Source organism: Capnocytophaga sp. CM59 (genome assembly GCF_000293175.1).
Taxonomy (GTDB): Bacteria; Bacteroidota; Bacteroidia; order Flavobacteriales; family Flavobacteriaceae; genus Capnocytophaga; species Capnocytophaga granulosa.
Map to the genome: position 1 here is coordinate 1 of NZ_ALNN01000003.1, position 56,337 is coordinate 56,337.

Sequence of the window (56,337 nt, forward strand, 5' to 3'; positions counted from 1 at the left end):
CTCACGACTTCGATAACCCCAAGGAAATAATTGATTTCCTATTTAATTCTTCAAGAGGTTATTATATAGAAGATCCTGATGGATACTCTAATATAAGAGCAGATAAGAGTACTTCTTCTAAAATTTTAAGTAGAATAAAATCAGGCGAAAAAATAGATGTATTAGATGATACAAGCAATTGGTATCTGATAAAAACTAAAGAAGGATTAAAAGGATATGTACACAAAAGTAGAATAAAAATCAAATAACTTATCCTAATTTTAAAATATTCAGATGGTAAAAATTTATTATTTTATTTCAGCGTGTTTATTGTTGTTTTCTTGTAACAATAACAACACCCAAGTGTCATCTTTCGATGATAGTACAGCTACTATTTCCTCTATCAAAAGAGATACCATAGTAGAAAAAGATACAATTGCACCAATTCAAGTGCCTAAAGAAGAAACTGATGAAGCTACAAAAATGATTTTGGAATTTTATGATAAGTACATCAGGCAGCAAGATAAAGAGTTTTGTGAAGAAGAATTAAGGAAAATAGAAAGGGAGTTTCTATCAAATAAATTGATAAAAAAAATAAAACTTACTACTGAATATAGAGATATGGATCCTATTGTAAATGCCCAAGATATTTACATAGAATGGTTAGACTCTATTAAGGTAAAGAAGATAAATTCAAAAAGATATAATGTGTATCTTTTTAACTTTTATGATAACAGATATGATAGCATACAATTAAAAGTAGCTAAAAAGAAAGACAGGTACATCATTGATGATATTATTTTTTAAAATATTCAGATGGTAAAGATTTATTATTTTATTTCAGCGTGTTTATTGTTGTTTTCTTGCAACAATAGCAACACCCAAGTGTCATCTTTCGATGATAGTACAGCTACTATTTCCTCTATCAAAAGAGATACAATAGTAAATAAGGATACAATTGCACCAATTCAAGTGCCTAAAGAAGAAACTGATGAAGCTACAAAAATGATTTTAGAATTTTATGATAAGTACATCAGACAGCAAGATAAAATGCCTTGTGGGGAGTTTTGCGAAGAAGAATTAAGGGAAATAGAAAGGGAGTTTCTATCAAGTAAATTAATACGGAAAGTAAATTCAGATGAATTAAGTTCAGATCCTATTGTAAAAGCCCAAGATACCAACCTAAAATGGTTAGACTCTCTTAAAGTAAAGAAGATAAATTCAAAAAGATATAATGTTTATATTTTTGATTTCTTTTTAAATAGATATGATAGCGTACAATTAAAAGTAGCTAAGAAGAAGGACAGATACATCATTGATGATATTATATTTTAAAATATTCAGATGGTAAAGATTTATTATTTTATTTCAGCGTGTTTATTGTTGTTTTCTTGTAACAATAATAATAATAAAGAGGGCAATGTCAATGATACAATAAATGACACAATAGTAGAGAGACTAAATAATCCTCTTATAGGTAAAAAATTCTATTATTTATATAAAGATGAGGGAGAACTCTTTCTTGCTGTACACCCTTATCTTGAAGGAGATGATGATATGCCTACAATTGTATTTACAGACGATATGCTTATAGATAATTGGAATACAATGGAAGGTAATAGATGGATCATAGAGAAAATAGAAGAAAAAGATACTCTGCTAACTTATTTTGTAAAGATAGAAGATGGGGAGGATTCTATCCATTCTCTATGTTTGAGTTATAATGCTAAAAAAGGATTAATGTATAATATAAAAAAAGACACAACTTTTATATTAATAGATTCATTGTATATTAACAAAATAAAGAAAATTGAAACAAAAATAGAATCTTCAGATGATTAATGAGATATGTAAAATCAAATAAAGAAAAATTTATCCACTTTAAAATCAAATCAAATGAACAATCTACTCACCCCATAATCCTGTGAATTGGATAGATGGAATGAAGCTAAGCAGCAGCCATAAATTTATCATTAATCATTTGTCATTTGTTATTAATATTCGTACATTTGCCCTTTCAATCCCAATGAAATGACCATTACCAGCCTCAATCAGTTAGACCTAAGCCGCGGAGGGTACACCTATGCCGACTATCTGTTATGGCAGTTGAAGGAACGGGTGGAGCTACTGCGTGGGCGTATCTTTAAGATGAGCCCTGCCCCCACTATTATTCACCAAAGAATCTCTATGAGGCTCTCAGGAGAGTTCTATAATTTCTTCAAAGGGAAGCCTTGCGAGGTTTTCACCGCTCCCTTTGATGTTGTCCTTCCTAGCGCTGATGGGAAGGAAGATAATGTGGTACAGCCCGACCTATGTGTGGTGTGCGACCCTGAGAAATTGGCCGATGGCAAGCGCTGCTTAGGAGCGCCTGACTTGGTGATTGAGATTCTTTCCAAAGGTAATTCCCAACGCGATTTAGACGACAAGTTTCACCTATACGAACAAGCGGGGGTAAGTGAATACTGGATCGTACGTCCTACAGATAACGAAGTGAATATCTTTGTCTTAGACCAAGGCCGTTACCGAGGCCTTGCGCCTGTGGTGGAAGGGAAAGAAATCACCTCGGTAAAGTTTCCTACTTTGAGCATACATACAAATGATATTTTTGATTAATTATGAGTTTTCCTACTGACCTTGCCATAGCGCAACAAGCTCACATGCTACCTATTAGAGAGATAGCCAAAAAATTAGATATCCCAGAAGATGATATAGACCCTTATGGGAAGTACAAGGCCAAGTTGCCTTTGTCCCTGATAGATCCTAAGAAGATTGCCCAGCACAAGCTCATCTTGGTTACTGCCATTACCCCTACTCCAGCAGGGGAAGGTAAGACTACTGTGAGCATTGGTCTTACTGAGGGGCTGAACAAGATAGGTAAAAAGGCCATTGCTGTGCTTCGCGAGCCGTCCTTAGGCCCTGTCTTCGGCATCAAAGGAGGGGCAGCAGGTGGAGGCTACTCCCAAGTGGTGCCCATGGAGGACATCAACCTGCACTTCACTGGTGACTTTGCCGCTATTGAGCGCGCCAACAACCTCTTAGCAGCTGTAATAGACAACAATATACAAAGCAAAACCCACTCCATAGGTATAGACCCTCGCACAGTGGTATGGAAGCGTGTGATGGATATGAACGACCGCGCCCTACGCCATATCATAGTAGGCTTGGGTGGTGCTACCCATGGTATTCCCCGCGAAGATGGGTTCAATATCACTCCTGCTTCGGAGATTATGGCGATCCTCTGTCTGGCGGAGAATTTTTCTGACCTTAAGCGCCGTATTGGCAATATCTATATAGGGAAGAAGTATGACGGGACCCCCGTTTTTGCACGCGACCTGAAGGCTGTAGGGGCAATGGCACTACTGCTGAAAGAGGCTATCAAGCCCAACCTTGTACAAACCCTTGAGAATAACCCTGCTATCCTTCACGGAGGGCCTTTTGCAAGTATCGCCCAAGGTACCAATACCGTATTGGCGACCAAGATGGGACTTTCCTTAGGCGAATATGTAGTTACCGAAGCGGGCTTTGGAGCAGACCTAGGGGCAGAGAAGTTCCTTAATATCAAGTGTGTATCGGCTGGACTTGCTCCTGATGCTGTAGTGGTAGTGGCTACTGTACGTGCCCTACGTCACCACGGCGGTGCTACCAAAGAGGAGTACAACACCCCTTCCTTAGAACGGGTGAAGAAAGGTATCGCCAACTTAGAAAAACACATAGAAAACGTACAATGTTTCGGACTGAAACCTGTGGTGGCTATCAACCACTTTCCTCATGACAGCCAGGAGGAGATTGCCTATATCCAAGCCTTCTGCAAGGAACGAGGCGTGGAGGCGATTGTTAGCCGTGGCTTTAGCGAAGGTGGCGCAGGTACCCAAGAGCTTGCCCGTGCCGTAGTAGCCATAGCCGAAAGCGGAGAAAGCCACTTTACCCCCTTATATGACCATGCTGCTTCAGTAGAGGAGAAAATAAAAACCGTAGCTACCCGTATCTATGGAGCTCGTGGGGTGAATTATAGTACTAAGGCGCTTAGCCAACTCAAGCAAATCAGCAAATTAGGCTTTGACAAGCTCCCTATCTGTATGGTTAAGACCCCTAAGTCGCTCAGTGATGACGAGAAGAAATTGGCTCGCCCAACCGATTTTGAAGTAACCGTACGCGAATTTGAGTTTGCCTCAGGGGCTGGCTTTATCATTCCTATCTTAGGCGATACGGTGCGTATGCCAGGTTTGCCAAGTGTGCCTGCCGCCGAAGGTATGGATATAGATGATGATGGCGTGATTACAGGACTTAGTTAAGTGAAAAGTAAAAAGTGAAAAGTAAAAAGTGAAGAGTGAAAAAGTGAAGAGTGAAAAGTTACTCTTCACTTTTCACTTTTAGTTTTTCACTTATCTTATCAACTATATCTCGGGTAGCGTGGGGACGGGCGAGCTTTCGGAAGTTTTCGGAAAGTTCTTTTCGTTTGTTCTCATCAGAGAGGAGGGCGGTGAAAAGAGGGGGAAAATGAGTGGTGATGTCTGTTTCCTTAAGTAAGAGCGCTGCATTTTGGTTGGCTATGGCTTGGGCATTTTTCGTTTGATGGTCTTCGGCGACGTTGGGGGAGGGGACGAAGATCACAGGCTTGCCTACGACGGCCAGTTCGCTGACGGAGCTAGCACCTGCACGGGAGATAATCACATCGGCGATGGAAAAGGCAGCTTTCATGTCCTCCACAAAGGGGAGGATACGCACCCTATCGCTCTCCAAGTGCTTGTACTCAGGGAAGTAGTAAGCACCACACTGCCAGAGGACTTGTACCTTCTTCTCCTGGAAGAGCGGTAAGTGCTCCTTGACTAGTTCGTTAATCTTTCTTGCCCCTAAACTGCCTCCGATGACAAGCAAGGTAAAGGATTGAGGGTCAAGAGAAAAGAGCTTATAAGCCTCAGGGGCTTTGTGGGTTATTTTCATTAAGTCCTCACGGATAGGATTGCCGGTGAGAAAGAGAGGGGTAGAAGGGAAATAACGTTCCATATGGTCATAAGCCACGAAGATACCTTTGGCGCCTTTGGCTACCCACTTGTTAGTTACCCCAGCATAGGAGTTTTGTTCCTGAATAAAATAAGGAATCCCCAATAGCTGTGCGGCCTTCAGGGTAGGGGCGGAGGCATAGCCTCCGGTGCCGATGACCACATCGGGCTGGAAGCGCTTGATGAGCTTATAGGCCTTATAGAGGCTATAGATGACCCTAAAGGGAAAGGCAAGGGTGGAGAGGCTGAGCTTGCGCTGGAGTCCGCGAATGGGGAGTCCTACTATAGGGTAGCCCGCCTTGGGGACACGCTGCATTTCCATTTTGCCCTCGGCACCTACAAAGAGAAACTCAGCAGAGGGGAATCGCTTTTTGATCTCACCTGCAATAGCCAAGGCAGGGAAGATGTGGCCACCTGTGCCACCACCAGAGAGGAGAATACGCATAATTAATGACTAATGACTAGTGACTAATAAATAAAAAACTACTTTTTCAAAGGAGAGAAAAAGTAGTTTTGAAAAAATTTTTAATAGTGGTGCCTCCAGGAATCGAACCAGGGACACAAGGATTTTCAGTCCTTTGCTCTACCAACTGAGCTAAGGCACCATTGGTTGTTTAATTCGGGTGCAAAGGTACAACTTTTTTTCTAATCTGCAAGGGATTGAGAGAAATTTTCGAAAAAAAATTTTCTTTTGTTTTTATGTTATTGTTTTTCAATAAATTAAAACTGAAAAATTTTTACTAAACAAAATTTTAACGGGGGGATTTTATTTTTTTCTTGTTTAAGAGCTAAAAAAGTTAGATATTTGCAAGCTGTAACAGTAATGAACATATGAGGTTACCTATAGTCTTAGCTTTGTTTTTAGTCACTTTTGCTTATGGTCAGAAGGGGACTAATTCGCCATTTTCCTATTATGGATTGGGAGAGAAGCGTTTTGAAGGGAATACGGAGAATGCCCTTATGGGCGGGGTGAATGCCTATGTGGATTCTACACGGGTGGATGTGCGTAATCCTGCCTCATTGGCCAAGCTCACCCGTACGACCTTTTCTCTGGCCACTTCCTATGATATAAGGAAAATGCAGACCCCAGCGAGCAGCTATCAGGAGCGTACTTTTTTGTTGGATTACTTGAACCTCTCTTTTCCTATATATAAAAACTTAGGGGTATCGGTAGGGTTACGCCCTTATACTTCGGTAGGTTATAGGCTGATGAGCCATGAGAGCATCAGTGGTAGGGAACAATATTACTCCTACGAAGGGAGTGGCGGGGTGAATCAGGCCTATTTGGCCGCAGGCTATGAGGTTTTGAAAGGCCTTAGAATAGGTGTTTCAGGCGGTTTTAATTTTGGGAAAACCCAGTGGCAAAACCTCTATAGTTCGCCTTCGTTCTTATACATCTCCAGAGAAGATAGTGAGTCTCTTTACCGTGGCGGTAGCTATGCCTTAGGGGTACAATATGAGCGGGAATTGACCAAAGACTTATCGCTGAGTGTGGGGCTGAGCTATATACCAGAGGCACGCTTGCGTTCGACTAATAACTTGACACTCTATTCGCTCAGGCCTGCTAGTGGCAATTTCCTAGTTAAGGACAGTCGCAATATCACAGATCCAAATCTGGTAAAGACCAACCTTACGCTTCCCTCCTCTTTGGACTTTTCGGCTGGGGTGGGAGATCAAGAGCGCTGGTTTGCAGGAGCGAGCTTTGGCTATTCCAATATGAGTGCGTTCTCTAACCCATTTGTAACCTCTTCTTTTGTGGGGTATGAGAATGCGTACCGCTTTTCAGTAGGAGGATTTTATTTGCCACATAATACAGTTTACACAAAATACTGGAAACGAGTTACTTACAGAGCAGGATTGTATTATGAGCATACAGGAATTATTGTAAAAGAGAAGCCTATCAACGATTTTGGCATAACTTTTGGAGTAAGCCTACCAGTGCAAGGGCTCTCTAATGCAACTATTGGAGCAGCTTGGGGTAAGAGAGGAGATGGCAGCGTGCTGAAGGAGAATTATTTGACGCTGAAAGTGGCCTTGACACTCAATGATAAATGGTTCCAAAGGACGAAATACCATTAAGAAGTGAAGAGTGAAAAGTGAAGAGTGAAAAACGGACGCCTTAACACCTAATACCTAAATAAGAAATTAACCCTTAGAATAAAAAAATGAAAAAGAAATTCCTATTTTCAGTACTTTTTGTAGCGGGTACTTTGGGTACTTTTGCGCAAAAAGAAGAGTGCCAGCTGAAGGCCTCTGTATACGTAGAAGCAGCAAAGCTTAAGAACTATAATGATGCCTATGAGCCATGGAAGTATGTGTATGATCATTGTCCAGAACTCTATCAGTCTACTTTCCAATATGGAGAACGTATTCTCAGAGATAAGATTGCTAAAGGAACAGACAAACAGAAGTATATAAAGGATTTACAGGAGCTTTATGACAAGTATTTCCAGTATTTCCCACAGAAATTCTCACAGGCGGATAAGAATATGCGCCAAGCATTCCTTATGGTAGAACAAAATATAGGTACTAAGGAACAACTTTTTGCACTTTTGGATGATACCTATAAGCTCAATAAAGATGCGTTCAACGATGATACCCTTATCTATCAGTATTTTGCCTCAGCCTTGGATCTTTACAAGGGAGGGAAGAAGCAAGTACAAGAGGTGTTTGATATCTATGACAATGTATCGGAAATCATAGAGAATGAGAATGACAAACTTTCAGTACGTATCAATGAGCTATTGCCTAAGGAAGAGGCTAATACCCTCGATGATAAGGAAAAGGCACAACTACAGGTGGCACGTACTCGTGTGGGCAATCTAAAGAATATCACCGAGAGTGTGGATGCAGCTTTGGGGCAATTGGCAGATTGTGCGAACCTTATTCCGCTTTATCAAAAGACCTATGAGGCGAACAAGGACAATGCCGAATGGCTTCGCAGGGCAGCTGCTAAGATGTCCGATAAGGATTGTACCTCTGACCCACTTTTTGCCAAGCTCGTAGAACGTCTTTACCAGCTATCACCTTCGGCTTCTTCCGCTCTGTACTTAGGAATCATGAAAGAGAAGCAAAAGAATACCACAGAGGCGGTGAAATACTTTAACCAAGCGGTAGATTTGGAGAAAGACAACCTAAAGAAATCTATGTATTTGGTAAAAATAGCCAGCAAATACTCAGGTAGTACAGCGGTAAGTTATGCTCAAAAGGCGCTTTCATACAATCCATCCAATACGACAGCTTACCAGATCATGGCACAGGCCTATGCTGGAGCTGCTAATGAGTGCGGTTCGACCTCCTTTGAGAAGCGCGCTGTATATTGGCTTGCTGCCGCCACTGCCAGAAAAGGCGGTTTGGACAAGTTGGCCGCACGCTATGAGGCACTTGCACCTTCTAGGGCAGATATATTTAACTCAGGATTGGCAGGAAAGACCATTACCTTCAAGTGCTGGGTAGGCCAATCGGTTAAGGTACCCCAATTGTAATGATAAGAACTTGTATAAAAAGATTGTTATTGGTTAGAAACATTGTAGGGCTTTTTGTCCTTACAATGTTTTTCTCGTGTGATGATGAGCCGAAGAAAAACCACTTGCAACAAGATAAGATTCCCAATGGGGAGACGTATAATTTCCGCTTGTTGTACACAGATTCTGCAAAGGTCAAGACGATCCTGGAGAGTAGCCTGAACAAGGATTTTTCCAATCAGCGTTTTCCCTATACGGAGTTTCCCGAAGGAATGGTACTGAGGTTGTATGACGACATGGGGCATGAGAATATCATTCGCTCTAAGTATGCGATCTATTACTTGCCAACCCAGATGGTAGAGCTACGCGATAGTGTGTCACTTTCCACTTATGAGGGTAAGCAGCTCAAGACCTCACAGCTATTCTGGCAGGCCTCCACTGATTGGGTCTTTACCGAACGTCCATTTGAGTTTGTGGATTCACTGCAAGGAACTATCACCAAGGGCATCGGTATGGATTTTGATAAGCAATTTACACACCTAAAAGCCCATAAAATCACGGGGATTATACCCATAAGAGAATAGTGACTAATGACCAATGACTAGTGACCAATGACTAGTGACTAATGACTAATGTCTGTTACCTAAACCCTAATAAAAAATGTTGACATCACTGATATTCATAACCGTACTATTGTTGCTCTCTGCGTTTTTCTCAGGGATGGAGATTGCGTATGTCTCCTCGAACAAGGTGCAATTGGAAATAGAGAAGAAGGAAGGTGGGGTGATTGGCAATATATTGGGGAAACTCACTCGTAAGCCATCCAAGTTTATCGCCACTATGCTGGTGGGTAACAATATCACCTTGGTGATCTATGGGATAGAGATGGGGAAATTGGTTGTGGCGCAGTTGCCTCCTTATTTCCATAATGTATTGTGGCAGACGATTATCTCAACCTTGGTGATTGTCATCACAGGGGAGTTTCTGCCCAAGGTGTTTTTTCAGATCTATTCCAATACACTCCTTAGAGCGCTTAGTCCTATTACCTATGTATTCTATTTGATCTTTTCACCTGTCTCAACTTTTGTTATTTGGCTGTCGGACAATATTCTACACGTATTCTTCAATACCCAAGGCGATGTGACTAGATTGACTTTCTCCAAGGAAGAGTTGGAGAGCTATATCTCCGAGCAGATAGAGAACATGCCCGAAGACAAGGAGATGGACAGTGAGGTACAGATCTTCCAGAATGCCTTAGGCTTCTCGCAGGTAAAAGCGCGGGAGATTATGCGACCCCGAACAGAGATAGTGGCGATCAATATAGATGAGTCAGTGGAGGCACTACGAGATCTTTTTGTTAGTTCCAACTACTCAAAAGTGCTTGTCTATCAGGAAAATATAGACGAGATCATAGGCTATGTACATGCCTTTGACCTCTTCAAGAGTCCAAAGACCATACGAGAGTTTCTCCGACCTATCACCTTTGTGCCAGAGACCATTTACATCTCCAAACTCTTGGATACGCTCACCAAGAAGCACCAGAGTATGGCCATTGTCTTTGACGAATATGGGGGTACTTCGGGACTTATCACCTTGGAAGACATCGTAGAGGAGCTTTTTGGAGAGATAGAAGACGAGCATGACCAGAATTTCAAGAAGGAATTGCAGATTTCAGACAAAGAATATGTCTTTTCCGCACGCTTGGAGGTGGATTATATCAATGAAAAATATAGGCTCTCACTTCCAGAGAGTGAAAACTATGAGACCTTAGGGGGACTAGTGGTGGCCATCCATGAGGCTATTCCTTGTAAGTACGAAGAGGTCAGCATAGAGAATTATCGTTTCTTGGTGGAGGAAGTGGCGGATAATAAAGTGATTACGGTGAGAATCTTTGTGAATGACAAATGACGAGTGACTAATTATAAGTAGTTGATAATCATTTTGTTGTGTAGATGTGGATAAATAAGAAGTATAAAATTTTTAAAATTGGTAAAAAAGTTGTAATTTCGCACCCCAAAATAGTGAAAAGTGACTAGTGAAAGGAGAATACTTGCCACTAATCACTAACTACTAAAAACTAAAAACTATAAAATGGCTGTTTTAGAAAAAATCAGAAAAAGAACAGTGTTCCTAATCCTTGTGATCGGATTAGCGCTTTTTGCCTTTGTTATCTCAGGCATATTTAGTCGTAACACTACCCCAAGTCAGTTGGTCATTGGGAGTGTAAATGGTGATGATATCTCCTATGTGGATTTCTCTACCCAGGTGGAAAATACTATGCGCAATATGGGCGGTAGTATAGGCCAAGGATATATCGTGAATGCCTTGTGGCAACAAGCGGTACAGAGCCGTATCATAGACCAACAGTTTGAGAAACTGGGCATTAGTGTAGGGAAAGACCAAATTGTGAGTATGATAGCCAGAATACCTGACTATGGACAAAACCCTCAGTTTCAGGATGATAAAGGGAACTTCTCTGAGGCTAAGTTTGCCCAATTCATCTCCGAGCTTAAGACCATGAATCCTACTGTGTACAAGCAATGGCAACAGGAAGAAAAATCTTATATAGACAACGCTAAGCGTGAGGTGTATTTAGGTCTTATCCGCGCAGGCTTAGGCGTTACCTTCAAGGACGGAGAAAGAGAATACCACAAGCAGTCCGACCAAGTAAATATAAAATATGTTACGGTACCTTATAGCTCTATTTCTGATAGCCTTGTAAAGGTATCAGATAGTGAGATAGAGGACTATATCAAGAGCCATAAAAAGCAATTTGAGCAAAAACAAATGCGAAACCTACAGTTTGTTTTAGCTTCCAATGTAGCTTCTCAGGCAGATATTCAAGCCATAGAGACATCTCTTAAAGCCCTTAATGAGCCTAAGGTAGTGTATAATGCCACTACCCAGTCCAATGATACCCTTCCAGGTTTTGCTGCTTTGCCAAAGAGTGAAGTGCCTGATTTTGTAAATGAAAACTCTGATGTGCCTTTTGATAGTCTCTATGTAAATCGCGACAGACTTCCAGCGGAATATGCCGATGCACTTTACAACCTACAAGTAGGGGAGCTCTATGGACCTTATAAGGACGGAGAGGCTTACAAATACAGCCGTATGCTCTCCAAGAAACCTAATGCAGAGGTGAGAGCCAGCCATATCCTTATAGCTTACAAAGGTTCTGTATCAGATAATACAGTTACTCGCAGCAAGGAAGAAGCTAAAGCAAAAGCAGAAGAAATCTTAGCTCAAGTGAAAGCAGGTAGTGATTTTGCCGCTTTGGCACAGGCTAATTCCGATGATAAGTCTAATGCGCCTAATGGAGGTGATTTGAACTTCTTTACCCCAGGGACTATGGTACCAGCCTTCAATGACTATGTGTTTAAGGCTAAAGTAGGGGATGTAGGTCTTGTGGAAACGAACTTTGGTTTCCATGTTGTAAAGGTTACTGACCAGAAAGAAGGGGTACAGTTGGCCACTATTGTACGCAATATAGAACCTTCAGCGGCTACCAACAATGAAGTATATACTAAGATTACAGCCTTCAACGAAGCGGTGCTAAAGAATCCTAAGGATTTTGCTGCTATTGCTGCTAAGGAAGGTTATAGCGTATTGCCAGCCAATAACTTAGAAGTACTTGCGGAGGATATCCCAGGCTTGGGTAACAATCGCCCAATAGTAAAATGGGCTTTTGAAGATGATACTAAAGTAGGTGATGTACGTCGTTTTGACCTAAAAGACGGCTATGTAGTAGTGCAACTCACCAAGAAAATAGACGAAGGTCTAGCCAAGGCAGCCGATGTGAGAGCCATTGTAGAACCTATCCTTATCAAAGAGAAGAAAGTAAAACAAATCTCTGAGAAGATGAAAGGCTCTTCGCTTGAACAAATCGCTCAGGCGACAGGCCAGCCTAACAATATACAAGTAGGTGAAGGGCTTATGCAGAGCAACCCTAACCTCTCAGGACAAGGCAGTGAGCCCAATGTAGTGGGTGTAGCCTTTGTCTTGCCAGAGAATAAACTGAGCAAACCTATAGCAGGAAACAATGGCGTATATGTGATAGAGGTAACTCAAAAGACCATCGCTCCAGCTATCAACAGCTATTCTGCTTATGCCAATAGCCTACGCGCACAGAAGCTGAACCGAGCTTCTCAGGATCTTTTCTCAGCCTTAGAAAGTACTGCTAAGATCAAAGACTATAGAGCGAAGTTTTATTAGTCAGTTGTCAGAAGTCAGAGGGCAGTTGTCAGTAGACAGAAGACAGTGGTCAAACAAATAATTATTACCTTTGCAAAAATATTTGAATTATGAGTACCATGGTATTACAAGAACCAAGAGTTCTAACAGATATTGAAGGGAATACATTTAGGTTAATTCCTGAAGAGGAATACAATTATATGATAGATATAGTTGAACTTTATGAAGAGGATGACCTTACAGAGGAAGATTTGAGAAGGATAGCTATTTCAAAAGAGCAAGCTAAGATGGGTATGACTTCTAAAAGTGAAGATGTATTTAAAAGAATACGAGAAAAACTAGCAGAAAAGTGGAAATAATTTGGACTACTGAAGCTGAAGAAAGTTTGACAGAAATTGCCATGTATTGGGCTGAGAAAAATGGTTCTTCTTCCTATTCTGAGAAAATAATTTCTGAAGTTGAGAAATTATTGAAAGATATATCAAGCAATCCTTTTTATATAGGGAGATATATTCAGAAATTAGATTTGTATACAAGGTCTATTTTAAAAGGGAAGTTCATTATCTATTTCTCGAAAAGTGATAATGACACAATAGAAATTCATTATTTTAGGAGTTCAAAACAGCGACCCATTGAGGAGATACTCTCATAAATAACAAAGATACGATCCGAAAAGGGTCGTATCTTTTTTTATAGTTGGGAGGTTCAAGTTTCGATACTCTGTAATGTATCGATATACACCAGCGGATAAGGGTGTCTTATGCCCGCGTGTCATGGTTGACTGACTACACCCTACTGACGATTCCCCTTGGATGTCTGTTAATAAAAAAGTGGGAGAAAGTGGGAGAAAGTGGGAAAAAGTTTGTATCTTTGGCCCGAATAATCAAAGGTGATGATACATTCTTCTGTAACATACGAATGCAAGGCGGACTCCAAGGGGCGAATTACAGTTCCTTCGGGGCTTAAAGTCGTGCTGGACAAAGAGTTACAGAACGGTTTTGTACTCAAGCCTTCGGTCTTCAACCGCTGTATAGAGCTCTATCCGCAGGGGGAATGGCAGGAGATTATGGAGAAAATGCGTGCGAAATTGAACCTTTTTTCCAAGCAACATTTGGACTATTTGCGAAAATTTACCGCAGGGGTTAAGGAAGTGGAGGTAGATGCGGCAGCACGATTTCTTATTCCAAAGTCCTTGGTGGAGTATGCCCAGATAGACAAGGAAGTGGTGCTGGTGCCCCTGATCAATTTTATAGAGATATGGGATAGAGAACTCTTTGAAGCACAGAATAATAGCATAGATGAAGAAGCCTTTATGCAGCTAACCGAAAAAATAATGGGCAATGATGGAGTATAGTTATCATGTACCCGTCTTGCTCAAGGAGAGTTTGGAAGGGTTGGCAATAAACCCCTCCGGGACGTATGTGGATACGACCTTCGGAGGGGGGGGGCACTCGCGGGCGATATTGGCAGCACTAGGCAGTCGAGGCCGTTTGTTGGCTTTTGACCAAGACCCTCAGGCGCAACAGAACGCCATAGATGATGAGCGGTTTACCCTTATCCCACAGAATTTCAGGCATATAAAACGCTTCTTGCGTTTCTATGGGGTAAAGCAAGTAGATGGTGTCTTGGCCGATTTTGGGGTATCCTCCTACCAGTTTGACACTGCCGAGCGTGGGTTCTCCACTCGGCTTGAGGGCGCTTTGGATATGAGAATGAACCCAGAGGCACCGCTTTCGGCCTATGAGGTAGTGAATACCTATGAAGAAGAAGCCCTTAGTACACTTTTTTTTCGTTATGGAGAACTTTCCCAAAGCCGACAGATAGCCCGCACCATCGTGCAACAGCGCAGCACAAAGCCTATAGCCACTACGGGGGAGCTTAAGCAAGTGGTACAGCGCTTTTTGCCTAAAGGCAAGGAAAATAAGGTCTTAGCCCAACTCTACCAAGCTATACGCATAGAAGTCAATGGTGAGCTGGTCGCACTGGAGGAACTGCTTTTGCAATTGCCAGAGATAGTAAGGCCAGGGGGGCGTATTGCCCTGATTAGCTATCATTCGCTTGAGGATAGGTTGGTAAAGCGTTTTATACGAGATGGGCAGTTTTCAGGGGAGCCACAGAAGGATTTCTATGGGAACCTGCTGACCCCTTTTCAGAAAGTAGGCAAGGCCATCGTGGCAACCCAAGAGGAGATAGCTCAGAATAACAGGGCGCGTAGTGCAGTACTGAGAGTAGCAGAGCGGAGGAGTGAGAGTGAAGAGTGAAAAATGAAAAGTGAAAAGTGAACAAATAGTGTGTCATGAAGAGATTAAAGGAGAGATTTGTAAAAGTATTCAAAGCGGAGTTTCTCGTAGGGAAGGATTCGCTGAGGAATTGGATAACGATACTGTTGGTGCTATTGTTAGGAATCATCATGATCTACAGTGGACACTTGATAGACCAAAAGATATACACTATAGCGAAATTGGAAACAGAGGTGAAGGAGTTACGCAGCGAGTTTGTAGATGTGCGTTCGCGCTTGCAACAGGTCAAACTAGAGTCCTCCATCCTAGGGGGACTGAAGGATACAGGCCTGAAGCAATCACCCACCCCGCCTAACAAAATAAAGGTAATAGTCAAAGATGAGTAAAGAAATGCCCAAAGATAGAATTGTCAACCTACGCACCATACTGGTGGCGATAGGTTTGTTTGTCTTTGCCTTAGCGATTTCTTACAAACTTATCAATCTGTATTTCAATGGGGAGAAGTACCAGGAGCTGATTGAACAGAATACGATTAAGGAGTTTGTGATTGAGCCTAATCGAGGAAACTTGTATTCCGATGATGGGAGTCTTTTGGCCACCTCAATCACACGTTATGATATACACTTTGATACACAGACCCCATCACAGAAGAACTTTAATGCAAATCTGCCTGCCTTGTGTGATTCATTGAGTAAGTTCTTTGGTCGTCCGGCGGCTCACTATAAAGAAGCACTAACCAATGCCCGCAAGCGTAAGAACAAATACTTTTTGATAGCTAAGGGAATAGGGTATGATGAATGTGCGCGTATTCGCAAGTTTCCTCTTTTTTCCCTAGGATCCTACAAAGGAGGTATCGTAGTGGAAGGCAAGAGTTCTAGAGAATACCCACTAGGAGCCATAGCACATCGTATTGTAGGGTATGAGCGTACCGATGGGCAAGGAAATGTGTTCAAAGTAGGGTTGGAAGGAGCCTTTAGCAAATACCTCTCAGGAGTGGAAGGACGACATCTTAAGCAAAAGATAGCCCAGGGACAATGGAAACCTATAGAAGATAGCAATGAGATAGACCCTAAGGATGGCTATGATGTAGTCTCCACCATTAATATCAATATACAAGATATAGCCCACCATGCACTACTCAAGCAGTTAGAGACCTATCAGGCTGACCATGGTTGTGCGGTGGTCATGGAGGTAGCTACAGGTGAGATAAAGGCCATTTCCAACCTTGGACGTACCAAAGACGGTACCTATGCAGAGCGGTTTAACTATGCCTTGGGAGAGACCTATGAGCCGGGGTCGGTATTTAAGACCGTATCGCTGGTGGTAGCACTAGAAGAGGCTAAGGTAGACACTACCTATATGGTAGATACCAAAAAAGGGATGATATCCTTCTATGGGCGACAGGTCTGGGATTCCAACCATAAGGGTTATGGGAAAATCAGCCTATCAAAGGCGATGCAAGTCTCATCTAATACGGGCATAGTACAAGCGATACACGATCTTTTTGGGAAGAATCCCAAGAAATTTGTAGATAAAATCAACAAGATGCACCTGAACCGCAAGTTGGGTATGGCTATTTCGGGAGAAGGAGAGCCTTTTGTACCCCAGCCTAACCAACGCGGATGGAGTGGGATAGCTCTTGAGTGGATGGCCTTTGGTTATGGCTTGGAGATGACCCCTTTGCAGGTATTGACCTTTTACAACGCCATAGCTAATAATGGAGTGATGCTCAAGCCTCGTATGATACGAGAGGTGAAGCAGTGGAACAAGTCCATACAGAAATTTGACCTTGAGATACTCAATAGTACTGTATGTTCCCAAGAGACCGCCACTAAGGTAAAAAAGGTGTTGGAGAATACGGTAAAATATGGGACAGGGAAAAGCCTCTATTCGCCCCATTTCTCTATGGCAGGGAAGACAGGTACTGCCCAAAAAGATTATAAGGATAAGTCTAAGCTGGGGTATATCTCCTCCTTTGCAGGCTTTTTTCCAGCAGATAACCCTAAGTACTCTTGTATAGTGGTAATACACAACCCTGATAAGAAGATAGGGTACTATGGAGCCGATGTGTCAGGGCCTGTATTTAAGAGTATAGCTCAGAAGATCTATACCAACTCTCTGCTAATAGACACAATAGAAGATATAGAGGCCTCAACAGCAGAGGTAAATAAAGACTATGGACGATATGATGAGATTATGAACAAATACAAAACCATCGTACCCAATGTAATAGGTATGGATGCTATGGATGCTATTGCTATTATGGAAAATTTAGGACTTACGGTGAAAGTAACCGGTAGTGCAGCCAAAGTATCAGCACAATCCATAGCAGGTGGTGAGTATATAGGAGGTAGAAAGACTATAAAATTGGATTTTAATTAGACCATGAAACTAAAAGAGCTATTAAAAGGCGTAAAAACGATACAGACCATAGGAGATGAGCAGGTAGAAGTTGCACATATCACTCAGGACTCACGAAAAATTATTGAAAATACGCTATTTTTTGCTGTAAAAGGAGCAAAAATAGATGGACATTCTTTTATAGAACAAGTAATAAGAGAAAAAGCGAGCGTTATTGTTTGTGAAAAGCTTCCTGAAACTTGTCCTGAGGGGGTAACCTTTGTGCAAGTAGCCGATACTACTATAGCCATGGGGCAGATAGCAGCCAATTACTATGGACGACCTTCGCAGAAGCTCCGATTGGTAGGTGTTACAGGTACCAATGGAAAGACAACGATAGCAACCCTTCTGTATCAGCTCTTTGCAAATTTGGGTTATAAGGTAGGGCTTGTCTCAACCATAGCCAATTATATTAACGGGCAGCGTATAGAAACACAAAATACTACCCCCGATGTGCTTACCCTTAACGAGTTGATCCAGCGAATGGTAATGGAGGGGGTAACTCACTGCTTTATGGAAGTGAGTTCGCATGGAGTGGCCATGCATAGGATAGAAGGGCTGCACTTTGCAGGAGGAATCTTTACCAACCTTACCCAAGACCATTTGGATTTTCATAAGACACTGGCCGACTATCGCGATACCAAGAAAAAGTTCTTTGACAGCTTAAGCAAAACCTCTTTTGCACTGACCAATATAGACGACAAAAACGGCAGCTATATGTTGCAGAACACCTCGGCACGTACCTATAGCTATTCGCTAAAGACAATGGCTGATTTCAGGGCTACTGTTCTTGAGAATACTTTCTCTGGTATGCTGCTGCGTATCAGTGACAAAGAAGTATGGGTATCACTCATAGGTAGGTTCAATGCGTATAACCTCTTGGCTATCTATGCCACAGCGATATGCTTGGGTGAGGATTCCGATAGGGTACTACTTGCCCTAAGCAAGCTCACAGCTGTAGCGGGGCGGTTCCAGTACTTTGTAGCGCCTGACAAGCGTACCCTTATCGTGGATTATGCCCACACCCCCGATGCTTTGGAAAATGTATTGGAAACGATTCGCAGTATCAAGCAGGGGAACCAACAGCTCATTACCGTTGTAGGCTGTGGAGGTAACCGAGACAAGGGCAAGCGCCCTATAATGGCACATATAGCCACTATGCTGAGCGACAAGGTAGTGCTGACCTCCGACAACCCTCGTGATGAAGACCCCGAAGCAATCCTCCGAGATATGGAAGCGGGGATCAAGGCCGCTAACCAAAGCAAGTATATGACCGTTACCGACCGCCGACAAGCCATCAGGGTAGCGTGCCACTTAGCCAAAGCAGGCGATATTATTCTTTTGGCAGGCAAAGGCCATGAAACCTATCAGGAAGTAAAGGGAGTGAAGAGCCATTTCGATGACCTAGAAGAGATGATTAATGCCATTAATGATTAATGATCAAAGCCAGCAATGATTAATGATTTAAGTTTCCGTCTGCTGGCGCGAGCTTGCAGCTCGTGCCTATAATTAGGAGAGCTTTTAGCTCTTACCATTAGTTAGGATAATTGGAAAGCAACAGAAAAACTACAATGAGTAGAAAATATAAATTTTATACTGAACGAGGGGCTTATTTTATTAGCTTTTCAGTTATAAATTGGATAGATGTTTTTACTAGAGAGTTATATCTTAATGAAATAATAAGTTCTTTAGATTATTGTAGGAAGAATAAAGAGATGGAAATATATGGCTATTGTATAATGCCTAGTCATATTCATTTGATTTTTAGAGCAAAGAATAATAATCCGTCAGATATTATTCGTGATTTTAAGACTTTTACCTCTAAGAAAATAGTGAGATTAATAGAGGAAAACCCTCAAGAGAGTAGGAAAGAATGGTTGTTGTGGATGTTTAGAAGGGCAGCTGCAAAAAGGTCAAATGTAAAAGATTATCAATTTTGGCAACAAGATAATCATCCTATAGAAATATGGTCTTTGTCAGTATTTGAGGAGAAACTAAACTATATACATCAAAATCCTGTAAAAAGTGGTTTTGTAGAAAATGCATGGGAATGGAAATATAGTAGTGCTAAGAACTATTGTGATGATATGAGTGCTGTTTTAGAAATAGATATAAATTAATGAGAGCTACAAGCTCTACAGATATTAGGCACGAGCTGCAAGCTCGCGCCAGCGAAAGGAGCTACAAGCTCTACAGATATTAGGCACGAGCTACAAGCTCGCGCCAGCGAAAGGAGCTACAAGCTCTACTGATAATAGGTACGAGCTACAAGCTCTCGCCAGCGAAATGAAAAAATCATTAACCATTGACCATTGACAATTAACAATTAGCTATTGTGTTATACTATTTATTTGATTACTTACATAGGGCTTATAATGTGCCTGGAGCGGGGATGTTTCAGTATATATCCTTTAGAGCGGGAGTGGCAGCGATCCTCTCGCTGCTGATTGCAACCATTACAGGGAAACGTATTATCAATATGCTCTATAGGCGACAAGTAGGAGAGTCGGTTCGGGATTTGGGACTAGCAGGGCAGAAGGAAAAGGCAGGGACTCCTACTATGGGTGGGATTATCATAATCTTGGCCTTGCTGGTGCCTGCTGTTCTTTTGACTAAACTGGACAATATATACATCATCTTGCTACTGGTTACTACCATATGGATGGGACTTATCGGTTTTATAGATGATTATATCAAGGTTTTTAGGAAGAACAAGGACGGACTAAAGGGGCGATTTAAGGTCATGGGGCAGTTGTCCTTAGGGATCATAGTGGGGGCTACCCTATATTTTCACCCTGAGGTTACCGTAAAAAATGAGAATGCCCAAGCCTCTCGGCAGGTTCGTGTAGAGCAAAGACGAGCACTTTCGGAAATGGCCGAGGTGAAATCAACCAAGACGACGATTCCTTTTATGAAGAATAACGAATTTGACTATGCCTCCCTGATTAAGTGGGTAGGAAAGGATTACAAGCACTGGGTATGGCTTATTTTTATTCCGATAGTTACCTTTATCATCACAGCGGTATCCAATGGGGCTAACCTCACCGATGGAATAGATGGGCTGGCGGCGGGAACCTCGGCAATCATCGTCTTTACTTTGGGGATATTTGCGTGGATTTCAGGGAATACTATCTTTTCGGAATACTTGAATATCATGTACATACCTCATGTAGGAGAGGTAACTATATTTATTGCCGCCTTGGTAGGAGCGCTCATCGGTTTTCTCTGGTATAATACCTATCCAGCACAGGTCTTTATGGGGGATACAGGTAGCCTTACCATAGGAGGAATCATAGCGGTATTGGCTATTATGGTTAGAAAGGAATTGCTTATACCAGTGCTCTGTGGGGTGTTTTTGATAGAAAACCTATCGGTAATCCTGCAAGTAGGGTATTTTAAATATACGAAGAAGAAATATGGAGAAGGACGTAGGATATTGCTTATGTCGCCCCTGCACCATCACTATCAGAAAAAGGGCTACCATGAGAGCAAGATTGTGATGCGGTTCTTGATTGTAGGGATTATTTTGGCGTTAGTGTCGTTTATCACGCTGAAGATAAGATAGTGGTTAGTTGTTAGTGGTTAGTTGTTAGGCAAGACTTCTATAAATCTATAACCCTTAGAACTCAAAACTTAAAATTCAAAACTCAAAACTTATAGAGATGAATGCAACAGCAGTTATTAGTGCGGAAATACAGGTGTCAGATATTCCAATTTTTGAAGCTTTATTCAAAAGAATGAAAGCAAAGAAAATTATTATAAAATCAAAAAAAGATGATACAGAGATGACACAAGAGGCTTTTTTTGATAAGATAGATAAAGCCAGTAAGCAGAAAGGGAAGCCAATAACAGCGAAGGAATTTGAAGCAAAATATTTGTAATTCTTCATGGGAAAAGAACTATATGTTTTGGAGGAGAAGCGTGTAGAATTGTTATCTGCTTATGGCATTATAATGATGATTAGTGGTTAGTTGTTAGGCAGGACTTCTATAAATCTATAACCCTTAGAACTCAAAATTAAAAACTCAAAACTAATAAGAGATGAAATTAGTCATATTAGGAGGAGGGGAGAGCGGTACAGGTGCCGCGATTCTCGGACAACAAAAAGGCTGGGAGGTATTTCTCTCCGATAAGGCGCCTCTGAAAGACAGTTACAAAAAAGAACTTACCGCAGCGGGAATACGCTGGGAAGAAGGCCAACATACAGAAAGCGAGATTCTCTCGGCCGACTGTATTATCAAAAGCCCTGGTATACCCCACAAGGTACCCATTATCCAGCAGGCGAAGGCAAAGGGGATAGAGATTATCTCAGAGATAGAGTTTGCCTCACGCTATACCAATGCAAAAATTATCGCTATTACGGGCAGCAATGGCAAGACCACTACCACGAGCTTGATTTATCACCTTCTGGAGCAGGCAGGCCTTTCGGTAGGAGTAGGGGGAAATATAGGCAACAGTTTTGCTTATATGGTTGCCAAGGAGCCAAAGGAATATTATGTGCTGGAAATCAGTAGCTTTCAGTTAGACGACATCACCTCTTTCCGCCCACACATAGCCTTGTTGCTGAACATCACTCCTGACCACTTGGATAGGTATAACTATGAATTTCAGAACTATATAGATGCGAAATTTCGTATCACAGCCTACCAAGAAGCCAATGACTATCTTATCTATGATGCAGATGATCCAGTGTTGCAGGAAGAGTTAGCCAAGAGAAGGGATATAAAAGCACAATTGTTGCCTTTCTCTTTAGAAAAAGCAAATACACAAGGGGCTTATTGCCTTGATGAAAAAAATATACATATAAACTTTAACCAAAACCTATTAGAAATGTCCACAAAAGATTTGACAATCAAAGGTAAGCATAACCTAAAGAACGCTATGGGCGCCACTATGGTTGCCAAAATGCTTAATATTCGCAACGAGAGTATCCGCAACAGCTTGATGACTTTCCAAGGAGTACCCCATCGTTTGGAGTTTGTTCGCGAGGTAGAAGGCGTGAAGTATATCAATGACTCTAAGGCGACCAATGTGAACTCTGTATATTACGCTTTGGACTCCATGGAGGATAACCTCGTGTGGATTGTAGGGGGACAGGACAAGGGGAATGACTACAACCCACTGATTCCTTATGTAAGTAAGAAAGTAAAGGCTATAGTATGCTTAGGGCTTGACAATCAAAAAATTATACAAACATTCCAAAGCATCATACCTACTATCATAGAGACCCACTCCATGGAAGACGCCGTACAAGTAGGGCGCGGTTTGGCACAAGAGGGAGACACCGTATTGCTCTCACCTGCCTGTGCGAGCTTTGACCTTTTCCAGAGCTATGAAGACAGAGGTAATCAGTTCAAGCATTATGTAAATATGCTCTAAACGAGGTAGTTATGGAACGATTTAGGCAGTATCTCAAGGGGGACATTTCCCTTTGGGGTGTGATACTATTCTTTGCCTTGCTCTCCTTTTTGCCTGTATATAGTTCAAGTAGTAACTTAGTGTATTTAGAGCGAACAGGGATAAGCACATGGGGTTACTTGCTACGTCATTTGGTACTGATGTCGGTAGGGGTGCTGATTATCTACCTGATACATATTTTCCCGTATCGTTATTTCAGACCTTTGGCGCGGTTAGGGCTTTTGGTAGCATGGGTACTGCTATTTTTTGCCTTGCTCAAAGGAAGTACCATAGAAGGAGCCAATGCGAGCCGCTGGATATACCTTTTTGGGGTGATTTCTTTCCAGCCATCGGCTTTTGCCATGATTATCTTGCTGATGTATGTAGCCTCCTACTTGGCCGAAATATATGGTCAGAAGGTGAGTTTTGTTGATAGCATACTCCCTTTATGGATTCCTGTAGGGATTACGGTGGGACTGGTAACGCTGCCGAACTTCTCCACAGGGGCTATTATGTACACTATGGTGCTTATGCTGCTATTCATAGGGCGTTACCCTATCAGGCATATCCTATTGAGCTTTTTCTTCACCATTCTGTTAGTAGGTCTTTTCTTTCTTTTTATCAAAGCTTTCCCCGATGCCTTTCCGCACCGTGCCGATACATGGAAAAGCCGTATAGAGACCTTCTTTAGCAAAGATAAGGAAGAGAACTACCAATCGGAGCGGGCGAAAATGGCCATAGTTTCGGGAGGTTTTTGGGGCAAAGGAGCAGGTAAGAGTGTGATGAAGAACCTACTTCCACAGGGTTCGTCGGACTTTATTTTTGCCATAGTAGTGGAGGAATATGGCCTATGGGGTGGGGTCAGTCTGATTCTGCTCTTTATCATCATGCTGGTACGCTTTGTGGTCATCTCGCTGAAGGCAACCTCTATTTTTGGGAAGCTCTTAGTGCTGGGTGTAGGTATACCGATTGTCTTTCAAGGATTTATCAATATGGGGGTTTCTGTGGGGCTACTGCCTGTAACAGGACAGAACCTGCCGTTCTTCACCACAGGGGGTACCTCTATCTGGATGACTTGTATAGCGCTGGGGATTGTGCTCTCGGTCAGCTCCAAAGGAGTGAAAAGTGAAGAGTGAAAAGTGAAAGATGAAAGAAATAATATTAGAGAAAGGAAAGAAGCTATATTTTGCTTCAGATAATCACTTAGGGGCACCGACTTATAAGGAAAGTCGGGAGCGTGAGGCGCGCTTTGTGCATTGGCTGGATACGATCAAGGCCGATGCGGGAGCGCTCTTTCTCTTGGGTGATCTTTTTGACTTCTGGTTTGAGTACAAAACGGTCGTACCTCGTGGTTTTGTACGTGTATTGGGCAAGTTGGCCGAGCTGCGTGACAGTGGCCTGCCTATCTTCTTTTTTGTGGGCAACCATGACTTGTGGATGGGGGATTACTTCGAGCAGGAATTGGATATTCCCGTCTATCATCGTCCACAAGTGTTTCTTTGCAAGGGCAAACGCTTTTTTATAGGTCACGGAGATGGTTTAGGGCCAGGGGATAAGGGATATAAGCGTATGAAGAAGGTCTTTACCAACCCTTTCTGTAAGTGGCTTTTCCGTTGGCTACACCCTGATATTGGGGTACGCTTGGCGCAATACCTTTCGGTGAAGAACAAGCTCATTTCTGGGGCGGAAGATGTACATTTCTTGGGGGAAGACAAGGAATGGTTGGTGCAGTACTGCCGACGCAAATTGGAGGGGCAACATTATGACTACTTTCTTTTTGGTCATCGTCACCTGCCTATGACCATAGACCTCGGTGGAGGAGCTACTTATATCAATACAGGCGACTGGATACACTACTATAGTTATGCGGTGTTTGACGGGGAGGTTTGCCAATTAGTTGTTAATGGCGAGTTGAAGAAAATCTAGAAATATATGTATCAAGAACTTTTAACCATAAAAGGAGATTCTTACTGTCTTGCTGAAGAAGATATTACTTGTATCAGTCACAACTGGGCATTGCCGACCTCCTATCTTGAATTTGTTCAAGAATTGGGTTTTGGTCGTCTTTTAGGGCTTTTCTTGACTTATATTCCGATGGGCAAGGACAATAATTATTGCGATAGCTTGGAAAGGCGAAATATCTATTGGAAGGAAGTTTTCCAGCAATATATACATGTGCCGTTGTCCATGCTTAAAAAGAAAGAGAACTTAGAGTTACTTATGAATGCGGAGCCTTTTATGTTTAGCGAAAATGGGGAAGTTGTCTTTTGGGATGTTAGATACCCTAAAGCGGGGGAATATCCGATCTATCTTGTACATTTTCCTGTGGGGATATATTTTGTTGGTTATCATTTTCGGGAGTTTATCACTCGCCTTACTTGCAAAGAGACTTACAAATCTATCTTGAAATTTCATGAAAGTCCCCTATTGCCTACTTTTGAACCTCTGACTGTTAATCAGATGACTTCTTCATCATAATACACTACTTTATCACCTATAATACGAGCAGGGGCGGTGTAGCTGTGGGGTTCTTCCTTGTCTATTGCCATGATATGCTCTACTTCCCAACCTTTGGCTTTTAGATAATCCGAGATCATGGATCTATGACAACGAAACCAGAGTGCTTCGGCACACATATAAGCAGTGTTTTCTTTCTCTGCAATAGCGATGAGTTGGGCTATGCCTTTTTCAAAATCATCAGTCTCCATATAATCGGCATAAGCACGGAAAGATTCATTATGCCAACGCGTATTCTTGGAGTCCTTTGGGCTGAATATCAATTCTACTGCTGTTATCATTGGGGCGATGCTTATTTCACCCTTGATGGGATCTATCGTAGGGGCAGGATTTGCATTGGCTACTTATGATTTCGACTTGTTGAAGAAAACAGGTAAGAGTTTGCTCATCGCTACAGTAGTGCATCTGATAGTATCGTTTATCTACTTTTATGTCGTCCGTTTAAAGATGTACAATCAGAGCCTTTGGCGCGCACTTTGCATGTCATTTCGATGTGCTTATTGCCTTTGTGGGTGGGCTGGTAGGAGATCCTTTACCATTTGAGGGAACCCTATCCCAGGGGGCAATTGCTACCGCTTTGTACAGCTGGATTTGGCTTGGCTACGGGTAATATTAGTTTCTTCTTAGGAGCTTTCTATTAGAGGGCAAGCTATCTTTAGACACATACTTTGCTATGCTAGCTCGCAGACTACACACAGATTACACGAATTGCTCAGCTAAAGCTGAGGGATTTTCACGGAATAGTAACAGAAAGATAATTGCACACAATGAATGTTGTTGCATACATCGAGTTGACGTTAAATTAGCAAATTGCGAGCCACACAGGCAGTTGTAGCACGATAGGCAATAATAATCCCTGCATAGTATATAAGTACCCAATAGAGAGTTTTATTTCTGCTGTTTCTCTTTGGCAATCCTGATTTTGCGTAACGATAAACCAACACCAAGATACAATAAACAAGGAATAATTCCTGAAACGGGAGAAATGAGTATATCTTTACCCGTTTCAATAAAAATATGCTTGTTGTACATCAAGCTGTAGGTGGTAGTATCCTCAATAGCGTGCATCCACACCCCAGGCCAGATAGAGCCCGTAAGGCGGAAAATCTCGGTATATATTACTGTCAATAAGGTGCAGCTCATTAATGCCAACACGCAAAAAGTTACTTTGTCATAAGGAAATAAAGCAAATAGGCGTTCGGGTTTTATGAAGTAAAAAAAGTAAGGCCAATGCCATGAACACCACACTACCCCCACAATGAGGTAGAGCCATATATCTTTCAGTTTCAAACTGAGCAAACGAGCTGTGAGATACCCACGCCATGACGATTCTTCAAAGAAATTTTTTACAAATTCCGCTAATACAAAAATACCAAAACCCGCAAAGTAGTTTGTCCAATGGATTTGCACTTTCAGCCACCCCAAAAGTTCTCCAATAAGCAGGGTAAGGACAATCACTATAGGATAAATAAGCGTAGCCACCCCGTACCACCGCAGGTTTCTATTGATAAATGGGCGCAGTCCTGCGTCGCGCCAACCATCACCCATAAAGGTGCGCAACACGAGCCAAGTCAATACTGGAGCAGCTATAAAAATACCCATTCCTTTAGTGCCATTGCTGGTATTGCTAAAATCGCCTGCTGTTTCTCCCGTAAGGGAATCTACCCATACGCCTACCCAGCCACAACTGAGGGCAACGAGAATAAAAATGCATACATTTATCTTCTTGTTCTTTGTCATAAGAGAGGAAGTTTTAAGAGAACAAAGATAAGGAAAATCCATCAAATATCCTTATCTTTGCCACAAAAAAGAACAATTACTTATGAACTTACAGACTATCATCACCTAAAGACAGACCCTCATGGTGCGAGATACTACATGACTATGAAGAGGATGATTGGTTGGGGGTAAATCAATTATTAGAGATCTAAAAGTGTTCCTTCATCATAATACACTACTTTATCACCTATAATACGGGCAGGGGCGGTGTAGCTGTGGGGTTCTTCCTTGTCTATAGCCATGATATGCTCTACTTCCCAACCTTTGGCTTTTAGATAATCCGAGATCATGGATCTATGACAACGCCACCAGAGCGCCTCAGCACACATATAAGCGGCGGTTTCTTTCTCTGCAATAGCGATGAGCTGGGCTATGCCTTTTTCAAAATCATCAGTCTCCATATAATCGGCATAAGCACGGAAAGATTCATTATGCCAACGCGTATTCTTGGAGTCCTTATGTACCTTACGCCTGCCTCCTAATAAGAGAAGATGGGTATAAGCGATGCCAACTTCAGGTAGGGCAACCTCTAAATTCTCTTTGTTGAATTGTGGATATTTGTTAGAACCAGGTAGTCCCCTGACATCTACTAAGTGCTGTATCTCAAAGGATTGCAACATCTTTATGAATTCCTCCAAGGTATGAGTGGAGTGCCCTATGGTGTATATTTTCTTCATAGGTACAAAGTTAAGGAAAATCCATCAATTATCCTTATCTTTGTCATGAGAAAAGAAGATAATAATAGATGAACAGACGTGAACTTTTAGAAAAAGCTCCTATTGCTACAGTGTTTTTGAAATATGCCCTACCAAGTATCATTACCATGTGTTTCTTTGGCTTACAGAACTTGGTTGATGGTTATGTGGTAGGCAATTACGTAAGTGAAAAAGCCTTGGGTGGGGTGAATATCATCACGCCACTTTTCAGTTTTGTAATGGTAGTTGCGATGATTGTGAGTATAGGTTGCCAGACCTTAGTAAGCCAAGGCTTAGGAGCTGGTGATACAGAAAAAGCACAAACGGCAATGAGCACAGGCTTTTGGGGCTTGCTCATCAATAGCCTTTTGGTGATGCTCGTACTACTGATAGGAATGAAGTGGTTTATCAGGCTTTTAGGGGCTGATGAGGCGCTTTTCCCGTATGCTTACAGCTATCTGCAAGGTATGGTATGGTTTATTCCTACTATATCTCTGTGTTTCTACTTTGATATGATGCTCAAGAGTCTTGGTAGGCCGATCACCTCTACTGTGATTATGAGCTTGGTAGTATTGCTCAATATAGTACTGAGTTTGCTGTTTGTACTGCAATTTGGTTGGGGAATCATGGGTACCAGTATTGCCACAGGTATAGCCTTCAGCATAGCTGCTCTTATCTCAGGGGCAATACTACTTAAAGGGCGACACTCAGTGAGTTTGCTCAAAGGGCGTTTCTCGTTCTCCTTGCTGTGGCGTGCCAGCTATAACGGTTCTTCAGAAGGAGCCTCGGAACTCTCTTCGGCACTTAGTATCCTTATTATCAACAATGTGATTATACGGCTTATAGGAGCTGAGGGCGTCTCGGCATTTACGGTGATGAACCTCACCAACTTCATAGGTGTACTGCTCTTTTTGGGAATTTCAGATGGGATGATTCCTGTGATGGGTTATCTATTTGGTGTACAACAATTCGGTAGGCTTAAGGCTTTCTTTCGCTTTATAGCCAAGACCAATTTTGTGATAGGTATCATCGTATTTGCTATTCTACAGTGCTTTGGTAAGCCTATTATTGGTTTGTTTGTAAAAGATTCGCATTCGCATGTAGCTGAAATCGCCTATCAAGGACTACATATATTCTCATATGCTTTTCTGATAAATGGATTTAATATCTTAGTTACCAGCTTTTTCACCTCTATAGGTAATGCCTTAGGCTCTATTGTGATTGCTGTTTTGCGAGGAGTGGTATTTATCGGTATTGGGATGCTTATCTTACCTGCTTTTTTGGGAGAACGAGGTATCTGGCTTACCCTTGTGCTTTCGGAAGTGCTTACTTTGGTAGTAAGTGTATTACTTAGCCGAAGGTCGGTAGTGTTTAACGAATGAGTTTTACTTGGTTAGCTATGAGTGTTTTCATTTGAGTGATAGCGGTTTTGTTAAGTTCTACTAAGCGTTCAGCTTGTGAGATACCTTGCCTAATAAGAAGGGCATTGATACTCTCTAAATTGCTCAATACTACCAACTGTTCTAAGGTAGCCTCATCACGGATATTACCTTCCTTATTAGGGTGTGCTTCCCGCCATTCTTTGGCAGTGATGCCGAATAGGGCAGTATTTAGTAAATCGGCTTCGTCTGCATAGATAAGTTGCATTTGCTTTTTGGTAACTTCTTTAGGAATAAGGTTTTCTTTGATCGCATCGGTATGGATATGATAATTGACCTTGGCGAGGGTGCGCTGCAAGTTCCATTCAAGCTTTAAATGACTATTTTCTTCTTCTTTAAGACGCTGGAATTCTTTGATGACATACAGTTTGAATTCTATTGAAATCCAAGAGGCAAATTCCATAGCAATATCCCTATGAGCAAAAGTTCCTCCATAACGTCCTGCCTTAGATACTATACCTATGGCATTAGTAGCTTCAATCCATCGTTTGGGGGTTAAGACAAAACTATTGAGTCCTGTTTGTCTTCTAAACCCCTCGAATTCGAGGGGGTTAAAATTAGGGTTATTGAGAATCTCCCAGAAACCTAGTAATTCAACTGTATTTCGGTTTCTTAGCCAATTCTGTATAACAGTATCGGTATGTTCAGTTTCTTTATATCGTGCAATATCTGTTAGTGATATATAATCATTTTTTCCATTTTCATAAAAGGTAATGGCTACGCCTTGTACATTGAGCTTTTTGCTTTTTGACATATTAGAAAAGTTTTTGAAAGTACAAAGTTAGGGAAAATCCATCAATTATCCTTATCTTTGCCACAAAAAAGAACATTATGAGTTTAGAAACGATCATTACCCATTACAGAAATTGCTTAGTCTTATTATCAAAAGGCGATTACTCTTTCTAAATTGCCTAATGAGCGTGCAACACTGCAAAAACAGATAGAACAATTAGTGAAATAGGGGGCGTTTTTGTCAATTAGATAATTGATAATTATTTTGTATCTTTGTGTCATCAATGAAATAAAGTAAAGCTAATTGATACTATGAATAGACGTAAATTCTTTCAAACCACTGCCCTTAGTGGGGGACTTTTAGCAGTTCCTTCACTGATGAGTTTTTTACCTGAAAAAACTACTAACAGCAATGTTGTAGTAACAGGATGTAGTCTTAAAATTACATTGGGAGATTTGGAGCTCTTTCTCCTATCTGATGGATATATGAACGTCACTCCTCCTCAATCTATCTTTGCCCCTCAAATACCTAAAAAGGACTTTGTAAACCAGATGCAAAAGCTCTATCTCAACCCTGAACTGATGCAGATGTCGGTGAATATATTGCTTATAAAATCGGCTAATAAGTATATTTTGATTGATGCTGGTAACGGGAAACATTCTGGAAAAACTACTATAGGAAGACTCCCTGAAAATCTTATAAAGATAGGTGTTTCTCCTTCTGATATTACTGATGTATTTATCACTCACGCTCATGGTGATCATATAGGGGGACTTACCACTCCCGATGGCAAACTTACTTTCCCTAATGCGCAATGTTATATTAATAAAAGGGAATACGACTTTTGGCTATCACCTAACCCCGATTTTTCTAAAACTAAATATAAGAGAACGCCCCAGCAGTTAGAACAATACTTAAACTATTCGCGCAATATTCTCAGAACTCTTGGTAATAATCTGCACTTCTTCAGTGCGGGTGATACTCTTTTTGGAATATTAAAAACCGAGTTAGCCGAAGGACATACGCCAGGGCACACGCTTGTAACTATCATCTCAGAGGGACGTTCGATAAAGCACTTAGCTGATACGGTTCACTCGCCTCTGCTTATTGCTAAACCCGATTGGGGTGTGTTGTGGGATACTGATTATCAGCAAGGAATTCACACACGTCTGCGCGTACTGGAAAACTGCTACAAAGAGCATACACTTATTTTTGCAGGGCATTTACCTTACCCTGGTTTGGGATATATAGGCAAAGAGAAAGATTACCAATGGGTGCCTTTTTCTTATGCTTCTCCTGAAGATATAAATATTTAATAAGCTAATTATTACTATCTTTGTGGCTTGAAAATACAACTTGCTCACTGTATTAGTCAATGAAAAAGAAAATGATTTATACCCTTATAGCCATAGTATTGTTCTTGCTTGGGAGAGGGGCTTACTATATATTTCACCCAACGCTTTTTGCAAAGCCTATGGGCAAGTATGCTATTGGTACGGTGAGCTATTGGGTAACTGACCCCGATAGGGAAGAGATTTTTATCACAGATAAACACCAAGCCAGACAAATCCCTATACAAGTGTGGTACCCCGCTGAAAAAACCTCTCAGAGTGATTACGCCCCTTATATCCCTGAAGCTACAAAGGTGAGCGAGGCTATTTCAGAACTTTTGCATATTCCGAAGGCTTTGCTTTATTCGTTGCAATTCAAACGTTCAAATGCCTTAGAAAAAGCTCCTGTAAATAAGAAAAAATCTCAATATCCTGTTCTCTTGTATCTTACAGGACTTTACGGTCACCGATGTATAAGTACTTTTCAGATACAAGAGTTAGTCTCTCAAGGGTATATAGTGGTAGGTATTGATTGTCCTATGGCGGTAGCTTTGGCAACGTTCTCTGATGGCGGCACACTCCAAAGCCAACCACGAAGTGTAATTGATCCCATGCTCAATGAGAGCTTAACGGAAGAAAATCCTCTTTTGAGTTATAATGGAAAAACCTTTGAAGGGGGACTTATAGCCTACTTTGCCAAAGATGTATCGTGCGTAATAGATTTCCTCACCACACTCCATACAGACGACTCCCATCACCTTCTTGCCTCTAAGCTCGATATGGATAGGCTGGGAGCTTTTGGGGTTTCTCTCGGGGGCGTTATCGTATCGGAAGCCTCGTGGAAGGATAGACGTATTAAGGCAAGCTTGATTATGGAATCACCTATTCCTAAGAAGATAGCACAAACAGGTTTGCCTATTCCGACCATGGTTATTACCCGCCCAGCAGAAGCTATGCGTACTGAACGCAAGAAATCGGGAGGATGGACAGAGAAAGACATAGAGCAGCATCTCAGTACAATGAGGGCTTTGTTTGAGAATACAGTAGAGAGTGAATTTGTACAACTTCCTGATATGTTCCATGTGGATTTTACCGATGTACCTTTGTGGATTCCTTTTGCTCAGCAATTAGGATTGAGTGGTAGCACCCCTATTGAGGAAACACATGATAGGCTGAATAGCCTCACCCTTAAATTTTTTGAAGAATACTTGCAATAATTATTAGCACATTATATGAAACTTCTTTTTACTTTTTTATTATTCCCGCTCTTAGCGGCAGCACAACCGAAGATCAGTTGTAAGGAGGTAATAAAACCTTATGAAGACTTCCAAAGTCCATTGGCTTTTGAAGAGACCGTCGCGGCACTTCGAAAAACACTGAACAGCAAAGGTATTACCATTTTTGCAACTATCGAACACCACAAGGCGGCGGAGGCAGTAGGCGAAAGTATGTCGCCTGCTACGGTGCTTATAGTAGGCAATCCCAAAGTAGGAACCGCCCTGATGCAGGAAAATCCCCTCTTGGCCATTGAACTCCCTTTGAAAATCCTCATCTACGAGGAGGGGAAAACGGTAAACATACGTTACGAGAAAGTCGCCGCCATCGCTGAAAAATACCATATCAAGCAAAACTTCAGCACAGCGGAAAGGATAGATGCTGCCATGCAACAGCTGATAAAATTGTCAATTGGGGAATAGGAAATAAATACATAAGCCTCAATTCTCAATTATTTTGTATTTTTGTAGTTCTAAAGGATATAAAAAATTCCTCTGAAATGAAAAAAGAAGCTATCAAATTATTTGAAGAACGCAAGGTGCGCACTATTTGGGACGACACCCATGAGAAATGGTATTTCTCTATTGTAGATGTAGTGGCTATATTAACTGATAGTCCTAACCCTCAGACCTATTGGCGTGTATTAAAAAAACGACTAAAAGAAGAGGGAAATGAAAGCGTTACAAATTGTAACGCTTTGAAGTTAAAAGCTGCGGATGGTAAAATGCGTCTTACGGATGTTGCTGATACAGAGCAACTTTTTCGCCTGATACAGTCTATACCTTCTCCTAAGGCAGAGCCTTTCAAACAGTGGATGGCAGAAGTTGCTAGTACTCGTATTGATCAATTGCAAGATCCTGAACTCTCTATAGAACAAGCCATAGCTGATTATCGTCGCTTGGGCTATTCGGAAGCGTGGATAAACCAACGTATCAAATCTATTGAGGTACGGAAAGAACTTACTGATGAATGGAAGCGTACAGGAGTAAAAGAAGGGGTAGAATATGCTACTCTTACTGACATCATTACCCAGCAGTGGAGTGGTTTTACCACTAAAGAATATAAGCAGTATAAAGGTCTTAAAAAAGAAAACTTACGTGATAATATGACTAACTTGGAAATGGCTTTTAATATATTAGCTGAAGCCTCAACTACTGAGCTTTCCAAACAACGCGACCCTCAAGGGATGGAGGAACAGAAAAAAGTAGCTAAAGAAGGGGGGAGTGTAGCCAAAGTAGCGCGCAAGCAGTTAGAAGCTCAATTGGGACGTAGTATCATATCTCCTACAAAGGCTAAAGACTACCTTAAAATTGAGGAATCAACAAATTAACTTGTAGTACGACAAGCTATAAAATCCAGTAGTGCGAGTTGTGCAGCAGGAGAAAAAATATAATTTTGCTTACGTCGAACTTACATCAATTAACAAATTATCCTTATATTTGCCACAGAATTTTATGGTACTAATACAAACAAATGAATGCAGAATTATACTTAAAAAAAGCTGTTCTACAATTGGCTAAAGGATTGGAGGAAAAGAGTATAGAAAGCCTGAATAAAGTGCTTGAAACAGGGGGAGATGATCAAATAAGCCTTATCAAAGCACATCTTATATTTGCTGAATACTATATAATGAAAGGTGATTTTCCTCAGGCAGAGGAACATCTATCTTATATTAATAACATTTATGAAGAGAGTGATGAAGAATTTGACGACTTACTAAATGATGAGTTTTTTGAAGCTGATATGCTTCTGGATATCATAGAACGTTTCCGTTTTCTTAGGAAATAATTAGCTCATTTGTTAATTATAAAACTTCCCGTATGGTACATGTGCCATATGGGAAGTTTTATCAATGATAAAATTATATTGTGCAAAATTTATTTGTAAAAAATTTTATTGTTTAAAATATTTGTTATATCTTTGCTCCCGAAATCAAGAAGTCATGACAGAAGAAGTCTTACAGTTAAGTGCTCAGGTATGTTTTCCGCTATATGCGGCTTCGCGTAAGATTACACAGCAATACACGAAGTATCTTACACCTTTAGACCTTACCTATCCACAGTATTTGGTACTTTTGGTTCTCTGGGAAGAAGGTACTCTTATGGTAAATGCGATAGGGGAGCGGCTGTATCTGGATAGTGGCACTCTTACACCACTACTCAAACGAATGGAAACTAAAGAGTTGCTCACTCGTATTCGTTGTAAGGAGGACGAACGTGTCATGTGGATAACACTTACTGAAAAAGGAAAACAGTTAGAAGAAAAAGCAAAAGAGATTCCTTTGCAATTGAAAGAGACAATCCCACTAAGCACCCAAGAATTTGAGACTCTTAAGACACTGACGTATAAAATCCTTAATCAAGAACAAATAACAAAGTAAAAATAAATTAAAAAGAAGTATTATGACAGCATTATACACAGCAGTGGCTACCGCTACAGGTGCCCCTAATAGAAAAGTAACTTCCGACAATGGCGTATTAAGCCTTGAATTACGTTCTCCTAAAGCCTTAGGAGGCGCTAATGACGATTATACGAACCCTGAGCAGATTTTTGCTGCGGGCTATGCGGCTTGTTTTGACACCGCACTGAACTTAGTTATCAAGCAAACGAAAGCAACTACAGGGGTGACCTCTGTAACATCTCATGTTTCTATAGGAAAGTTAGATAACGGCGGTTTTATTTTTGCAGTAACCTTGCAGGTAAATATACCTAATGTATCGATAGAACAAGCCAAGGCGCTTGTAACCAAAGCAGACCAAGTGTGCCCATACTCTAATTCTACTCGTGGGAATATAGAAGTAACCTTTGAAGTAAGTAATAATTAATGATTTATTTGATATGAGTTTTTTAGAAATAGCACAGAAGAGATATGCTACCAAAGCGTATCGCAATGAGAAGATAAGTGAGGCTAAAATCAAGGAATTAGCAGAGATACTCCGCCTAGCACCTTCGTCAGTTAATAGTCAGCCTTGGAAATTTGTTATCATAGGTGATGAGGCTCTCAAAGCCGACTTGGCAGCCCATTCGTTCTTCAATGAACAGAAGATAAAAGAAGCCAGCCACTTGGTGGTACTTTTTGCCTATGATGATATTGCTGCTTTTGAAACCTATTTTAAGGCAAATCAGCCACAACCTGTGGTTGATTATTATCAAAGTCTAAAAGCAGGTGGTGAAGAACGCGCTAAAGTTTGGTTTCAAAAACAAGTGTATCTGGCAACTGGCTTTCTGTTAGCAGCTTGTGGTGCAGAAGGGATTGATGCGACTCCTATGGAAGGTTTTGACCCTGCTTACTACGATCAAAAGTTGCAGGTAAAAGGCTTTAGACCTGTGCTCGTGGTAGCTATAGGCTACCACAGTGAAGCCGACGGCAATCACCCAAGTAAGACCCCTAAAAAGAGACTTCCGCTTGAAGAAGTGGTAGAAATTCGCTAATTGTAGTACGACAAGCAATAAAAACGCCCCTGTGGTGAATAACTACATGGGGCGTTTTTGTTGTTATTGAGAAATTATCCTTATCTTTGTGGGGAAGAAAAAAGGAATGTTATGTTGAAGCAATTGACCTTTATCGTGGCTTTGTTGTTTGCCTTATGGGGGCAAGCACAGACGGAAACAACCCTTCGCCATATAGATATACTTGCCTATAATATTGAGGGAGATCTCTATTTTTATTGGCAAAAAGGGAAAGATAAATTCTTAGAGTTGGAGCTTGGTTATAAGGAAGATGAAAAGGCTGATTATAAGCAAGATCTCTATGACTTTAAGATAGTTCATTATAATGATGAGAATTGGGAGACGCAGCATCTATCCCCATCCTGAGCTGATACGAGTACAACGAGGCAATAAGTATGGGCTTTTTGGCTATAGCTACCAAGAGAAGTTGGATGGAGACGATTATACAGAGATAGAGTTAGAAGGAAGTCCTTTTTATAAGCGCATGTTGCGTATATATCCTGATGTATATCTGTTAGGAGAAGAGCTACTTCCTGTTGTCTATGATAATATAGAGCAACAGAAGGACGGGCTTATCTACTTTTACAAAGATCATAAGATAGGTACCTACCCCCAACAGAAAAAGGCAGTATATGAAACAATTACTCCCCAGACACATTCGTTCTATAAGATCATCAAAAACGGTAGAGCGGGGTATTTGGATATAAGGACAATGAGGGAGTATTACTAATTAAAGTTTTTTAGTTCTGATAAATTTTTCGTACCTTTGTCCCATAACATATTAAAGAGTGGGCTTTGTGTTTGTGTTTTTTCTACATTAAATCAAACTCTTGCAAAGTCTGTAAAACTTAAATTAAATAGTTAGATGATGGATATTTTACAAAATATAGAAGAAGAAATTCCTACTGAAGAGTTAAACAGAATTTTTATAGAAGCTACCGAGAGAGCTCGCCGTGAAAATAGAGCTTTGGGGCTTAGTAATATCAGTGTAAAAGAAGGAGAGCTTGTAGAAGAAAAACCAGATGGAACGATTGTTTATTTGGGTAAAAAAGCCCAATATGGAAATCTTATAAAAGTGAAGAAAGGAGTTTATACGATAGATGAAAAATGAAAAGATTTCGCATGTTTGCAGGTCCTAACGGATCGGGAAAGTCTACTCTTATAGAGGATGTAAAGAAATACTATAATGTGGGGTATTTTATAAATGCTGATGTTATAGAATTAGTACTAAAAACTAAGGGGTTTATCCATTGTGATGACTATTTGCCTACTGAAATTAGTCAAAATAACTGGAATGATTTTTTGCAGTATGCTGAAAACAAGAGGATTGACCAGAATAAGCTACAACAAATACATATTGTTGACAATATTTTGGTCTGCACAGGAACTATAGATAGCTATATAGCGGCTTCAGTGGCTAATTTCTTTAGAGAGATGCTGCTAAAACAGCAAAGTACTTTTTCTTTTGAAACAGTAATGTCTCACCCTTCTAAAGTAGATTTTTTAAAGAAGGCTAAAAATAATGGTTTTAAAACCTATTTCTACTTTATCACTACACAAGACCCTACTATTAACATAAAACGCATAGGATTCAGAGTTAGCAAAGGCGGGCATAATGTTTCAGAAGAAAAGATAATAGAGAGATACTACAGAACTATGAATCTACTTTATGATGCTTTTGTGATAGCAGATACAGCCTTTATATTTGATAATTCTTCTGAAGATGACCGTTCATTGTTAATTGAAAAAAAGGAAAACAAACTCTACTTTCTACAAGAAAATGTTCCTGAATGGGTAAAAATTTATCTTTTGGATAAAATCAACTATTGATATAAGTACTGAAAACCTCTTTGTGTAGTACCTCACAGAGAGGTTTCTCAATTGATAGTTAGTATATTTTACTGTTTGTTAGCGAGTTGTCCGCAGGCGGCATCAATATCCTTACCGCGGGAGTAGCGGATAGTGGTGGTGATACCTGCTTCTTCTAGTTTTCGCTTGTAGAGCAGGAGGGCTTTTTCGTCGGCTTGCTCAAAGAGGCCATCGTCAATGGGGTTGTACTCAATGAGATTGACCTTGCAGGGCGCAAAACGACAGAAAGCGACTAAGGCATCGACGTCCTTGGGTGCATCATTGATACCTTTCCACACTACATACTCATAGGTGATACGACTTTTGGTCTGTTGATACCAATATTGTAAGGCTTGGCGTAGTTCGGCAAGGGGGAAATTGACTGTCCAAGGCATGATCTTGTTGCGTGTCTCCTCAATGGCGGAGTGTAGGGATACGGCAAGCTTGAACTTGACCTTATCGTCGGCCATTTTGCGGATGAGCTTGGAGACCCCTGAAGTAGATACAGTGATACGCTTGGGGGAGAAGCCAAGACCTTCCTTTTCAGAGGTGATACGCTCAATGGCTTTTATCACATTGGGGTAGTTCATCAGGGGTTCGCCCATACCCATAAAGACGATATTGCGCAAGGGACGACCATAGTAGAGTCGGCTCTGTTGGTCAATGGTAAGCACTTGGTCAAAGATCTCATCGGGGGAGAGGTTGCGCATACGCTTGAGGCGGGCGGTGGCACAGAAGGAGCAGTTGAGACTGCACCCTACTTGGCTAGATACACAGGCGGTGATACGGGTATCGGTAGGTATAAGCACAGATTCCACATAAAGCCCATCGTGCAGGCGCACAGCATTCTTGATAGTACCGTCCTCGCTACGCTGCATGGTATCTACCTTGATATGATTGATCACAAAATGCTCTGCCAGTAGCTGGCGGGTCTCCTTGGAGAGGTTGGTCATCTGGTCAAAAGAATGGGCACCCTTTGTCCAGAGCCATTCATATACTTGATTGGCACGGAAAGCCTTTTCCCCGTGGGAGAGGAAAAAATCTTGGAGTTCTTCTTTTTTTAAAGCACGAATATCAGTCATTTTCAAAGTAAAAGGTAGAAGATAAAAAGTAAAAGGTCTCGTTAATTACCTTTATTTGAGGAAAAACCATAGGAGGATTCCTCCTACAATGATACGATAGTAGCCCCAGAGGGAGAAACCATATTTCTTGATCAGACCCACAAAGCCCTTGATAGCGAGGATGGCTACCACATAGGCTACGAGATTACCGATGAGGAACATGGAGAGTTTGTCAGAGTTGCTGGCTAAGAGTTCATAGCCCTTGAGGTCAGTACCACTTCCTGTGTAGTGCTTTAGAAATAAGGAATACACAGTTACGGCGAGCATAGTAGGTACTGCCAAGAAGAAAGAGAACTCGGCAGCGAGTTCGCGGGAGAGCTTCTGTTGCATACCTCCAATGATAGAAGCAGCGGAACGGCTGGTGCCAGGCATCATGGCCAAGCATTGCCAAAAGCCTATAATAACGGCCTTTTTGATAGAGATATCTTTCTCGTGAAATATCGCAGGGTGCTTGAAAAAACGGTCAATAAAGAGTAGTACAAAACCGCCCACGATGAGCATGATCGCAATATATACGGGAGCACCCATGACAGAATCAATATAGTCGTCCAAGAGCTTACCCAAGACAAGGGCAGGGAGTACGGCAAAGCCAAGTTTTACAAAGAACTGCCAGCGAGAGAAGTCCAAGAACTTGCGCCAATAGAGGGTTACCACAGCCAAAATAGCCCCGAACTGTATGCAGAGGGCGAAGATCTTGAAGAAATCATCTTCGGGGAGTCCCATCAGTTCGCGGGTAAAGATCATGTGAGCGGTGGAGGAGATAGGTAGGTACTCGGTAAGTCCCTCCACAATGGCAATGATGATAGCCTGTAGTAAGTCCATTAGTTTTCCTTTTGTTTGTCGTTATACAATATAGCCACTACCTCGGTAGCGAATCCCAGTAGCACCAAGGCAGGCGCCAGACTGATACGCTGGAAGTTGAAGATAGCGGGATTGAAGACCTTAGGGTCATCACTGCCTCCTCCACTCATGGTGAGGAAGCCCAAAGAGATAAGCCCCAAACCAAGGAGCATCAAGAGGAAGTTTTTTCGTTTGAAAACCATCTTTTTTAATTGTTAATTATTAATTGTTAATTGTCAGTGGTTAGTGGTTAGTCACTAGTGGTTAGTCATTAGTCACTTGTCATTAGTCATTAGTCACTAGTCATTAGTCACTAATAATAGAGTTCGTCGGTATGGAGGTTTAAAAAACGCTGGGCGGCGAAATAGGTGCTGATCCAGCTGATGAAAATTCCAATAGCAAATAGGGCGGCAAAGACCCATATAAAGGCGCTGGAGTTGCTAAGCAGCCCCCATTCAGGCCAAGACTTATCCAAATAAAACAAGCAAAGGCTCAGTGCTAAACAGGCCAGTAATGCGCTGAGGATACCTAAGGCTATATTGGTGACGATAAACGGTCTGCGAATAAAGGCTTTGGTAGCGCCTACTAGCTGCATGGTCTTGATAATAAATCGCTTAGAGTAAACGGACAGGCGTATGGACGAGTTGATTAGCAGCATGGCCACGAAAGTGAAAATAGCTGAAATAGAGAGGATAACGATAGAGATTTGCTGGAGGTTGGAATGCACTTTCTCTACCGAAGCACGGTCATAGACAACTTCCTTGACGGAGGCATTTTGCAGTATAGATTCTTTGATTTCCTCCATTTTTTCAGGGGCGACATAGTCGGCCTTGAGGGTAAGGTCAAAGGAGTTTTTCAAGGGATTGTCTCCAATGGTGGATATAAAGTCCTCTCCCAGTTCCTCAATGAAGGACTGTGCAGCCTGCTCCTTGGAGATAAACTGAACTTTTTTGATATAGTCGGCAAGGGAGAGTGTTTTTTGGAGCTGCTGTATATCGGCCTCTTTGGCGGTATCCTTGAGGAAAACGGACATAATGAGGTTTTCCTTGTAGCTATCGGTGAAGTTTTTGGCATTAATCAGCAGAAACCCCAATAGCCCCAGAAGGAATAGCACGAGTGTAATACTCAGTGTAACAGAGAAATAGGAAGAGATGAGCTTCCTACGGTTGTATCGTTCGGTTCGGGTATGCACTTTTTGGGCAAGTTAGAAAATGAGCGTAAAAGTAGTAAAAATCTGTTATATAGAAATTGGTTTGGGGGAGATATACAAAAGTTTAACGATTTTAAAAGATTAATTAAGAGTTGGAGAGGCTTAGAACTTAAAAATTTTGAGATTAAAAATCAATTATTTTTTTGTATATTTGCGGCATAATAAACAATTTATAAGATTATGATGTCAGAGGAAGATATAAAACTCAAATTCATAACTCCCAGCATAATGGATAAAGGATGGGGTTATGATAATATTTCTATGGAAAAAATGGTTAAGTTTACCGATGGTAAAATTAACCTTCGAGGCAATCTTTTCTCTCGTAGTAAAGCAAAATATGCCGATTATATGCTTTACTATAATAAGGCGACCCCTATTGCTATTGTAGAAGCTAAAGATGCTACTCACTCTATAAGCTACGGAATGCAACAAGCAAAAGAATATGCTATGATGATGAATATTCCTTTTGCTTATAGTTCTAATGGACAGGGTTTTCAGGAATATGATTTCCTTACGGGAAAAGAAAGAACTCTTGCAATGGATGAATTTCCTACCAAAGAGGAGCTTTATAAACGTTTTATGGGTGAAAATCATAATGGAGAAGGATTTTCGGAAAAAGAACTTAAAGTTATCAATCAGCCATTTTGTGTAGGTCATGACATCTTTCCTCCTCGATACTACCAGCGCAATGCGGTTAATAATACGGTAAATGCCGTCGCTCAAGGCAAAAAACGACTTTTATTAGTAATGGCTACTGGTACTGGAAAAACGTATACGGCTTTCCAAATTGTTTACCGACTATTGAAAGCAGGATTGGTAAAGAAAGTATTGTATTTAGCAGACCGCAATGTATTAGTAGACCAATCTATTCAGCAGGATTTTAAACCCCTTCAGAAAACTATACACAAGGTTGATTATCAGAAAGATCTAAACAGTGGCATCACAGCTTATGAGGTTTATTTTTCACTTTACCAACAACTTATAGGACAACGAGGAAAACAGCAATACAAAGAGCTGTTCAGACCTAATTTTTTTGATTTGGTAATTGTAGATGAGTGCCACAGAGGAAGTGCCAAAGACGATAGCAACTGGCGTGAAATTTTAGAATATTTCGACAGCGCGATACAGTTAGGAATGACTGCTACTCCTAAAGAAACTAAATACCAATCTAGTATAAATTACTTTGGCGAGCCTGTTTATACCTATAGCCTAAAGCAGGGTATTGAAGACGGATTTTTGGCTCCTTTTAGAGTTGTAAATATTACTACTAACATTGGTGATGAGTGGCGGCCTACTGTGGGGCAAGTAGATGTTTACGGCAATGAAATAGAAGACCGAATTTATAACAATTCGGACTACGACTATAAGATTATTATAGAAGACCGCATTAGGGAAGTAGCGGAACAAATTACCAATTACCTCAAGCATACTGACCGAATGGGAAAAACAATCGTTTTTTGTGCAGATGAAGATCACGCTGAGAGAATGCGCATAGCCCTTGTAAATGCTAATTCGGATATGTGTCAAAAAAATCCTGACTATGTGGTGCGTATTACGGGAAGCGACCCTTATGGACAATCGAAGCTAGATTATTTTATTTCCGTAGCTGAAAAATATCCTGTTATTGCCACTACTAGTAAGCTTTTATCTACGGGAGTGGACTGTAAAATGGTGAAGCTGATAGTGCTTGACCAGCGTATCAGCTCTATGACCGAATTTAAGCAGATTATAGGGCGTGGCACTCGTATTCGTGAAAAAGAGGGAAAAACGCACTTTACTATAATGGATTTTCGGAATGTTACCCGCCTATTTGCTGACCCTGATTGGGACGGAGAAGCAGAGATAGATCCTAATTATCCACCTGATGACACGGTGATTCCTCCTGTCGAGTCCTGTCCTGTATGTGGGCAATTTCCTTGTGTATGTCCGTGTCCTATTTGTGGGCATTATCCTTGCGAATGTAAGGGAACAAATAAATCGTCTAAACCTATCGTAGATAAAAACGGTTGTTCTGTGACAGTGATTAACAAAGTAGTATCGGTGTATGACACAAATGGCAAACTTTTGCGAACTGAGAGTGTTACCGATTATACTAAGAAGAATATCAACGACAATTATACAAACCTTGATGACTTTATCTTGCATTGGAATAAAGCAGAAAAAAAAGCTGAGATAACTGATTTACTGCGCGAAAGCGGTATTGATTTGCAAGCCTTGAAAGAAGACCAAGGAATGGCTGAGGTAGATGATTTTGATTTTATCTGCCATATAGCTTATGGCAAAAAGCCTCTTACACGTAGAGAACGCGCTGAAAATGTAAAGAAACGAGATGTTTTTAACAAGTATGGTGCTGAAGCCCGAAAAGTATTGGAGGCTCTGCTTGAAAAATATGCTACTGATGGAATCACTCAATTAGAAAACACCACAGTTTTGAAACTTGACCCTTTCCGACAAATGGGAGCTCCTGCCCATATAGCCAAATTCTTTGGAGGTAAAGAACAGTACTATTCAGCAGTGAAAGAATTAGAAAAATTGATATATAACATAGCTTAATATATGGCACTTAACAACTTTGTAAAAAGCATTCGGAATATTATGCGCAATGATGCAGGTATCAATGGTGATGCCCAACGCATTGAGCAAATTGCGTGGATGCTTTTTCTTAAAATATACGATGTAAAAGAGGAGGATTGGGAATTTAAAGAGGATAGTTATCAATCGTTTATCCCTGAAGAATGTCGTTGGCGTTCGTGGGCAACAGACAAGGGTGATGGCAATGCCCTAACCGCTGATGCCTTGTTGGATTTTGTAAACAATACTCTCTTCCCTACCCTAAAAAGTTTGGAAGTTACCCCTTATACCCCTATACGCAGTAGCATTGTATTTACGACATTCCAAGATGCTAACCAATATATGAAAGATGGTGTATTGCTTCGCCAAGTGGTGAATGTAATAGACCAGCTGAATTTTTCTGATTATGAAGAGAACCACGCTTTTGGAGAAATTTATGAAGCAATCTTGAAGGAAATGCAGTCAGCAGGTTCAGCGGGTGAGTTTTATACCCCAAGGGCACTTACGGATTTTATGGCAGAAATTATAGAGCCCCAAATAGGAGAAAAGATGGCTGATTTTGCTTGTGGCACAGGAGGTTTCATCACAAGTTGGCTAAACACTCTTGATAAAAAAGCTACCACAGCAGAGGCTAAAGAAGCTTGGGCTCAATCTATCTATGGAATAGAGAAAAAGCAATTCCCCTATATGCTTTGTGTAACCAATTTGTTACTACATAATATTGATGCTCCTGCGTTAGTACACGATAATTCACTTACAAAAGATGTACTTAACTATACCGATGATGACAAGTTTGATGTGGTGCTAATGAATCCGCCTTATGGAGGTAGTGAAAAGAACGATATCAAACAGCATTTTCCGTCAGACCTTTCTTCCAGCGAAACAGCTGATTTATTTATGGTACTGATAATGTATCGCTTAAAACAAAATGGGCGTGCTGCGGTGATTCTTCCTGATGGTTTTCTCTTTGGTGCTGATAATGCTAAATTGGCTATTAAAGAAAGGCTTTTGAGAAAGTTCAACTTACACACTATTATCCGCTTGCCAGGTAGCGTATTTTCTCCTTACACAAGTATTGCTACTAATATCTTGTTTTTTGACAATGTGCAAGCAGAAGGAGCTGAAGAAGGTTTTTGCACCCATAGAACGTGGTTCTACCGCTTGGATATGCCCGAAGGGTATAAACATTTTTCAAAAACCAAACCTATGCAAGCTGTACATTGTCAGCCTATTAAAGACTGGTGGCACAACCGTGTAGAAACTGTTAGTGAAGATGGTAAAGATGAGAAGTCGAGAGTATTTACTGCGCAAGAACTCTTAGCGATGGATTGCAACCTCGACCAATGTAAATTCCCCAAAGATGAGGAGGAAATACTACCTCCTGCAGAGCTTTTGGACAACTACTACAAAAGACGTGCTGCCCTTGAGCACGAAATAGACAAAACTCTTTCGGAAATACAACAGATTTTAGGAATAGACATAGAAAAATAATGTAATGGATAAAAAAGATCTTACAACATCTACAATAGAGAGGCAAAATATTTTGAATAATCGTTTTGCTATAGAAACTATACAAGAAAAATTAGCTATAGAAGGAATGCTTTTTGAGGGAGAATATCGTTATACAAAGAAAATGGTTGCTGATTTTTATGGCGTAGAGGAACGTACTATTGAACGTTATCTTGAGACTCATAGTGATGAATTAAAACATAATGGCTATATTTTATGTAAGGGTAAGTTGTTGAAAGAGTTTAAATTACAATTTGCTCCCGTCATCAATATCGGGAGCAAAACTACTCAGTTAGGATTGTTTAACTTTCGTTCATTTCTTAATATAGGGATGCTTTTGACCGATAGTGAACAGGCTAAAAAAATGAGAAGTTTTATACTTGATATAGTCATTACAACTATTAATGAAAAAACAGGAGGAGGAACAAAATTTATCAATCGCAGAGACATAAATTATCTACCTGCTGCTATTCAAGAAGATAATTATCGAAAAACCTTGACATTAGCTATTAAAGAATATGTATCAGGACATCAGACATTCAAATATGCACAAGTAACAGATTTAATTTACAAGGCAATTTTCAAAGAAAATGCTAAAGAGTATAAGGAAATTCTTAAGCTTGACACAAAAGATAATGTAAGACATACCTTATATTCGGAAGTTCTCCTTGTACTTTCTTCTTTTGAAAATGGAGTAGGAGAGGCTATTAAGGAATCGTATAAAAAAACAGGTGTTTTGCTTAGTATAAAAGACGTAGAATCAATTGTAAATGAATTAGTTGAACACCCCATGCAAAAACCTTATTTAAATGATGCACGTAGCAAAATGGCTTCGAGAGATTTTAGTTTTCGCGATGCTTTTCATAGCAATATAGCAGAATATCTTCGTGCAGTTACTCCTGAAGAGTTTGAGCGATTTATAGGAGACCAATCTGTTGATTTTGATACAATTTTAGAAGGGAATAAAGATGTTTTAGAACGTTTAAAATGAGTGTGATGATACAATATATTTCTTATGAAGAAGTTCTTGATGTTTATCATAAGACGATAGCAAAGAGTGGAGGAGGATTAGAAGGCGTTCGAGATAAAGAAGCAATTCTTGCAATACTTGAATTTATTCAAAATGATGATTACTACCCTTCTTATGCAGATAAATTGACCTATCTTGTTTTTCGTTTTTGTTCAGGACATTTTTTCGTTGATGGCAATAAGCGACTTTCTTTGACTTTAGGCACTTACTTTCTTCATAAAAATGGATATTATTGGGAGGCTTGTGTTTTTATGAGTCAGCTGGAATCTATTGTTTATCATATTGCAGCATCACATATAGATCAAGACCTCTTAGGAGAAATCATTTATTGTTTTCTCGCAAGAGAAGAATATGATGAAAATCTTCAATTAAGAATTGCTCTTGCAATGAGTAAGGGTGATTTAGGTATTAGTGAAAATAATGAATTATGACAGCAGACCAATTACGCAAATCTATACTCCAGCAAGCTATACAGGGCAAACTTGTTCCACAAGATCCTAATGATGAGCCTGCCTCTGTACTTCTTGAACGCATTCGGGAAGAGAAAGCTCGGCTTGTGGAAGAAAAGAAAATCAAGAAGGAAAAGAACCCTTCTGTTATTTTTAGAGGAGAGGATAATTCCTATTATGAGAAGTTCACCCTATCGGGCGAGGTAAAATGTATTGATGAGGAAATACCTTTTGAAATACCTAACGGGTGGGAGTGGTGTAGAATTTTTAATATTTTTCAAATTAATCCTAAGAATATTTGTAATGATGAATTAGAAGTTGCCTTTATACCTATGGAAAAACTTTCAGCAGGTTATGGTTCCAATTATTCCTATGAGAAAATAAAATGGGGAAGAATAAAAAAAGGTTTTACTCATTTTGCTAATGGTGATATTGCTTTTGCAAAAATTACTCCTTGTTTTCAGAATCGTAAATCGGCTGTTTTTGAAAAGTTACCTAATGGTATTGGTGCTGGAACTACAGAATTAAAGATACTTAGAACCTTTGCAGAAACAATAAATCGTTATTACCTCCTTTACTTTTTAAAATCTCCTTATTTTGTAGAAGAAGCTATATTCAAAGGAACTGCTAACCAACAGAGAATAATTTCTGGTTATTTAGAAGATAAATTGTTTCCTCTCCCTCCTCTTACTGAACAACAACGTATTGTGGCAAAAATAGAAGAGCTTATACCATATATTGAACACTATGGTAAAGCACAAACTGAACTGGATATGATTAACAAAAACATTAAAGAACAGTTAAAGAAATCAATTCTGCAATATGCAATAGAAGGGAAACTTGTACCACAAGATAAAACAGAAGGTATGGCTGAAGAACTATTACTACAAATACAAGCAGAGAAGCAAAAACTATATGAAGAAAATAAGCTAAAGAAGAAAGATCTTGAACACAGTACTATCTTTAAAGGTGAGGATAACAAGTACTATGAGAAGATAGGGAAAAATGTTACTGAAATAACTGATGATATGCTATTAGACCTTCCTGTTGGTTGGAAATGGTGTAGATTAAAGGATATTGTCTTTATCTTTACAGGGGCAACATTTAAAAAAGAAGAAGTGAGTGTGGAAAACATTGACATTCGTATTCTTAGAGGAGGAAACATACAACCTTTCAGATTAACTAATAGAGTTGATGATATTTTTTTACCTAAAGATAAGGTAAAAGAAAATATCTTACTTAAAAAAAATGATATTGTAACTCCAGCGGTTACAAGTTTAGAAAACATAGGAAAGATGGCAAGAGTAGAGTTTGATTTAGAATCTACCACAGTTGGAGGTTTTGTGTTTATCCTTCGCCAGTTTTATTGCAATGATATTGTTTCTAAATATCTTTTAGCATTACTATCTTCTCCTATTTTTATTGATTATATAAAATCTATCACAAATAAATCTGGACAAGCTTTTTACAATATAAGTAAGAATCGTCTTGAAATGACTTTATTACCATTACCTCCACTTGCTGAGCAACAGCGTATTGTAGAATCTATTGAAGCTATTTTTCGTTGTATAGAAAACTAATTTTTTTCTATACAACGAAAAATATTTTGAATGGTATTTACTATTCTTTGCTGTTCAGATAGGGGTGGAATACCTATAAGAAGTGAATAAAATAATTCTTTATTAAGATGTGGAATAGCAGCTCCTTTTTTTGAATTTCGGAGTAGGTCTTTATAGAACTGTATAAAGTAAAGTACATATTGTAAATCCATTACAGGATTCACCCATAGTTTTTTAAATGTACTCCCCATATAACCATTATGTGGAATAGTAAAAACCTCCCCAGAATTTTCTCCGTCCACCAAAATTATATTATCTCCTTTCTGAACAAACCTACCCTTTTGCAGGTAATCCCCTTCTGTTTTTCCACGCAAAAATTTAGCATCAAGACAAATATTTTGTCCTTCTTTTTTCTCTCCATCAGTGAGAATACAAATAGATGATAATCTAGTAATAGCCCAGCTATTCGGAAAACTATAATCACTTTCTATTTCAGTAACATTTTTCCCTATCTTCTCATAGTACTTGTTATCCTCACCTTTAAAGATAGTACTGTGTTCAAGATCTTTCTTCTTTAGCTTATTTTCTTCATATAGTTTTTGCTTTTCTGCTTGTATTTGTTCTAATAATATCTCAGCTGTACCTTCTGTTTTATCTTGTGGTACAAGTTTCCCCTCTATCGCATATTGCAGAACAGACTTTTTTAGCTGTTCTTTAATATTTCTGTTTAGCAAATCAAGTTCTGCTTGTGCTTTACCATAGTGTTCAATATGAGGGGTTAGTTCCTCTATTTTTTCTACAATACGTTGTTGTTCCTTTAAAGGAGGGAGAGGAATAAGATTTTTTTGAAGTACACCTATGTATAATTCTTTTTGATTTGTACTACCTGCAAGATTATCTTCAATATATTGTTGAATCATCATAGAATTCATAATTTTATAAATATAGTATGAATTCATTTTTGAAGATAACCTAACAACGGAAATATGAGAATCGGGAACAATAAATGGGTAGTCTCCAAGAACTTCTTTGGAGAATATTCCAACTCTTCCGACTGTGCCAGTACCTGTTGAATTTACAAGAATATCGTTATCTTTTAATTTATATTCATCTCCCCATTTTGGCAAAGTTGATTCATCTAAAAATTTAGCAGTATCAAGAGATATTCCTCCTGATTTTAAGTTGCACTTTTGAGCAAAAACTGGATATTTTTTTTTCTCGGAATATTTAGGAGATTTACCTCTAGAAAGAAAAATAGAGATATCCCCCAATCTACACCACTCCCACCCGTTAGGTATTTCAAAAGGTATTTCCTCATCAATACATTTTACCTCGCCCGATAGGGTGAACTTCTCATAATAGGAAACATAGGAAATATCAGCTATCATTTTTATATTATTCTTAAATATAAAAAAATAAAGCGATATGATCACTACATTTGAGGTAGCTCTCAAGGAGAGCCAAATGGCAGAGAATACGATTACTGCCTATCTGTATGCTGTAAAAGATTTTTATAGCAAGTATAAGGTGTTGAACAAGAATAATTTATTGCTCTATAAAACTTACCTCATAGAGCATTTTAAGCCTAAAACAGTGAATTTGCGTATTCAGGCACTCAATAAGTTTTTAGAGCATATCGGTAAGGGGAAGTTACGATTAAAGTCGGTAAAGGTGCAGCAGCGAACTTATCTTGAAAATGTGATTAGCCAGGCAGATTATCTCTTTCTGAAGGAACAACTGCGCCAAGAAGCGTCTTTGATGTGGTATTTTGTGGTACGCTTTTTGGCCGCTACAGGGGCGCGGGTGAGTGAACTCATACAGATAAAAGCAGAACATGTGGCCATAGGTTATTTTGATCTCTATACCAAAGGAGGGAAAGTAAGAAGACTTTTTATTCCCCAACAACTGCGAGAGGAGGCTGTGGAGTGGCTTGATAAACAGAAGAAAACATCGGGTTATCTTTTTCTGAATCCGCAAGGGGAGCGTATTACTACAAGAGGTATTGCACAGAAGCTCAAATATTTTGCTGAGAAATATGGGATCAATACTAAGGTGGTTTATCCTCATTCATTCCGTCATAGATACGCCAAGAATTTCTTGGAAGCCTTCAATGATATTTCGCTGTTGGCTGACCTTATGGGACATGAAAGCATTGAGACTACCCGTATTTATTTGCGAAGAACAGCTTCGGAACAGCAGGCTATCGTAGATAAAGTGATTGTGTGGTGATTTGCTTTTATAATGAAACAAATTTAGATTGTGAATATTAGATTGTGAATAAATAAAAGATTTGTTATTTTTGCATCACAAGACAGAATTCCGAGATGCTATAAGGAATTTCTTTGATAATATACATACTTATAAAAAGGAGTTAGAGTCACTTCTAACTCTCAATTTCCGTTTGATAAATTCGCAAACCATTTCTTTTTGACTATAAGTTCATCATTGGGTGATCAAGCATTTAATCATCAAGAGAATGGAGTATACAAACACTACCTCTACGATGATAGAAAATTGCAAATTATCTACTGAATTATAGGTTGGTAAATAGATAATTCGTATATTTGTCTCTCTTTTTTTAAAGGATGAAAAATATTTTGGATACCTCCGATTACAAAAATTGGCTGCAAACCCTGAAAGGGAAAATACAACAAAGCCAAATAAAAGCTGCTATTCAGGTAAATAGCGAGCTATTACGGCTCTATTGGCAAATAGGTAAAGCCATTGCCGAAAAACAGGCGAAGGCAAAATGGGGCGATGGTTTCTTACAAACGCTTAGTGCAGATCTGTGTAGGGAATTTCCTACAATGAAAGGATTTTCAGAAAGAAACCTTAGATATTGCAAGAAATTCTATTTATTTTATAATCAACAAGATCTATTTCTGCACCAAGTTGGTGCAGAAATACCTCAAGATTTCTTTTTGTTTCAAATACCTTGGAGACACCAAGTAGAGATTGTTACTAAAAGTAAATCTATACAAGAGGCTCTTTTCTATGTACATAAAACAATAGAAAACCACTGGAGCCGATCGGTATTGGAACATCAAATAGCTCTAAACTTATATGCTCGACAGGGAAAAGCTATCACTAACTTCCAACAACAATTACCGGCAACAGCATCTGATTTAGCTCAAGAACTTACAAAAGACCCTTATGTGTTCGACTTTCTTTCTATGACGGAAGGTTATACCGAAAAAGAACTTCAGCAGTATTTAGAGGATCACATGACAAAATTTCTATTGGAATTGGGCAAAGGCTTCTGTTTCTATGGAAAACAAGTGCATATAAATGTAGGGGGGGATGATTTTTATATTGATTTACTCTTCTACAACGCTCATTTACACTGTTACGTAGTAGTAGAACTCAAGACCACAAAGTTTAAACCCGAACATATAGGACAACTGAAGTTTTATGTGACAGCTGTAAATAAGCAACTGCGGACTGAAGGTGATAATCCTACCATTGGGCTGTTAATCTGCAAAGATAAGAATGATATAGTAGCCGAATATACTTTGGAAGAGATACACAACCCAATAGGTGTTTCATCATACAAACTATTTGATGAACTTTCAAAAGGATTCCAATCATCTTTGCCAAGTATTGAAGAGATTGAGAAACAATTGATAGATTAGCAGAAAGGGTATGTTTTTTGGCTGTTACAGAGGAGCGAGTGAACTCGAACAAGCAAAAGCCGAGCATGTGGGGCTATTGGTTAATTTGCTTTTATAAATAAAATTACTTACTTTTGCAGGGAATAAAAACGACCTATGCTATGTGGCAGGTGGAAAAGAAAAAAATATTAGGGCTTTTCTCAGTGGTGCGGGGGTATAATATCCTGATGCTGTGTGTGGCTCAATACCTAACGGCTATCTTTATTCTCTCAAGGGCACCTATAAAGAGGGTGTTGCTTGATGGGCGGCTCTTTGCTATAGTGCTCTCTGGAGCTTTGGCAGTGGCAGGGGGCTATATTATCAATGCGTTCTATGACAAGGAAAAGGATATGATCAACAAGCCTACACGGGCGATGATAGAACGCTTGGTGGGACAAAATACGAAACTTACCCTCTACTTCGTGCTGAATTTCCTTTCGGTGATTGTGGCCAGCTATGTGTCTTTTGCGGCGGTGCTGTTCTTCTCTATCTATATCTTTATGATGTGGTTCTACTCGCATCGCTTGAAGAAAATGGTGCTGGTGGGCAATATCATCTCAGGGATACTCTCTATTATTCCTTTTTTTGCCATATTTGTGTATTATCATAATTTTCAGAAAGTTATATTTGTTCATGCGGCTTTTCTTTACTACTTGCTCTTGGCTAAGGACTTTGTGAAGGACTTACAGAATATCAAGGGAGATTTTGCCTTGGGTTACCACACCATAGCTACTGATTATGGTGAGCGAAGCTCTAAGCAACTGATTAGTTTGCTGGTAGGGCTAACGCTTCTGTGTGTGTATTTCTTGACCTCTTTTCCTGATACAGGAGCAATGAAGTACTATTTTATCTTGGCTGCCATTGTACTACTGGCAGTCTTTACCCCTATCCTATGGCGGAGCAAGACAGAGATACATTATGCCTTCCTCCATAACCTGCTCAAGGTGATTATCGTGGTCGGTGTATTCTGTATTGTGCTAGTAAGGAGATAGAGAAGAGTGAAAAGTGAAAAGTGAAAAGTGAAAAAAGAGAGAGGGCGAATTGCCATTCGCCCCTACGGTTTACTTTTTCCTTTGAGGTACCAATAACCTTTGCTGGTGGCGAAGCCTAAGGCAAAGAGAGACAGGAAGAAAAGGAATACCTTACCTAAGAGAACAAAATCGATGGGTTCACTCTTAGGGACATAGATGATTTGGGCACTTGCAGTGGCAGTAAGGCCTAAGAGGATAATCAGAATGTTGACCATAAGGAGTACTTCCAAGCGCAGATCTTTCTCTGGTAGTAGCACAGCGATGCCCTTGGTACCCAATAGCATAAAAGCGAATAGGGCAAGACAAGCATAGAGAGTTGTCTTGGCGAAGTCGGCTCCTGAGAAGAAGAAGAAGGCCTGTGCCAGCACATAGATAAGGCAGGGGAAGAGTAGTAGGCCTGGGAAAGCCAAAAGGATACGTTGTGCCTTGCTACGGCGGTTTTGGTAGTAATCCCTTAGAGCGACAAAGGCAAAGAGCAGTCCTATGGCTGATTCTATGGTAATTAGTACAGCCATGTCGCTTAGTATCTTAGGGGAGGCGAGCCACTGGCTAAGGGTCGTTTGGGATTGTTCGGAGGCAAAGTCGTAACTACCCCAAAGGAAGGCCACTAGTACGCCTGCCCATAGGGCTATCTGCCACAACCTCCAGAAGCTGAGCTTGAGGAGGGTGCTAAAAAAGATGAAGATAATCAGTAAAGCAATCAGCATAATTATTGCAAATAAGCATGGGGTTCGCCCTCAAAACTCACCTCAATATGTTCTAGCAGAGAGGTGGAGAGGGAAAGTCCTTTGAAATCGGCCTTGATAGGGAATTTCTTATGGTTACGGTTGACCAGCACAGCGGTTTTGAGTTGCTTGAGGGGCACCTCAAGGAAGTGCTTAACCCCATAGATAAGGGTGGCTCCACTGCTAAGGACGTCATCTACCAAGACGACGGACTGGTTGGTGTATTCCTCCACGGGTAGGGAGGTGGTTACAGGAGCTAAGACATTGGTTTTGTTGATCTTAACGCTGCACAATATCACAGGGATAGGGCAGATACGGCTTAGCTCCTCATGTAACTTTTCGGCAAAGATGTATCCGTTGCGTTCTATGCCCGCAAGGATGATCTTTTCTTGGTGTATATTAGCCTCATAGATTTGGTAGGCTATACGACGGATCTTGTGAGCGATTTGCTCGGAGGTAAGAATGGTAGTCAATTGTTAATTATTAATGGTTAATTGTTAATTATTAATAGAGGCAAATAGCCTTACCTATTCTACTTGTGTAGAGATTCCCCCAATGAGAAATTCTTCAAGTTCGCGGCGGTCTTTTTTGGTGGGTCGGCCTTCGCCTTTTTGTCGGTAATATTCTTGGGCTTGTTGTTGGGCTTTGGCCTGCTCAAAGGCTTCTTCGGGGGTGTTATCAGTACAATAGAGTCCCACGAGCTTAGCACCCACGCGCGATTCGGGAAGGTCATTAACCTGGATCTCATAGGTGATTTGGTCTTTTTTGATCTGTACCTTATCCTGAGGGAAGACCTCCTTGGAGGCTTTGGCTACCTCCCCGTTGATACGTATATGACCTTTCTTACAGGCTTCAGTGGCGATGTTGCGCGTTTTGTAATAGCGTACGCACCAAAGGTATTTGTCGATTCGCATAACTTAAGTGAATAGTGAATAGAGAACAGAGAAAAATTAAAGTAAAAATTTCATGCAAAAATACGAGATTTTTTTGTAACTTGCACCCAAATTAAAGTATTTATTTTTCTAATGATAAAAAAGAGTATTCTATTGATGTCGTTTGCCTTATTAGGCTTGTATTCATGTAAGAAAAGTGAGGATAATGGAGAGAAGATTCGTGAGATGACCGAGGTAATTCCAGAAAATGATCAGGCTATACAGGCCTACCTTAAGAGCCATTATTGCGAACTAGACAATGATGGGAACATCGTTCTAGGAGCTGTGGGGAGTACAGGCAAGACTTCTATTTGGGATAGAGCAGACCTTAAGCGCAAAGAACTAAGGGTGCTAGACCAGCACAACAACTATATTACTAACACTATGTATTATGTGATATTGCGCGAGGGCAATGGACAGCAGGCAACAGTAGCCGATCGCTCCTTTGTGCTCTATAAGGCTGAATCGCTCGATGGAAAGGTGTATGATGATGGGAATCTCTTTGTAAGTCGTAACTGGATGGACTTGCTTGGAACTGAAGCGAGTGTCTATCGTGGTGGTACAGTCATAGGCTTTCGTGAGGCTGTAGCGATGTTAAAGGCTTCGACTTCTGCAATAACAGAGCAGAGCAATGGTAAGCTGGTGGCTCCTACCGATGGAGGAGTAGGGGTGTTCTTTATGCCTTCGGGTATTACCTACTATACAGGTACTTCCAATATTCCAGCCTATACTCCCTTGATATTTGAAATAAATCTCTTAAAGACAGAGCGTTACGACCACGATGGTGATGGTATTCCGTCCATTAACGAGATACAACATCATCAGGATGGTACCATTACCTTCCCTGACTGTAATGGAAATGGAAGAGTGGATTACTTGGATGCAAACCCTTGTCAGTGACTAATGACTAGTGACTAATGACTAATGACTAGTGACTAATGACTAATGTGACTAATGACTAATAAAAAATGAAAAAATTTATCCCTAATCTCATCACGCTGCTGAATCTCTCTTGTGGGATAGTAGCCTTAAGGTTTGCCATGGATCAGGCCTTTGATATGGCCTTGTTATGGTTTTTCTTAGGGATTGTCTTTGACTTCTTTGATGGCTTTGCAGCCCGCTGGCTGAAGGTTACCTCGCCCTTGGGCTTGCAGTTGGATTCCTTGGCCGATATGGTAACTTCAGGCTTGGTACCAGGGCAGGTGATGTATTCGCTCATCAGTTTTGGGACAGCTCCTTATGGAGATGCCGTACATCTTTTTCTACCCTTTGCGGGTTATTTGGTAACCTTGGCTTCGGCCTATCGCTTGGCGCGATTTAACATAGACACACGTCAACATGATTCCTTTATCGGGCTTCCTACTCCTGCCAATGCGCTTTTTATCCTTACGGTAGGGTATATGGTACAGAAGGCGCAGTATATCAGTGCGCTACCGCTATGGGTAGCACTACTTATTACGCTGGTGAGTTGTTATCTGCTCAATAGCAATCTGCCCCTTTTCTCGCTCAAGTTCAAGGATTTTTCGCTCAAGAAGAATGCTATCAAGTATATTTTCTTACTACTTAGCTTAGTGTTATTGCTTTGTTTTCAAATAAATGCGTTTGCTCTTATCATTTTGGCATACATCTTGCTATCTATAGGGAGTAACCTTTTTAAAAACAAAGATAAAAATGAAACAATTTAGCTTATTATTAGGTCTGTTATTAGTCCAAATGACTTTTGCACAGCGAGCAGGAACAGCAGGGAAGTTTTTGCGCAATGAGGCCAGTGCCTCTGATATCAATTCAGTGCGCATTGAGGTAGATATAGATGGAAACAGAAACAAACGACCAGACTTGCAGCAATATAGGACAGCACCAGGGCAGTACCAATGGAATCCCGCTCCTTATGGCTATTCGGAGGTGTTTTTGCGTATTGCTGATAGTGGTTTTTTCACAGTAACACTTGGTGACCAGCAGATTAGCGGGCCAA

61 protein-coding genes, 1 tRNA gene and 2 pseudogenes (1 of these 64 only partly in view) are annotated in these 56,337 nt (G+C 40.4%); 50 read left to right on the plus strand and 14 right to left on the minus strand.

Annotation, left to right across the window (positions count from 1 at the left end):
* The 6 genes from HMPREF1154_RS00205 to HMPREF1154_RS00230 form a co-directional block, all read left to right on the plus strand.
* Positions 1-248: SH3 domain-containing protein (locus tag HMPREF1154_RS00205; protein ID WP_009640554.1), on the plus strand; the 248-nt coding region annotated here is incomplete at its 5' end.
* Positions 249-273: 25 nt separating this feature from the next.
* The gene (locus tag HMPREF1154_RS00210) at positions 274-786 is read left to right on the plus strand and encodes a DUF3828 domain-containing protein (protein WP_009640541.1); all 513 of its coding nucleotides are present in this window, start codon (positions 274-276) and stop codon (positions 784-786) included.
* A gap of 9 nt (positions 787-795) precedes the next feature.
* On the plus strand, positions 796-1,314 hold the full coding sequence (locus HMPREF1154_RS00215; protein ID WP_009640570.1) for a DUF3828 domain-containing protein: 519 nt from the start codon (positions 796-798) through the stop codon (positions 1,312-1,314).
* A gap of 9 nt (positions 1,315-1,323) precedes the next feature.
* Entirely contained in the window at positions 1,324-1,821 is a 498-nt protein-coding gene (locus HMPREF1154_RS13625; RefSeq protein ID WP_009640516.1) for a hypothetical protein, read from the plus strand.
* Between the two features lie 189 nt (positions 1,822-2,010).
* Positions 2,011-2,592 carry a Uma2 family endonuclease gene (locus HMPREF1154_RS00225; protein ID WP_009640561.1) on the plus strand — a complete coding sequence of 194 codons (582 nt, stop codon included), beginning with the start codon at positions 2,011-2,013 and terminating at the stop codon, positions 2,590-2,592.
* A gap of 2 nt (positions 2,593-2,594) precedes the next feature.
* Complete coding sequence (locus tag HMPREF1154_RS00230; protein ID WP_009640621.1) at positions 2,595-4,271, plus strand: formate--tetrahydrofolate ligase; 1,677 nt, start codon at positions 2,595-2,597, stop codon at positions 4,269-4,271.
* A gap of 58 nt (positions 4,272-4,329) precedes the next feature.
* Here HMPREF1154_RS00230 and murG read toward each other — a convergent pair whose 3' ends face one another.
* Positions 4,330-5,424, minus strand: coding sequence for an undecaprenyldiphospho-muramoylpentapeptide beta-N-acetylglucosaminyltransferase (murG, locus tag HMPREF1154_RS00235; protein ID WP_009640624.1), 1,095 nt, complete (start codon positions 5,422-5,424; stop codon positions 4,330-4,332).
* A gap of 87 nt (positions 5,425-5,511) precedes the next feature.
* Positions 5,512-5,584 (minus strand) — tRNA-Phe (locus tag HMPREF1154_RS00240).
* A 226-nt stretch (positions 5,585-5,810) separates the two neighbouring features.
* On the opposite strand from HMPREF1154_RS00240, the gene HMPREF1154_RS00245 reads away from it, so the two are divergent.
* The 19 genes from HMPREF1154_RS00245 to HMPREF1154_RS00335 all read left to right on the plus strand — a co-directional run bounded on the left by HMPREF1154_RS00245 (position 5,811) and on the right by HMPREF1154_RS00335 (position 25,149).
* Complete coding sequence (locus HMPREF1154_RS00245) at positions 5,811-7,058, plus strand: hypothetical protein (protein WP_009640559.1); 1,248 nt, start codon at positions 5,811-5,813, stop codon at positions 7,056-7,058.
* Positions 7,059-7,144: 86 nt separating this feature from the next.
* On the plus strand, positions 7,145-8,464 hold the full coding sequence (locus tag HMPREF1154_RS00250; RefSeq protein WP_009640513.1) for a tetratricopeptide repeat protein: 1,320 nt from the start codon (positions 7,145-7,147) through the stop codon (positions 8,462-8,464).
* A 29-nt stretch (positions 8,465-8,493) separates the two neighbouring features.
* The gene (lptC, locus tag HMPREF1154_RS00255) at positions 8,494-9,027 is read left to right on the plus strand and encodes an LPS export ABC transporter periplasmic protein LptC (RefSeq protein WP_009640613.1); all 534 of its coding nucleotides are present in this window, start codon (positions 8,494-8,496) and stop codon (positions 9,025-9,027) included.
* Positions 9,028-9,103: 76 nt separating this feature from the next.
* Positions 9,104-10,351, plus strand: a complete 1,248-nt coding sequence (locus tag HMPREF1154_RS00260; RefSeq protein WP_034566543.1) for a hemolysin family protein — start codon at positions 9,104-9,106, stop codon at positions 10,349-10,351.
* Between the two features lie 183 nt (positions 10,352-10,534).
* On the plus strand, positions 10,535-12,655 hold the full coding sequence (locus tag HMPREF1154_RS00265) for a peptidylprolyl isomerase (RefSeq protein ID WP_009640556.1): 2,121 nt from the start codon (positions 10,535-10,537) through the stop codon (positions 12,653-12,655).
* A gap of 89 nt (positions 12,656-12,744) precedes the next feature.
* The gene (locus tag HMPREF1154_RS00270) at positions 12,745-12,993 is read left to right on the plus strand and encodes a hypothetical protein (RefSeq protein ID WP_009640533.1); all 249 of its coding nucleotides are present in this window, start codon (positions 12,745-12,747) and stop codon (positions 12,991-12,993) included.
* On the plus strand, positions 12,984-13,286 hold the full coding sequence (locus tag HMPREF1154_RS00275) for a type II toxin-antitoxin system RelE/ParE family toxin (RefSeq protein WP_034566546.1): 303 nt from the start codon (positions 12,984-12,986) through the stop codon (positions 13,284-13,286). Before HMPREF1154_RS00270 ends, HMPREF1154_RS00275 begins: the two co-directional genes overlap by 10 nt.
* 240 nt (positions 13,287-13,526) lie before the next feature.
* A complete protein-coding gene (locus HMPREF1154_RS00280; protein ID WP_009640626.1) occupies positions 13,527-13,988 on the plus strand; it encodes a division/cell wall cluster transcriptional repressor MraZ in 462 nt (153 codons plus the stop codon).
* Complete coding sequence (gene rsmH, locus HMPREF1154_RS00285) at positions 13,975-14,895, plus strand: 16S rRNA (cytosine(1402)-N(4))-methyltransferase RsmH (protein WP_009640540.1); 921 nt, start codon at positions 13,975-13,977, stop codon at positions 14,893-14,895. The genes HMPREF1154_RS00280 and rsmH overlap by 14 nt, the downstream gene beginning before the upstream one ends.
* A 35-nt stretch (positions 14,896-14,930) precedes the next feature.
* Complete coding sequence (locus tag HMPREF1154_RS00290) at positions 14,931-15,260, plus strand: FtsL-like putative cell division protein (RefSeq protein ID WP_009640566.1); 330 nt, start codon at positions 14,931-14,933, stop codon at positions 15,258-15,260.
* Positions 15,261-15,264: 4 nt separating this feature from the next.
* Positions 15,265-17,256, plus strand: coding sequence for a penicillin-binding protein (locus tag HMPREF1154_RS00295; RefSeq protein ID WP_009640638.1), 1,992 nt, complete (start codon positions 15,265-15,267; stop codon positions 17,254-17,256).
* A 3-nt stretch (positions 17,257-17,259) separates the two neighbouring features.
* A complete protein-coding gene (locus HMPREF1154_RS00300) occupies positions 17,260-18,711 on the plus strand; it encodes a UDP-N-acetylmuramoyl-L-alanyl-D-glutamate--2,6-diaminopimelate ligase (protein ID WP_009640577.1) in 1,452 nt (483 codons plus the stop codon).
* Between the two features lie 134 nt (positions 18,712-18,845).
* Positions 18,846-19,394 carry an REP-associated tyrosine transposase gene (locus tag HMPREF1154_RS00305; RefSeq protein ID WP_009640526.1) on the plus strand — a complete coding sequence of 183 codons (549 nt, stop codon included), beginning with the start codon at positions 18,846-18,848 and terminating at the stop codon, positions 19,392-19,394.
* 215 nt (positions 19,395-19,609) lie between these two features.
* Complete coding sequence (mraY, locus tag HMPREF1154_RS00310) at positions 19,610-20,839, plus strand: phospho-N-acetylmuramoyl-pentapeptide-transferase (protein ID WP_009640548.1); 1,230 nt, start codon at positions 19,610-19,612, stop codon at positions 20,837-20,839.
* 97 nt (positions 20,840-20,936) lie between these two features.
* Positions 20,937-21,155 carry a hypothetical protein gene (locus HMPREF1154_RS00315; RefSeq protein ID WP_009640608.1) on the plus strand — a complete coding sequence of 73 codons (219 nt, stop codon included), beginning with the start codon at positions 20,937-20,939 and terminating at the stop codon, positions 21,153-21,155.
* Between the two features lie 160 nt (positions 21,156-21,315).
* Positions 21,316-22,653 (plus strand): UDP-N-acetylmuramoyl-L-alanine--D-glutamate ligase, encoded by a 1,338-nt coding sequence (murD, locus tag HMPREF1154_RS00320; protein ID WP_009640550.1) that lies wholly within the window; start codon positions 21,316-21,318, stop codon positions 22,651-22,653.
* Positions 22,654-22,664: 11 nt separating this feature from the next.
* Positions 22,665-23,807: an FtsW/RodA/SpoVE family cell cycle protein gene (locus HMPREF1154_RS00325; RefSeq protein ID WP_009640539.1), complete on the plus strand. Its 1,143-nt coding sequence runs from the start codon at positions 22,665-22,667 to the stop codon at positions 23,805-23,807.
* A gap of 10 nt (positions 23,808-23,817) precedes the next feature.
* Positions 23,818-24,597: a UDP-2,3-diacylglucosamine diphosphatase gene (locus HMPREF1154_RS00330; RefSeq protein WP_009640531.1), complete on the plus strand. Its 780-nt coding sequence runs from the start codon at positions 23,818-23,820 to the stop codon at positions 24,595-24,597.
* Positions 24,598-24,603: 6 nt separating this feature from the next.
* Complete coding sequence (locus tag HMPREF1154_RS00335; RefSeq protein WP_009640565.1) at positions 24,604-25,149, plus strand: hypothetical protein; 546 nt, start codon at positions 24,604-24,606, stop codon at positions 25,147-25,149.
* On the opposite strand, the pseudogene HMPREF1154_RS00340 reads toward HMPREF1154_RS00335, so the two are convergent.
* Positions 25,128-25,436, minus strand: a pseudogene (locus tag HMPREF1154_RS00340) (DUF488 family protein); the annotation flags it as partial. The gene HMPREF1154_RS00335 and the pseudogene HMPREF1154_RS00340 overlap by 22 nt on opposite strands.
* Here HMPREF1154_RS00340 and HMPREF1154_RS13630 point away from each other — a divergent pair.
* A pseudogene (locus HMPREF1154_RS13630) lies at positions 25,426-25,826 on the plus strand (DUF389 domain-containing protein); the annotation flags it as partial. The pseudogenes HMPREF1154_RS00340 and HMPREF1154_RS13630 overlap by 11 nt on opposite strands.
* 250 nt (positions 25,827-26,076) lie before the next feature.
* Here HMPREF1154_RS13630 and HMPREF1154_RS00345 read toward each other — a convergent pair.
* Both HMPREF1154_RS00345 and HMPREF1154_RS00350 read right to left on the minus strand, forming a co-directional pair.
* The gene (locus tag HMPREF1154_RS00345) at positions 26,077-26,928 is read right to left on the minus strand and encodes a CPBP family intramembrane glutamic endopeptidase (RefSeq protein WP_034566593.1); all 852 of its coding nucleotides are present in this window, start codon (positions 26,926-26,928) and stop codon (positions 26,077-26,079) included.
* 179 nt (positions 26,929-27,107) lie between these two features.
* A complete protein-coding gene (locus tag HMPREF1154_RS00350) occupies positions 27,108-27,644 on the minus strand; it encodes a DUF488 domain-containing protein (RefSeq protein WP_009640648.1) in 537 nt (178 codons plus the stop codon).
* Positions 27,645-27,712: 68 nt separating this feature from the next.
* Here HMPREF1154_RS00350 and HMPREF1154_RS00355 point away from each other — a divergent pair, with 68 nt between their 5' ends.
* A complete protein-coding gene (locus HMPREF1154_RS00355) occupies positions 27,713-29,044 on the plus strand; it encodes an MATE family efflux transporter (protein ID WP_009640535.1) in 1,332 nt (443 codons plus the stop codon).
* Here HMPREF1154_RS00355 and HMPREF1154_RS00360 read toward each other — a convergent pair.
* The gene (locus HMPREF1154_RS00360) at positions 29,034-29,855 is read right to left on the minus strand and encodes a KilA-N domain-containing protein (RefSeq protein WP_009640607.1); all 822 of its coding nucleotides are present in this window, start codon (positions 29,853-29,855) and stop codon (positions 29,034-29,036) included. The genes HMPREF1154_RS00355 and HMPREF1154_RS00360 overlap by 11 nt on opposite strands.
* Positions 29,856-30,145: 290 nt before the next feature.
* On the opposite strand from HMPREF1154_RS00360, the gene HMPREF1154_RS00365 reads away from it, so the two are divergent.
* The 12 genes from HMPREF1154_RS00365 to HMPREF1154_RS00420 all read left to right on the plus strand — a co-directional run bounded on the left by HMPREF1154_RS00365 (position 30,146) and on the right by HMPREF1154_RS00420 (position 37,720).
* Positions 30,146-31,150, plus strand: coding sequence for an MBL fold metallo-hydrolase (locus HMPREF1154_RS00365; RefSeq protein ID WP_009640597.1), 1,005 nt, complete (start codon positions 30,146-30,148; stop codon positions 31,148-31,150).
* Positions 31,151-31,209: 59 nt separating this feature from the next.
* Positions 31,210-32,382, plus strand: a complete 1,173-nt coding sequence (locus tag HMPREF1154_RS00370; protein WP_009640575.1) for an alpha/beta hydrolase — start codon at positions 31,210-31,212, stop codon at positions 32,380-32,382.
* A 15-nt stretch (positions 32,383-32,397) separates the two neighbouring features.
* Complete coding sequence (locus tag HMPREF1154_RS00375) at positions 32,398-32,862, plus strand: DUF302 domain-containing protein (protein WP_009640515.1); 465 nt, start codon at positions 32,398-32,400, stop codon at positions 32,860-32,862.
* 77 nt (positions 32,863-32,939) lie between these two features.
* Positions 32,940-33,770: a BRO-N domain-containing protein gene (locus HMPREF1154_RS00380; protein WP_009640596.1), complete on the plus strand. Its 831-nt coding sequence runs from the start codon at positions 32,940-32,942 to the stop codon at positions 33,768-33,770.
* 143 nt (positions 33,771-33,913) lie between these two features.
* The gene (locus HMPREF1154_RS00385) at positions 33,914-34,228 is read left to right on the plus strand and encodes a hypothetical protein (RefSeq protein WP_009640616.1); all 315 of its coding nucleotides are present in this window, start codon (positions 33,914-33,916) and stop codon (positions 34,226-34,228) included.
* Between the two features lie 154 nt (positions 34,229-34,382).
* Positions 34,383-34,820, plus strand: coding sequence for a MarR family winged helix-turn-helix transcriptional regulator (locus HMPREF1154_RS00390; protein WP_009640604.1), 438 nt, complete (start codon positions 34,383-34,385; stop codon positions 34,818-34,820).
* Between the two features lie 22 nt (positions 34,821-34,842).
* A complete protein-coding gene (locus tag HMPREF1154_RS00395) occupies positions 34,843-35,265 on the plus strand; it encodes an organic hydroperoxide resistance protein (RefSeq protein ID WP_009640519.1) in 423 nt (140 codons plus the stop codon).
* 13 nt (positions 35,266-35,278) lie between these two features.
* Positions 35,279-35,872: a nitroreductase family protein gene (locus HMPREF1154_RS00400; protein WP_009640584.1), complete on the plus strand. Its 594-nt coding sequence runs from the start codon at positions 35,279-35,281 to the stop codon at positions 35,870-35,872.
* A 111-nt stretch (positions 35,873-35,983) separates the two neighbouring features.
* Positions 35,984-36,256, plus strand: a complete 273-nt coding sequence (locus tag HMPREF1154_RS13635; RefSeq protein ID WP_009640637.1) for a hypothetical protein — start codon at positions 35,984-35,986, stop codon at positions 36,254-36,256.
* Positions 36,219-36,620 (plus strand): hypothetical protein, encoded by a 402-nt coding sequence (locus tag HMPREF1154_RS13640; RefSeq protein WP_034566548.1) that lies wholly within the window; start codon positions 36,219-36,221, stop codon positions 36,618-36,620. The genes HMPREF1154_RS13635 and HMPREF1154_RS13640 overlap by 38 nt, the downstream gene beginning before the upstream one ends.
* 135 nt (positions 36,621-36,755) lie before the next feature.
* Positions 36,756-37,001, plus strand: a complete 246-nt coding sequence (locus tag HMPREF1154_RS00415; protein WP_034566550.1) for a hypothetical protein — start codon at positions 36,756-36,758, stop codon at positions 36,999-37,001.
* A complete protein-coding gene (locus HMPREF1154_RS00420; protein WP_232211943.1) occupies positions 36,998-37,720 on the plus strand; it encodes a hypothetical protein in 723 nt (240 codons plus the stop codon). The genes HMPREF1154_RS00415 and HMPREF1154_RS00420 overlap by 4 nt, the downstream gene beginning before the upstream one ends.
* Positions 37,721-37,788: 68 nt before the next feature.
* On the opposite strand, the gene rlmN is transcribed toward HMPREF1154_RS00420, so the two are convergent.
* From rlmN to HMPREF1154_RS00440, 4 genes are all read right to left on the minus strand, one after another.
* On the minus strand, positions 37,789-38,820 hold the full coding sequence (gene rlmN / locus HMPREF1154_RS00425; RefSeq protein WP_009640642.1) for a 23S rRNA (adenine(2503)-C(2))-methyltransferase RlmN: 1,032 nt from the start codon (positions 38,818-38,820) through the stop codon (positions 37,789-37,791).
* Positions 38,821-38,871: 51 nt separating this feature from the next.
* Complete coding sequence (locus HMPREF1154_RS00430) at positions 38,872-39,681, minus strand: undecaprenyl-diphosphate phosphatase (RefSeq protein WP_009640639.1); 810 nt, start codon at positions 39,679-39,681, stop codon at positions 38,872-38,874.
* Positions 39,681-39,902 carry a DUF3098 domain-containing protein gene (locus HMPREF1154_RS00435; RefSeq protein WP_016420088.1) on the minus strand — a complete coding sequence of 74 codons (222 nt, stop codon included), beginning with the start codon at positions 39,900-39,902 and terminating at the stop codon, positions 39,681-39,683. Before HMPREF1154_RS00435 ends, HMPREF1154_RS00430 begins: the two co-directional genes overlap by 1 nt.
* 110 nt (positions 39,903-40,012) lie before the next feature.
* Positions 40,013-40,891 carry a cell division protein FtsX gene (locus tag HMPREF1154_RS00440; RefSeq protein WP_009640622.1) on the minus strand — a complete coding sequence of 293 codons (879 nt, stop codon included), beginning with the start codon at positions 40,889-40,891 and terminating at the stop codon, positions 40,013-40,015.
* A gap of 198 nt (positions 40,892-41,089) precedes the next feature.
* Between HMPREF1154_RS00440 and hsdR the strand changes: the two genes are divergently transcribed.
* From hsdR to HMPREF1154_RS00470, 5 genes are read left to right on the plus strand one after another with little or no spacing between them, the layout of a single operon-like run.
* Positions 41,090-43,462: an EcoAI/FtnUII family type I restriction enzme subunit R gene (hsdR, locus tag HMPREF1154_RS00450; protein WP_034566553.1), complete on the plus strand. Its 2,373-nt coding sequence runs from the start codon at positions 41,090-41,092 to the stop codon at positions 43,460-43,462.
* Positions 43,463-43,465: 3 nt separating this feature from the next.
* Positions 43,466-44,971, plus strand: coding sequence for a type I restriction-modification system subunit M (locus HMPREF1154_RS00455; protein WP_034566556.1), 1,506 nt, complete (start codon positions 43,466-43,468; stop codon positions 44,969-44,971).
* 4 nt (positions 44,972-44,975) lie between these two features.
* The gene (locus tag HMPREF1154_RS00460; RefSeq protein WP_009640534.1) at positions 44,976-45,980 is read left to right on the plus strand and encodes a hypothetical protein; all 1,005 of its coding nucleotides are present in this window, start codon (positions 44,976-44,978) and stop codon (positions 45,978-45,980) included.
* A gap of 5 nt (positions 45,981-45,985) precedes the next feature.
* Positions 45,986-46,450, plus strand: coding sequence for a type II toxin-antitoxin system death-on-curing family toxin (locus HMPREF1154_RS00465; protein WP_009640625.1), 465 nt, complete (start codon positions 45,986-45,988; stop codon positions 46,448-46,450).
* Entirely contained in the window at positions 46,447-48,048 is a 1,602-nt protein-coding gene (locus HMPREF1154_RS00470; RefSeq protein WP_009640620.1) for a restriction endonuclease subunit S, read from the plus strand. Before HMPREF1154_RS00465 ends, HMPREF1154_RS00470 begins: the two co-directional genes overlap by 4 nt.
* On the opposite strand, the gene HMPREF1154_RS00475 is transcribed toward HMPREF1154_RS00470, so the two are convergent.
* Positions 48,045-49,415, minus strand: a complete 1,371-nt coding sequence (locus HMPREF1154_RS00475; RefSeq protein ID WP_009640560.1) for a restriction endonuclease subunit S — start codon at positions 49,413-49,415, stop codon at positions 48,045-48,047. The two genes, HMPREF1154_RS00470 and HMPREF1154_RS00475, sit on opposite strands and share 4 nt — an antisense overlap.
* 37 nt (positions 49,416-49,452) lie before the next feature.
* On the opposite strand from HMPREF1154_RS00475, the gene HMPREF1154_RS00480 reads away from it, so the two are divergent.
* From HMPREF1154_RS00480 to HMPREF1154_RS00490, 3 genes are all read left to right on the plus strand, one after another.
* Positions 49,453-50,256: a tyrosine-type recombinase/integrase gene (locus tag HMPREF1154_RS00480; RefSeq protein WP_009640563.1), complete on the plus strand. Its 804-nt coding sequence runs from the start codon at positions 49,453-49,455 to the stop codon at positions 50,254-50,256.
* A gap of 356 nt (positions 50,257-50,612) precedes the next feature.
* Positions 50,613-51,659 (plus strand): PDDEXK nuclease domain-containing protein, encoded by a 1,047-nt coding sequence (locus HMPREF1154_RS00485; protein WP_009640564.1) that lies wholly within the window; start codon positions 50,613-50,615, stop codon positions 51,657-51,659.
* Positions 51,660-51,799: 140 nt separating this feature from the next.
* Positions 51,800-52,669 (plus strand): geranylgeranylglycerol-phosphate geranylgeranyltransferase, encoded by an 870-nt coding sequence (locus HMPREF1154_RS00490; RefSeq protein ID WP_009640635.1) that lies wholly within the window; start codon positions 51,800-51,802, stop codon positions 52,667-52,669.
* Between the two features lie 62 nt (positions 52,670-52,731).
* Here the strand turns inward: HMPREF1154_RS00490 and HMPREF1154_RS00495 are convergent, their stop codons facing one another.
* The 3 genes from HMPREF1154_RS00495 to HMPREF1154_RS00505 are packed head-to-tail and all read right to left on the minus strand — an operon-like array spanning position 52,732 to position 54,347.
* Entirely contained in the window at positions 52,732-53,415 is a 684-nt protein-coding gene (locus HMPREF1154_RS00495) for a hypothetical protein (RefSeq protein ID WP_009640555.1), read from the minus strand.
* 2 nt (positions 53,416-53,417) lie between these two features.
* Entirely contained in the window at positions 53,418-53,906 is a 489-nt protein-coding gene (locus tag HMPREF1154_RS00500; protein WP_009640618.1) for a phosphoribosyltransferase family protein, read from the minus strand.
* A gap of 54 nt (positions 53,907-53,960) precedes the next feature.
* Positions 53,961-54,347, minus strand: coding sequence for an RNA-binding S4 domain-containing protein (locus HMPREF1154_RS00505; RefSeq protein WP_009640591.1), 387 nt, complete (start codon positions 54,345-54,347; stop codon positions 53,961-53,963).
* A gap of 111 nt (positions 54,348-54,458) precedes the next feature.
* Here HMPREF1154_RS00505 and HMPREF1154_RS00510 point away from each other — a divergent pair, with 111 nt between their 5' ends.
* The 3 genes from HMPREF1154_RS00510 to HMPREF1154_RS00520 all read left to right on the plus strand — a co-directional run.
* Positions 54,459-55,265, plus strand: coding sequence for an FKBP-type peptidyl-prolyl cis-trans isomerase (locus HMPREF1154_RS00510; RefSeq protein ID WP_009640518.1), 807 nt, complete (start codon positions 54,459-54,461; stop codon positions 55,263-55,265).
* A gap of 68 nt (positions 55,266-55,333) precedes the next feature.
* Positions 55,334-56,050: a CDP-alcohol phosphatidyltransferase family protein gene (locus HMPREF1154_RS00515; protein WP_009640592.1), complete on the plus strand. Its 717-nt coding sequence runs from the start codon at positions 55,334-55,336 to the stop codon at positions 56,048-56,050.
* Positions 56,037-56,337, plus strand: the 5' end (the start) of a protein-coding gene (locus HMPREF1154_RS00520; protein WP_034566561.1) for a DUF4476 domain-containing protein. Its footprint extends 539 nt past the window's final position; the window shows 301 of its 840 coding nt (coding positions 1-301); the start codon lies at positions 56,037-56,039; the stop codon falls past the right edge of the window. The genes HMPREF1154_RS00515 and HMPREF1154_RS00520 overlap by 14 nt, the downstream gene beginning before the upstream one ends.

Bases quoted from the DNA above. Each gene is read 5' to 3' on its own strand.
- HMPREF1154_RS00210 (WP_009640541.1), top strand. From the start codon at position 274: ATGGTAAAAATTTATTATTTTATTTCAGCGTGTTTATTGTTGTTTTCT.
- HMPREF1154_RS00215 (WP_009640570.1), top strand. From the start codon at position 796: ATGGTAAAGATTTATTATTTTATTTCAGCGTGTTTATTGTTGTTTTCT.
- HMPREF1154_RS13625 (WP_009640516.1), top strand. From the start codon at position 1,324: ATGGTAAAGATTTATTATTTTATTTCAGCGTGTTTATTGTTGTTTTCT.
- HMPREF1154_RS00225 (WP_009640561.1), top strand. From the start codon at position 2,011: ATGACCATTACCAGCCTCAATCAGTTAGACCTAAGCCGCGGAGGGTAC.
- HMPREF1154_RS00230 (WP_009640621.1), top strand. From the start codon at position 2,595: ATGAGTTTTCCTACTGACCTTGCCATAGCGCAACAAGCTCACATGCTA.
- murG (WP_009640624.1), bottom strand. From the start codon at position 5,424: ATGCGTATTCTCCTCTCTGGTGGTGGCACAGGTGGCCACATCTTCCCT.
- HMPREF1154_RS00245 (WP_009640559.1), top strand. From the start codon at position 5,811: ATGAGGTTACCTATAGTCTTAGCTTTGTTTTTAGTCACTTTTGCTTAT.
- HMPREF1154_RS00250 (WP_009640513.1), top strand. From the start codon at position 7,145: ATGAAAAAGAAATTCCTATTTTCAGTACTTTTTGTAGCGGGTACTTTG.
- HMPREF1154_RS00260 (WP_034566543.1), top strand. From the start codon at position 9,104: ATGTTGACATCACTGATATTCATAACCGTACTATTGTTGCTCTCTGCG.
- HMPREF1154_RS00265 (WP_009640556.1), top strand. From the start codon at position 10,535: ATGGCTGTTTTAGAAAAAATCAGAAAAAGAACAGTGTTCCTAATCCTT.
- HMPREF1154_RS00270 (WP_009640533.1), top strand. From the start codon at position 12,745: ATGAGTACCATGGTATTACAAGAACCAAGAGTTCTAACAGATATTGAA.
- HMPREF1154_RS00280 (WP_009640626.1), top strand. From the start codon at position 13,527: ATGATACATTCTTCTGTAACATACGAATGCAAGGCGGACTCCAAGGGG.
- rsmH (WP_009640540.1), top strand. From the start codon at position 13,975: ATGATGGAGTATAGTTATCATGTACCCGTCTTGCTCAAGGAGAGTTTG.
- HMPREF1154_RS00290 (WP_009640566.1), top strand. From the start codon at position 14,931: ATGAAGAGATTAAAGGAGAGATTTGTAAAAGTATTCAAAGCGGAGTTT.
- HMPREF1154_RS00295 (WP_009640638.1), top strand. From the start codon at position 15,265: ATGCCCAAAGATAGAATTGTCAACCTACGCACCATACTGGTGGCGATA.
- HMPREF1154_RS00300 (WP_009640577.1), top strand. From the start codon at position 17,260: ATGAAACTAAAAGAGCTATTAAAAGGCGTAAAAACGATACAGACCATA.
- HMPREF1154_RS00305 (WP_009640526.1), top strand. From the start codon at position 18,846: ATGAGTAGAAAATATAAATTTTATACTGAACGAGGGGCTTATTTTATT.
- HMPREF1154_RS00315 (WP_009640608.1), top strand. From the start codon at position 20,937: ATGAATGCAACAGCAGTTATTAGTGCGGAAATACAGGTGTCAGATATT.
- murD (WP_009640550.1), top strand. From the start codon at position 21,316: ATGAAATTAGTCATATTAGGAGGAGGGGAGAGCGGTACAGGTGCCGCG.
- HMPREF1154_RS00325 (WP_009640539.1), top strand. From the start codon at position 22,665: ATGGAACGATTTAGGCAGTATCTCAAGGGGGACATTTCCCTTTGGGGT.
- HMPREF1154_RS00330 (WP_009640531.1), top strand. From the start codon at position 23,818: ATGAAAGAAATAATATTAGAGAAAGGAAAGAAGCTATATTTTGCTTCA.
- HMPREF1154_RS00335 (WP_009640565.1), top strand. From the start codon at position 24,604: ATGTATCAAGAACTTTTAACCATAAAAGGAGATTCTTACTGTCTTGCT.
- HMPREF1154_RS00345 (WP_034566593.1), bottom strand. From the start codon at position 26,928: ATGACAAAGAACAAGAAGATAAATGTATGCATTTTTATTCTCGTTGCC.
- HMPREF1154_RS00350 (WP_009640648.1), bottom strand. From the start codon at position 27,644: ATGAAGAAAATATACACCATAGGGCACTCCACTCATACCTTGGAGGAA.
- HMPREF1154_RS00355 (WP_009640535.1), top strand. From the start codon at position 27,713: ATGAACAGACGTGAACTTTTAGAAAAAGCTCCTATTGCTACAGTGTTT.
- HMPREF1154_RS00360 (WP_009640607.1), bottom strand. From the start codon at position 29,855: ATGTCAAAAAGCAAAAAGCTCAATGTACAAGGCGTAGCCATTACCTTT.
- HMPREF1154_RS00365 (WP_009640597.1), top strand. From the start codon at position 30,146: ATGAATAGACGTAAATTCTTTCAAACCACTGCCCTTAGTGGGGGACTT.
- HMPREF1154_RS00370 (WP_009640575.1), top strand. From the start codon at position 31,210: ATGAAAAAGAAAATGATTTATACCCTTATAGCCATAGTATTGTTCTTG.
- HMPREF1154_RS00375 (WP_009640515.1), top strand. From the start codon at position 32,398: ATGAAACTTCTTTTTACTTTTTTATTATTCCCGCTCTTAGCGGCAGCA.
- HMPREF1154_RS00380 (WP_009640596.1), top strand. From the start codon at position 32,940: ATGAAAAAAGAAGCTATCAAATTATTTGAAGAACGCAAGGTGCGCACT.
- HMPREF1154_RS00385 (WP_009640616.1), top strand. From the start codon at position 33,914: ATGAATGCAGAATTATACTTAAAAAAAGCTGTTCTACAATTGGCTAAA.
- HMPREF1154_RS00390 (WP_009640604.1), top strand. From the start codon at position 34,383: ATGACAGAAGAAGTCTTACAGTTAAGTGCTCAGGTATGTTTTCCGCTA.
- HMPREF1154_RS00395 (WP_009640519.1), top strand. From the start codon at position 34,843: ATGACAGCATTATACACAGCAGTGGCTACCGCTACAGGTGCCCCTAAT.
- HMPREF1154_RS00400 (WP_009640584.1), top strand. From the start codon at position 35,279: ATGAGTTTTTTAGAAATAGCACAGAAGAGATATGCTACCAAAGCGTAT.
- HMPREF1154_RS13635 (WP_009640637.1), top strand. From the start codon at position 35,984: ATGTTGAAGCAATTGACCTTTATCGTGGCTTTGTTGTTTGCCTTATGG.
- HMPREF1154_RS13640 (WP_034566548.1), top strand. From the start codon at position 36,219: ATGAGAATTGGGAGACGCAGCATCTATCCCCATCCTGAGCTGATACGA.
- HMPREF1154_RS00415 (WP_034566550.1), top strand. From the start codon at position 36,756: ATGATGGATATTTTACAAAATATAGAAGAAGAAATTCCTACTGAAGAG.
- HMPREF1154_RS00420 (WP_232211943.1), top strand. From the start codon at position 36,998: ATGAAAAGATTTCGCATGTTTGCAGGTCCTAACGGATCGGGAAAGTCT.
- rlmN (WP_009640642.1), bottom strand. From the start codon at position 38,820: ATGACTGATATTCGTGCTTTAAAAAAAGAAGAACTCCAAGATTTTTTC.
- HMPREF1154_RS00430 (WP_009640639.1), bottom strand. From the start codon at position 39,681: ATGGACTTACTACAGGCTATCATCATTGCCATTGTGGAGGGACTTACC.
- HMPREF1154_RS00435 (WP_016420088.1), bottom strand. From the start codon at position 39,902: ATGGTTTTCAAACGAAAAAACTTCCTCTTGATGCTCCTTGGTTTGGGG.
- hsdR (WP_034566553.1), top strand. From the start codon at position 41,090: ATGATGTCAGAGGAAGATATAAAACTCAAATTCATAACTCCCAGCATA.
- HMPREF1154_RS00455 (WP_034566556.1), top strand. From the start codon at position 43,466: ATGGCACTTAACAACTTTGTAAAAAGCATTCGGAATATTATGCGCAAT.
- HMPREF1154_RS00460 (WP_009640534.1), top strand. From the start codon at position 44,976: ATGGATAAAAAAGATCTTACAACATCTACAATAGAGAGGCAAAATATT.
- HMPREF1154_RS00465 (WP_009640625.1), top strand. From the start codon at position 45,986: ATGATACAATATATTTCTTATGAAGAAGTTCTTGATGTTTATCATAAG.
- HMPREF1154_RS00470 (WP_009640620.1), top strand. From the start codon at position 46,447: ATGACAGCAGACCAATTACGCAAATCTATACTCCAGCAAGCTATACAG.
- HMPREF1154_RS00475 (WP_009640560.1), bottom strand. From the start codon at position 49,415: ATGATAGCTGATATTTCCTATGTTTCCTATTATGAGAAGTTCACCCTA.
- HMPREF1154_RS00480 (WP_009640563.1), top strand. From the start codon at position 49,453: ATGATCACTACATTTGAGGTAGCTCTCAAGGAGAGCCAAATGGCAGAG.
- HMPREF1154_RS00485 (WP_009640564.1), top strand. From the start codon at position 50,613: ATGAAAAATATTTTGGATACCTCCGATTACAAAAATTGGCTGCAAACC.
- HMPREF1154_RS00490 (WP_009640635.1), top strand. From the start codon at position 51,800: ATGTGGCAGGTGGAAAAGAAAAAAATATTAGGGCTTTTCTCAGTGGTG.
- HMPREF1154_RS00495 (WP_009640555.1), bottom strand. From the start codon at position 53,415: ATGCTGATTGCTTTACTGATTATCTTCATCTTTTTTAGCACCCTCCTC.
- HMPREF1154_RS00505 (WP_009640591.1), bottom strand. From the start codon at position 54,347: ATGCGAATCGACAAATACCTTTGGTGCGTACGCTATTACAAAACGCGC.
- HMPREF1154_RS00510 (WP_009640518.1), top strand. From the start codon at position 54,459: ATGATAAAAAAGAGTATTCTATTGATGTCGTTTGCCTTATTAGGCTTG.
- HMPREF1154_RS00515 (WP_009640592.1), top strand. From the start codon at position 55,334: ATGAAAAAATTTATCCCTAATCTCATCACGCTGCTGAATCTCTCTTGT.